General features: G+C 51.9%; 43 protein-coding genes, 1 tRNA gene and 1 pseudogene (2 of these 45 cut by a window edge). 21 read left to right on the top strand and 24 right to left on the bottom strand.

Annotation, left to right across the window (positions count from 1 at the left end; translation table 11 throughout):
- The 14 genes from GAP13_RS01305 to GAP13_RS01240 all read left to right on the top strand — a co-directional run.
- Positions 1-1,019, top strand: the 3' portion of a protein-coding gene (locus tag GAP13_RS01305; RefSeq protein ID WP_222126115.1) for a sugar ABC transporter ATP-binding protein. It extends 499 nt beyond the left edge of the window; only the last 1,019 of its 1,518 coding nucleotides appear in the window; the start codon falls outside the window, past its left edge; its stop codon occupies positions 1,017-1,019.
- A gap of 31 nt (positions 1,020-1,050) precedes the next feature.
- Positions 1,051-2,064 (top strand): ABC transporter permease, encoded by a 1,014-nt coding sequence (locus GAP13_RS01300; protein WP_158905379.1) that lies wholly within the window; start codon positions 1,051-1,053, stop codon positions 2,062-2,064.
- Between the two features lie 97 nt (positions 2,065-2,161).
- Positions 2,162-3,100 carry an ABC transporter substrate-binding protein gene (locus GAP13_RS01295; protein ID WP_158905377.1) on the top strand — a complete coding sequence of 313 codons (939 nt, stop codon included), beginning with the start codon at positions 2,162-2,164 and terminating at the stop codon, positions 3,098-3,100.
- A 133-nt stretch (positions 3,101-3,233) separates the two neighbouring features.
- The gene (locus GAP13_RS01290; RefSeq protein WP_158905375.1) at positions 3,234-4,226 is read left to right on the top strand and encodes a carbohydrate kinase family protein; all 993 of its coding nucleotides are present in this window, start codon (positions 3,234-3,236) and stop codon (positions 4,224-4,226) included.
- A complete protein-coding gene (fucU, locus tag GAP13_RS01285; protein ID WP_158905373.1) occupies positions 4,220-4,657 on the top strand; it encodes an L-fucose mutarotase in 438 nt (145 codons plus the stop codon). The genes GAP13_RS01290 and fucU overlap by 7 nt, the downstream gene beginning before the upstream one ends.
- 37 nt (positions 4,658-4,694) lie before the next feature.
- Positions 4,695-5,630 (top strand): AEC family transporter, encoded by a 936-nt coding sequence (locus tag GAP13_RS01280; protein ID WP_158905371.1) that lies wholly within the window; start codon positions 4,695-4,697, stop codon positions 5,628-5,630.
- Entirely contained in the window at positions 5,630-6,637 is a 1,008-nt protein-coding gene (locus tag GAP13_RS01275; RefSeq protein ID WP_158905369.1) for a LacI family DNA-binding transcriptional regulator, read from the top strand. The genes GAP13_RS01280 and GAP13_RS01275 overlap by 1 nt, the downstream gene beginning before the upstream one ends.
- Positions 6,638-6,665: 28 nt before the next feature.
- Complete coding sequence (locus GAP13_RS01270) at positions 6,666-8,480, top strand: L-fucose isomerase (RefSeq protein ID WP_241864259.1); 1,815 nt, start codon at positions 6,666-6,668, stop codon at positions 8,478-8,480.
- Between the two features lie 220 nt (positions 8,481-8,700).
- Positions 8,701-10,473 carry an ABC transporter ATP-binding protein gene (locus tag GAP13_RS01265; protein WP_158905367.1) on the top strand — a complete coding sequence of 591 codons (1,773 nt, stop codon included), beginning with the start codon at positions 8,701-8,703 and terminating at the stop codon, positions 10,471-10,473.
- Complete coding sequence (locus GAP13_RS01260) at positions 10,470-12,500, top strand: ABC transporter ATP-binding protein (protein ID WP_158905365.1); 2,031 nt, start codon at positions 10,470-10,472, stop codon at positions 12,498-12,500. The genes GAP13_RS01265 and GAP13_RS01260 overlap by 4 nt, the downstream gene beginning before the upstream one ends.
- 90 nt (positions 12,501-12,590) lie before the next feature.
- Positions 12,591-13,607 (top strand): ABC transporter substrate-binding protein, encoded by a 1,017-nt coding sequence (locus GAP13_RS01255; RefSeq protein WP_158905363.1) that lies wholly within the window; start codon positions 12,591-12,593, stop codon positions 13,605-13,607.
- A complete protein-coding gene (locus tag GAP13_RS01250; RefSeq protein WP_158905361.1) occupies positions 13,594-14,739 on the top strand; it encodes a FecCD family ABC transporter permease in 1,146 nt (381 codons plus the stop codon). Before GAP13_RS01255 ends, GAP13_RS01250 begins: the two co-directional genes overlap by 14 nt.
- Positions 14,736-15,566 (top strand): ABC transporter ATP-binding protein, encoded by an 831-nt coding sequence (locus GAP13_RS01245; RefSeq protein ID WP_158905359.1) that lies wholly within the window; start codon positions 14,736-14,738, stop codon positions 15,564-15,566. Before GAP13_RS01250 ends, GAP13_RS01245 begins: the two co-directional genes overlap by 4 nt.
- 271 nt (positions 15,567-15,837) lie before the next feature.
- Complete coding sequence (locus GAP13_RS01240; protein ID WP_158905357.1) at positions 15,838-16,764, top strand: cation diffusion facilitator family transporter; 927 nt, start codon at positions 15,838-15,840, stop codon at positions 16,762-16,764.
- Positions 16,765-16,831: 67 nt separating this feature from the next.
- Here the strand turns inward: GAP13_RS01240 and GAP13_RS01235 are convergent, their stop codons facing one another.
- The 21 genes from GAP13_RS01235 to GAP13_RS01135 form a co-directional block, all read right to left on the bottom strand.
- Positions 16,832-17,152, bottom strand: a complete 321-nt coding sequence (locus tag GAP13_RS01235; RefSeq protein WP_241864258.1) for a nitrous oxide-stimulated promoter family protein — start codon at positions 17,150-17,152, stop codon at positions 16,832-16,834.
- 236 nt (positions 17,153-17,388) lie between these two features.
- Positions 17,389-18,582, bottom strand: a complete 1,194-nt coding sequence (gene ygeW / locus GAP13_RS01230) for a knotted carbamoyltransferase YgeW (RefSeq protein WP_158905353.1) — start codon at positions 18,580-18,582, stop codon at positions 17,389-17,391.
- Between the two features lie 58 nt (positions 18,583-18,640).
- On the bottom strand, positions 18,641-20,038 hold the full coding sequence (locus tag GAP13_RS01225) for an 8-oxoguanine deaminase (RefSeq protein ID WP_241864257.1): 1,398 nt from the start codon (positions 20,036-20,038) through the stop codon (positions 18,641-18,643).
- On the bottom strand, positions 20,035-21,552 hold the full coding sequence (locus GAP13_RS01220) for a pyridoxal-phosphate dependent enzyme (protein WP_241864256.1): 1,518 nt from the start codon (positions 21,550-21,552) through the stop codon (positions 20,035-20,037). The genes GAP13_RS01225 and GAP13_RS01220 overlap by 4 nt, the downstream gene beginning before the upstream one ends.
- Before the next feature lie 57 nt (positions 21,553-21,609).
- Complete coding sequence (locus GAP13_RS01215) at positions 21,610-22,356, bottom strand: class I SAM-dependent methyltransferase (RefSeq protein WP_158905491.1); 747 nt, start codon at positions 22,354-22,356, stop codon at positions 21,610-21,612.
- A gap of 203 nt (positions 22,357-22,559) precedes the next feature.
- The gene (locus GAP13_RS01210; RefSeq protein ID WP_222126113.1) at positions 22,560-23,729 is read right to left on the bottom strand and encodes a threonine synthase; all 1,170 of its coding nucleotides are present in this window, start codon (positions 23,727-23,729) and stop codon (positions 22,560-22,562) included.
- Positions 23,730-23,744: 15 nt separating this feature from the next.
- On the bottom strand, positions 23,745-24,953 hold the full coding sequence (locus GAP13_RS01205) for a YgeY family selenium metabolism-linked hydrolase (RefSeq protein WP_158905351.1): 1,209 nt from the start codon (positions 24,951-24,953) through the stop codon (positions 23,745-23,747).
- A gap of 3 nt (positions 24,954-24,956) precedes the next feature.
- A complete protein-coding gene (locus GAP13_RS01200; RefSeq protein WP_158905349.1) occupies positions 24,957-26,381 on the bottom strand; it encodes an amidohydrolase family protein in 1,425 nt (474 codons plus the stop codon).
- Positions 26,378-29,539, bottom strand: coding sequence for a putative selenate reductase subunit YgfK (gene ygfK / locus GAP13_RS01195; protein ID WP_158905346.1), 3,162 nt, complete (start codon positions 29,537-29,539; stop codon positions 26,378-26,380). The genes GAP13_RS01200 and ygfK overlap by 4 nt, the downstream gene beginning before the upstream one ends.
- Positions 29,536-30,978, bottom strand: a complete 1,443-nt coding sequence (locus GAP13_RS01190; RefSeq protein WP_158905344.1) for a dihydroorotase — start codon at positions 30,976-30,978, stop codon at positions 29,536-29,538. Before GAP13_RS01190 ends, ygfK begins: the two co-directional genes overlap by 4 nt.
- Positions 30,979-31,000: 22 nt before the next feature.
- Positions 31,001-33,418 carry a molybdopterin cofactor-binding domain-containing protein gene (locus GAP13_RS01185; RefSeq protein WP_222126112.1) on the bottom strand — a complete coding sequence of 806 codons (2,418 nt, stop codon included), beginning with the start codon at positions 33,416-33,418 and terminating at the stop codon, positions 31,001-31,003.
- Positions 33,415-34,959: an FAD binding domain-containing protein gene (locus GAP13_RS01180; protein WP_158905342.1), complete on the bottom strand. Its 1,545-nt coding sequence runs from the start codon at positions 34,957-34,959 to the stop codon at positions 33,415-33,417. The genes GAP13_RS01185 and GAP13_RS01180 overlap by 4 nt, the downstream gene beginning before the upstream one ends.
- 325 nt (positions 34,960-35,284) lie before the next feature.
- On the bottom strand, positions 35,285-37,000 hold the full coding sequence (ade, locus tag GAP13_RS01175; RefSeq protein WP_158905340.1) for an adenine deaminase: 1,716 nt from the start codon (positions 36,998-37,000) through the stop codon (positions 35,285-35,287).
- Entirely contained in the window at positions 36,997-37,947 is a 951-nt protein-coding gene (locus tag GAP13_RS01170) for an ABC transporter permease (protein WP_158905338.1), read from the bottom strand. The genes ade and GAP13_RS01170 overlap by 4 nt, the downstream gene beginning before the upstream one ends.
- Positions 37,948-37,951: 4 nt before the next feature.
- The gene (locus GAP13_RS01165; RefSeq protein ID WP_158905336.1) at positions 37,952-39,046 is read right to left on the bottom strand and encodes an ABC transporter permease; all 1,095 of its coding nucleotides are present in this window, start codon (positions 39,044-39,046) and stop codon (positions 37,952-37,954) included.
- The gene (locus GAP13_RS01160; protein WP_186338803.1) at positions 39,043-40,572 is read right to left on the bottom strand and encodes an ABC transporter ATP-binding protein; all 1,530 of its coding nucleotides are present in this window, start codon (positions 40,570-40,572) and stop codon (positions 39,043-39,045) included. The genes GAP13_RS01165 and GAP13_RS01160 overlap by 4 nt, the downstream gene beginning before the upstream one ends.
- Before the next feature lie 137 nt (positions 40,573-40,709).
- The gene (locus GAP13_RS01155; RefSeq protein ID WP_158905334.1) at positions 40,710-41,783 is read right to left on the bottom strand and encodes a BMP family ABC transporter substrate-binding protein; all 1,074 of its coding nucleotides are present in this window, start codon (positions 41,781-41,783) and stop codon (positions 40,710-40,712) included.
- Between the two features lie 140 nt (positions 41,784-41,923).
- A complete protein-coding gene (locus GAP13_RS13055) occupies positions 41,924-42,370 on the bottom strand; it encodes an SPOR domain-containing protein (protein WP_222126111.1) in 447 nt (148 codons plus the stop codon).
- Between the two features lie 367 nt (positions 42,371-42,737).
- Positions 42,738-43,343: a dephospho-CoA kinase gene (gene coaE / locus GAP13_RS01145; RefSeq protein ID WP_158905330.1), complete on the bottom strand. Its 606-nt coding sequence runs from the start codon at positions 43,341-43,343 to the stop codon at positions 42,738-42,740.
- 43 nt (positions 43,344-43,386) lie between these two features.
- On the bottom strand, positions 43,387-46,239 hold the full coding sequence (polA, locus tag GAP13_RS01140) for a DNA polymerase I (RefSeq protein ID WP_158905328.1): 2,853 nt from the start codon (positions 46,237-46,239) through the stop codon (positions 43,387-43,389).
- Positions 46,240-46,441: 202 nt separating this feature from the next.
- On the bottom strand, positions 46,442-46,921 hold the full coding sequence (locus tag GAP13_RS01135; protein ID WP_158905326.1) for a J domain-containing protein: 480 nt from the start codon (positions 46,919-46,921) through the stop codon (positions 46,442-46,444).
- A 71-nt stretch (positions 46,922-46,992) separates the two neighbouring features.
- On the opposite strand from GAP13_RS01135, the gene GAP13_RS01130 reads away from it, so the two are divergent.
- From GAP13_RS01130 to GAP13_RS01110, 5 genes are all read left to right on the top strand, one after another.
- Positions 46,993-48,204: a PfkB family carbohydrate kinase gene (locus GAP13_RS01130; RefSeq protein ID WP_158905324.1), complete on the top strand. Its 1,212-nt coding sequence runs from the start codon at positions 46,993-46,995 to the stop codon at positions 48,202-48,204.
- The gene (locus GAP13_RS01125) at positions 48,201-49,124 is read left to right on the top strand and encodes a pseudouridine-5'-phosphate glycosidase (protein ID WP_158905321.1); all 924 of its coding nucleotides are present in this window, start codon (positions 48,201-48,203) and stop codon (positions 49,122-49,124) included. Before GAP13_RS01130 ends, GAP13_RS01125 begins: the two co-directional genes overlap by 4 nt.
- A gap of 155 nt (positions 49,125-49,279) precedes the next feature.
- A complete protein-coding gene (locus tag GAP13_RS01120; protein WP_158905319.1) occupies positions 49,280-50,059 on the top strand; it encodes a fumarylacetoacetate hydrolase family protein in 780 nt (259 codons plus the stop codon).
- A 17-nt stretch (positions 50,060-50,076) separates the two neighbouring features.
- Positions 50,077-50,982, top strand: coding sequence for an AEC family transporter (locus tag GAP13_RS01115; protein ID WP_158905317.1), 906 nt, complete (start codon positions 50,077-50,079; stop codon positions 50,980-50,982).
- Between the two features lie 228 nt (positions 50,983-51,210).
- Positions 51,211-51,729, top strand: a complete 519-nt coding sequence (locus GAP13_RS01110) for a transposase (protein ID WP_158905315.1) — start codon at positions 51,211-51,213, stop codon at positions 51,727-51,729.
- A gap of 108 nt (positions 51,730-51,837) precedes the next feature.
- Here the strand turns inward: GAP13_RS01110 and GAP13_RS01105 are convergent.
- Positions 51,838-51,910 (bottom strand) — tRNA-Asn (locus GAP13_RS01105).
- Positions 51,911-52,221: 311 nt separating this feature from the next.
- Between GAP13_RS01105 and GAP13_RS01100 the strand changes: the two genes are divergently transcribed.
- Positions 52,222-52,776 carry a NifB/NifX family molybdenum-iron cluster-binding protein gene (locus tag GAP13_RS01100; RefSeq protein ID WP_158905313.1) on the top strand — a complete coding sequence of 185 codons (555 nt, stop codon included), beginning with the start codon at positions 52,222-52,224 and terminating at the stop codon, positions 52,774-52,776.
- Between the two features lie 214 nt (positions 52,777-52,990).
- Here GAP13_RS01100 and GAP13_RS01095 read toward each other — a convergent pair.
- Positions 52,991-55,174 (bottom strand): annotated as a pseudogene (locus GAP13_RS01095) (DNA topoisomerase IV subunit A); the annotation flags it as partial.
- Positions 55,175-55,249: 75 nt separating this feature from the next.
- Entirely contained in the window at positions 55,250-57,052 is a 1,803-nt protein-coding gene (locus tag GAP13_RS01090; RefSeq protein ID WP_241864255.1) for a toprim domain-containing protein, read from the bottom strand.
- 235 nt (positions 57,053-57,287) lie between these two features.
- Here GAP13_RS01090 and GAP13_RS01085 point away from each other — a divergent pair, with 235 nt between their 5' ends.
- Positions 57,288-57,671: the 5' end (the start) of a sigma-54-dependent Fis family transcriptional regulator gene (locus tag GAP13_RS01085; RefSeq protein WP_158905309.1), read on the top strand. It continues 1,590 nt past the right edge of the window; only the first 384 of its 1,974 coding nucleotides appear in the window; its start codon is at positions 57,288-57,290; its stop codon lies off the right edge, out of view.

Here is a 57,671-nt window from a genome sequence, read left to right as displayed (position 1 = left end):
TGGACGAGCCCACCGCGGCGCTCAACGAGACAGAAGTGGAAGAGCTGTTTGATATCATTCGGCATTTGCGTTCCCAGGGTGTTGGCATCATTTACATTTCTCATAGGATGGATGAGCTGTTCCGCATCTCGGACCGGATTACTGTGCTGCGAGACGGCCAGTACATGGGCACCTTCCGTGCTTCGGAGACAAATCTCGATCAGATCATTCCTTTGATGGTTGGCAGAAAAATCGACGAGACTGCGCGGCGCATCCCCGAAGGCAAGCTTGGCGAGGTTGTTCTTGAGGTACGCAACCTGAATCGCGGGCGCTTGGTGCGAAATGTAAGTTTCAATGTCCGGAAAGGCGAAATTCTCGGTTTTGCGGGGCTTATGGGCGCAGGGCGCACAGAAACTGCGCGGGCAGTATTCGGTGCTGATCCTATTGATTCAGGAGAGATCATAGTCAAAGGAAAGAAGGTGGTAATCCGCCATCCGCGCGATGCGGTGCGCCATGGAATCGGCTATCTTTCTGAGGACAGAAAACGCTATGGACTCGCTGTTGGAATGGACGTGCTCGACAATATCTGCATGACTGATTTGCCTACCTTTATGAATGCGATGGGGGTGTTAAGGCCGAAGAAGATGCAGGCGGCAGCGGAAAAACAGGTGGAAACACTCTCGATCAAAACGCCGAGCTTGATGCAGAAGGTCAAATTTCTGTCAGGCGGCAACCAGCAGAAAGTTGTTGTCGCAAAATGGCTTGTCAAAAACTGCGATGTGCTGTTTTTTGACGAACCTACGCGCGGAATCGATGTCGGAGCGAAGCAGGAAATATATTTGCTGCTCAACAAGCTTGCTTCGCTGGGCAAGGCGGTGGTCATGATTTCATCCGAGTTGCCTGAAATTTTGCGGATGAGCGACAGGATTATTGTCATGTGCGAAGGCCGCATTACAGGCGAGCTCGATGGCGCACGCGCTACGGAAGAAGAGATAATGAAACTCGCAACGCAGCGAGAAACAATGGTAAAGACTGCATAATTCCAGTTTGAGTTGAAGGGAAGGAACAACCATGGCGGACAAATCGAACGGCACTCCTGCTATTGCTTCAATTGCAAAAATCACGGCAGGAACCAAGGGCGCTGCAGCGCGTCAGAAAATCCTGGCCTTTTCGAGCCTCGTGCTTCTCATTATCGCATTTTCCTTGCTCTCTCCGAACTTTTTCCAGCCGTATAACCTTATTGCGATCATGCTGGCAACAGCGGTCAACGGCGTGCTGGCCATTGGCGTAACCTTCGTCATCATCACGGGCGGCATCGATCTGTCAGTCGGCACCATGATGACATTTACCGCTGTGATGGCCGCACAGACGGTAGCTGTGTGGAATCTGCCCGTTATATTGGGCGTTCTCATGGCACTGTTTGTCGGAACAATCTGCGGGCTGGCTTCCGGCGTCATGATAGCGAAATTCAAATTGCCGCCTTTTATTGCAACGCTCGGCATGAGCATGCTCACCAAGGGGCTTTCCCTCATCATTGCGAAATCGAAACCGATTTATTTCACCAATGCTCCATCCTTTGCAAAAATATCGATGGGCTCGCTCTTTCCGTTCATGAAGGATTTCCAGATTCCCAATGCGGTCATAATCCTCTTTGGGCTTGCAATCCTTGCCAGCTTCGTTCTCAACAGCACTATTTTCGGCCGCTATACTTTTGCAATCGGTTCGAATGAGGAAGCGGTGCGCCTATCCGGTATCAATACCGATCGCTGGAAAATCGCGGTCTATGCGGTGAATGGCTTGATATGCGGTATCGCCGGCATTCTGATTGCGTCGCGGCTCAATTCAGCCCAGCCGGCGCTGGGGCAGGGCTATGAGCTTGACGCAATCGCAGCGGCGGTTATCGGCGGCACATCGCTGTCAGGCGGCGAAGGCACCATTCTTGGCACAATCATCGGTGCATTCATTATGAGCACGTTGACGAATGGCCTTAGAATTCTGTCGGTACCGCAGGAATGGCAGATAGTGACAACGGGCATCATCATCATCTTTGCGGTGTACGTGGATATGCTCCGCAAGCGGCGGTAATTGCTATGCGCGTGTAGCTCCTTCACGGGGCATGCGCAATACATACGGGAAATCCCGCTTCCGTACGGAAGCGGAAAGTATAAGGAGGAGAAACGCCATGAAGAAACGCACGGTTATTCTCGCACTTGCACTGATGCTGGTCGCGGCTGCTTCGCTTGCTGCCCAGACCTACTACATTCCTCTCATCTCGAAAGGATTCCAGCACCAGTTCTGGCAGGCGGTCAAAGAGGGAGCTCTTAAGGCCGCAAAAGACTTCAATGTGAATATCACATTTGAAGGCCCCGAATCCGAGGCGATGGTCGATAAGCAGATCGATATGCTCGCCGCAGCGCTCGCCAAAAAACCGAATGCCCTAGGTTTTGCGGCTCTGGACAGCAAGGCAGCGATACCATATCTGCAGCAAGCCAAGGCAGCGAGTATTCCTGTTATCGCATTCGACTCAGGCGTCGACAGCGATATTCCGCTCACTACCTGCGCGACAGACAACGTTGCCGCAGCAGCGTATGCAGCAGACAAAATGGCTGAACTCATCGGCGGCGCCGGTGAAGTAGCAGTCATTGTGCACGATCAGACAAGCCGCACCGGCATCGACCGCAGGGATGGCTTTGTGAACCGCATCAAATCGAAATATCCCAAGATCACCATAGTCAGCGTGCAGTATGGCGCCGGCGACCACCTCAAGTCGACCGACCTTGCCAAGGCTATCATCCAGGCGCACCCGAACCTCAAAGGATTCTTTGGGGCGAACGAAGGCTCTGCCATCGGCGTGCTCAATGGTGTGAAGGAAATGGGCAAGATCGGCAAGATCGTCGTCATCGGATACGATTCGGGCGCCCAGCAGATTGCGGCAATCCGCTCAGGCGAGATGGCAGGTGCCATCACCCAGAACCCGGTCGGCATCGGTTACAAGACCGTCGAATATGCAGTCAAAGCTCTCAAGGGCGAGAAATTCCCGAAATTCATCGATACCGGCTTCTATTGGTATGACAAGACCAATATCGATGACCCGAAGATCAAGGCGGTACTCTACCAGTAATTCAGCAAAAGAGCGGTAAATCAGTGAGAGCGGGCGCTTTGCCCGCTCTCTTTCGGAATGGCGTGTACTTGCGTGCAGGCATGAGGAGCTATTAATAGGCGCGTCTGAATAGATGAGCCAGAAGGGAGCGAGGATGATAGTTGCATGCGGCGAAAGCTTGATCGACATGGTACCGGCTGAACATGGCTCGAAACTGTTCGAGGCGTGCCCGGGCGGCTGTCCGTATAACAGTGCGATTGCAGCAGCGCGCCTTGGTGCGCCGACATGGTTTTTGGGAAAAACATCCCGCGATTTTCTGGGCGATACGATTGTCTCCAAGCTGGTGGATTCAGGCGTGGATGTCTCTCTGCTCGCGCGCAGCGATCAAGCGGTAACGCTTGCTTTTGTCGAGCGTGATCAAGCCGGCAATGCAAAATATGCGTTTTATTCCGCAGATGCGGCCGACCGCTTTTTTCTGCCATCGGATATTCCCGCAAAGCTGCCGGACAGCGCTGTTTTTCTGCTTGTCGGCTCAATCTCGCTCGTACAGGAGCCTTCGTGCTCGACGATTCTTGCATTGATCGAGCGGGAGCACGAGCGGAAACTTATAAGCTTCGATCCGAATGTCAGACCCAATCTTATTTCTTCAAAATCGGAATATCGTGCGCGCTTTGAATGGATATGCCAGCGAAGCGCGATTGTAAAAGCGAGCGATTCCGATCTCGAGTGGCTGTACGAATGTCCTGCCAATGAGGCGGCGAATAAAGTGCTGGGATTGGGGCCGGAGCTTGTGGCGTTGACGAGGGGCGAACATGGCTCGCTCGCTTTGACCAAACATGTGCGCATCGAATTGCCAGCAGCCAAAGTAGCGGTTGTGGATACTATTGGTGCTGGCGACAGCTTCCATGCGGGTTTGCTCGCCGCTCTTGGCTGGCTGAAAGTGCGAGATCGCAAAGATCTAGCTTCGCTGAGCGAACAAAATCTTAGCGCAGCTCTCAGGCTTGCAACATCGGTTGCAGCACTCGATTGCACCAAGCGCGGTGCTGAACCGCCAACGCTGCATGAGCTTGCAGTATTCGATCCGGAAGCGGTTCTTATTGCTCCCGGAATAGTTCCGCAATTCAATGCAAAGGAGCGCATATGTTAATCGGTATTAAGCCTTGTATTTCAGCAGAATTGCTCTCGGTGCTGTATCGTATGGGGCATGGCGACGAGATAGTCCTTGCTGATGCGTTTTTTGGTGGCGATGCGCTGAATGCGCGCGTCATACGGGCCGACGGGATTCGCATTCCAGACTTGCTCGATGGCATTTTGAGACTCATCAACCTTGACTCCTATGTGGAAGCCCCGGTCATTATGATGCAGCCTTCTGTGGGTGATGTACTCGATTCGGAAGTCGAGCGCCGCTATCGCGAAGTAATCGACCGCTACTGGCCAGATACGCCGCCCATTGCGCGCCTCGAGCGTTTTGCATTCTATGAAAGGACAAAGAAAGCCTTTGCTGTTGTCATGACTGGCGAAACGGTAAAGTACGCCAACATAATTCTCAAAAAAGGCGTGCCGCCTGTGTCTGACTGACGTTTTCCGGCGCACAAAAAAAGGACAATAAGCCGATATGGAACAGGCTGGTGGTTCGCTCTTTTCGATTGCAATCCTCATGACAGCGGGGTATATGCTTGCAAAGCGAGGATGGCTCGGAGAACGGGCGATCGATGGCCTTAAGAAAATTATAACGAACCTGACGCTGCCTCTTTTGCTGCTGAGGGCCTTTTTGCGGCTTACTCCTGATGGCAGGAACGTAATCCTGGCGCTTGGGGTTTTCGCTTCGTGCGCGATCATGGGGCTTGCCGGAGCGCTCCTCGCTGGGATCGCCCGTTTGCCCAGACCAGAGACGCGGCTTTTATTCCAAGGCTTCGAAGCGGGTATGCTCGGATATGCGCTGTTTGCAGGCTTTCATACAGCCGAAAGACTGCCTGCTTTTGCAGCGCTCGATATGGGGCAGGTGATCTATGTATTCACTGTTCTCATGGTACAGATGAGTATGCGATCGGGCGGAGAAAAGGGCGCGAGCCAGCATGCTATCTTTCCCTGGAGAGATATTGCGAAATCCAAAGTGCTGTGGGCGATCGGGGGCGGTATTGTTCTTTCACTCCTGATGCCAGGTTTTGCGGACATGCTTGCGGTTCGCAGCGGATTTGCCGGCGCGGTGTTCGATACAGTAGGAGGGCTTACTACGCCTCTCGTGTGTCTGGTTATTGGTTCTTCGTTGAGTGCGGGGATTGTGTTCGACAGAGATCTTCTGCGCGTTGTGGCATTTCGCGCGGTGCTGGGGCTTGGTTTGGGGCTGGTATTTGCATACCTGATTGTGCCGGCACTGGGGTTTTCGGAATGGCATTCGCGGGCAGCTATTGTGCTCTTTGTATTGCCGCCTCCCTTTGTCATTCCTGTATATCATAAAGGCAAGGCGAATTTTGTCAGCAGTGTCCTGACGTTATCCACTATTGTGTCGGTTGCCTTTATCGCAGTGCTGGCCATTGCAGGAGTTGCGTGATGGCGCGCGAGACTGTCACGATCCGGAATGTCGCGCAGAGAGCGAATGTGTCGACTGCAACCGTCTCGCGGGTGCTGAACAATGATCCGCGCGTGCGATACGAGACAAAACAGGTTGTGCTGGAAGCCATGGAGTCGCTGGGCTACAAGCTCAATGTTGTCGCTCGCAGCCTGAAAACGAGCCGGACCCATACCATCGGCGTACTTGCCCCTGACCTGGCGGGCGATTTTTTCATGTTTATTGCGGAAAGCATGAATCGGGAGTTGACCCTACATGGATATTCTCTCGTTGTCAGCACATCGAGGGATTCAGAAGAAGAAGAGGCCAAGCGTATCCGCCATCTTGCTGAACGCCTTGTTGACGGGATTGTGCTGATTCCCGTCGGGAGCTCCAGCGCGTATCTTTCGCAGGTTTCAGCTCTGCACATACCTATTGTATTCGTTGATCGCGCGCTCGAAGGATTCGAATCGGACCAGGTGCTGGTCGACAACGAAGGCGGCGCATATGAGGCGGTGTGCGCGCTCATCGGAGAAGGGCACCGACGCATTGGATTCTTGGGAGGAAAGCCCGAGGTTACCACTGCAAAGGAGCGGTTTGCAGGCTATTGCCGGGCAATGGAAGAAGCTGGTCTTGAAATAGAGCAGAAATATGTGCGGTTCGGGCACCCAACGCTTCCTTTTGGCTATAGGACCATGGAAGAAATCATAAAAGACCCGGATTCGCCGGACACCTGGTTCATTGTGAATCTTTTTGCGCATTTAGGAGCGACCAGCTACCTCGTTACAGAAGGGGGAGAGCGCGCCCAGCATATTACTTTTGCTGCATTCGACGAAATGCCGTACTCGCCTTTGCTGCGCTATTGCAGGTATGCGGTGCAGCAGCCAATAGCTGAAATGGGAAAGGCTGCGGCAAACCTTATTATCGACAGAATAGAAGGGAAAGGACCGCCTGAACCGCAAATTCTGCGATTCAGGACGAGACTGATACAACATCCGCTCGTGCGCTGAATGCACCCGCGGTTTTTGGGAGGAATGTATGGCTGAGAATAAGGATTTCGAGATGCAGCAAGCTCGAAACAGGCTCAAAGGCAGTGCGCCGAAAATCGGCATTCGCCCGACAATTGACGGGCGTCTTGGCGGTGTCCGGGAGTCACTCGAAGCAGTGACTATGGGCATGGCAAAGGCAGCCGCAAAGCTCATTTCAGAGAACTTGCGTCATCCCACAGGCGAAAAAGTCGAGTGCGTGATTGCGGACACAACGATTGGCGGCGTCGCGGAAGCAGCCGCCTGCGCCGAAAAATTCGCGCGTGAAGGTGTAGCCGTTACTCTCACTGTTACGCCGTGCTGGTGTTATGGCTCGGAGACGATGGATACCGACCCCCTTACTATCAAAGCGGTATGGGGCTTCAATGGCACCGACCGACCTGGCGCGGTGTACCTTGCTGCAGTGCTTGCGGCGCATTCGCAGATGGGACTGCCCGCCTTCGGCATCTATGGGCATGATGTGCAAGACCTCACCGATACCGACAAGATCCCGGCGGATGTAGCTGAGAAAATTCTCAGATTTGCAAAAGCTGGGCTTGCTGCTGCATGGATGCGCGGGAAGAGCTATCTGTCAGTTGGCTCGGTATCCATGGGTATCGCAGGCTCCATCGTCAATCCGGACTTTTTCCGCGAATACCTCGGCATGCGCAACGAATATGTCGATATGAGCGAAATCACAAGGCGCATCGAGGAAAAGATTTACTCAGAGGCCGAGTTCCGCCGTGCCATGGAATGGGTGAAGACCTACTGCAAGGAAGGCCCTGACAACAATCCGCCCGAAAAACAGCATTCGCGGGCGCGAAAAGACAGGGTCTGGGAAATGAGCGTCAAAATGGCGATGATCGTGCGCGACCTTATGGTTGGCAACCCGGATCTGCGCCGCAAAGGTTTGGGCGAAGAAGCGCTTGGACATAATGCCATCCTTGCGGGCTTCCAAGGGCAGCGACAGTGGACCGACCATTTCCCCAACGGCGACTTTCTCGAGACGATTCTCAACTCGAGCTTCGACTGGAACGGCATCCGCCAGCCCTACCTCGTCGCGACCGAAAACGACTCGCTCAATGGCGTTTCTATGCTGTTCGGCCATCTTTTGACGGGCAGCGCCCAGATATTCTCTGATGTGCGCACCTATTGGAGCCCCGAAGCTGTCCAGCGCGTGACCGGCTGGAAGCCGACGGGGCTCGCCGAGCATGGCTTTATTCACCTCATCAATTCAGGTGCGACATGCCTCGATGGAACAGGCTGCCAGCGCCTTGACGGAAAGCCAGCGATCAAGCCCTGGTGGCAGGTCGAAGCGAATGAAGCGAAAGCATGCCTCGATGCGACACAATGGCGATATGCAAACCTTGGCTACTTCCGTGGCGGCGGCTATTCTTCCGACTTCCTGACCGAAGGCGGCATGCCCGTAACCATGACGCGCATCAACCTGGTAAAAGGTCTCGGCCCCATGATCCAGATCGCCGAAGGCTATACCGCGACGCTCCCGCAGGAAGTCCACGATACCCTCGATCTGCGCACCGATCCGACGTGGCCGACAACATGGTTCGTTCCTCGCCTTACAGGAACTGGGCCATTCAAGGATGTCTATTCAGTGATGGCATCGTGGGGCGCAAACCACGGCGCGATTTCCTTCGGCCATATCGGTGCGGATCTTATCAGCCTTGCGGCTGCTCTGCGAATCCCTGTCGCCATGCATAACATCCCGCAGGAAAAGATTTTCAGGCCGAGTTACTGGAATGCTTTTGGCATGGATCCAGAGGGAGCGGACTACCGGGCGTGTGCAGCGCTGGGGCCATTGTATAGATAGAAGTATTGGTGTAGGAGATTCTGATTGCAGCCCCCTTTGGCCTGAGCCTTTGCGGCTTGCCAGGGGGCTTTTTTATGGAAGGAATCGACCTGCACACTGACCGAAATAGCCTTGCCAGAATGCAGAAAAGCGCGCTACAATATTTCGGTTTGGCATTTTAGGACATTCTATCGACGTTATGCGAAGAATTATACAGAAAAACTTGGACTATTAACCTTTTATGGCCAATCAACTTATGACCAATCAACCAGCAAAAAATGACTATCTGCGCACAATTCTTAGCTATCTCTCGCGGTACAGAATGCTTGCCCTGCCGGGAATCGGCGTGATGATCCTTATCGCAATGGGGCAGCTCGCGGGCCCCTATATTCTGAAGCAAATCATCGATGTTGCGGTCCCGAAAGAAGATACAAGCCTTTTGCTTGGCTACGCGTTCGCCTTTGTGGCCATTGTGTCGGTGACAGGGGCGCTGAGCTATGTGGGAATGATGTTGCTCGCGCGCCTCGGGCTTTCAATCGTAACACTCATCAAACAGGATATTTTTTCGCACCTGCTGAAGTTGCCGGCTTCGTTTTTCGACAGCCATCCGGTAGGCGAGCTCATGTCACGCACGGAAACTGACACCGAGCGCGTGCGCGATATGTTCTCGAACCTGGGGGCGAATCTGATCGTGAATGTACTGACAATGCTGGGAATTTTTGCGGTGACATTTGCGCTTGTGCCGAAGCTGGCCCTCATTATGTTCGGTGTTTCGGTAACGCTGCTCGCGGTCATGATTGTCTTTTTCTCGAAGATTTTCCCTATGTACGAAAAAGCGCGCTCCCTCTATGCGGGCATTGCAGCGAAGGTTGCGGAATTTGTGCAGGGTATCGAAGTGCTCAAAGCGTATGGCAGAACGGGGTGGGCCGAAGCGCAGCTCGATGCGGCAGCCAAACAGAAGGTAGCACTCGATGTTCGTATTTCGCTCATAGAATATTCCATGATGTCGGCGCTGAATGCGCTTATCGGGCCATTGTTCATAGTGGCGCTGCTCTTGCTCTACGCACCGAAGGTACTTGCTGGCACGATGACGCTTGGCATGATTCTTCTATTTGTTGAATATGGAGCGAGGCTTCTGCGGCCTATCGCGGAAATAGCGGAGAGCCTCAGGAGCATGCAGCAGGCGCGTACTTCGCTTTCGCGAATCCGCAAGCTTATGGCTACAGAAGAAGAGCCGAATCGCGGAACGGGAAAGGCGCCTTCGCTCCAGCACGAAATACGGTTCGATCATGTATGGTTTGCCTATAATGATGAGGACTGGGTACTGCGCGATCTCACGTTTACAATACCGAAGGGGAGTTTTGCGGCTATCGTCGGCGCAAGCGGCTCCGGCAAATCGACGACGATAGGCCTTATCTGCGGCTTCATGCATCCCCAAAAAGGCTGCATACGTATCGATGGCACGCCGCTCGACGAAATCGATATTGTCGCATGGCGGAAAAAAATCGGGCTTGTATTGCAGGAAGCCTATCTTTTTCCTGGCTCTGTGCTGGAGAATACAAGGCTCTATCACGACGAGATAGACGAGAAAACCGTATGGTCCGCGATTTCAATGGTTCATGCGAATGAAGCGATCGATTCCCTTTCTGAAGGGCTTTCGACAAACCTGTGGGAACGTGGCGGGAATCTTTCCTCGGGCGAGCGCCAACTTATCTCCTTTGCGCGGGCGCTTACGATGAATCCGGAGCTCATCCTGCTCGACGAAGCGACGAGCAATGTCGATATGGCTACCGAAAAACGCATCAAAGAAAGCATGGAAGTGTTGCGCAAAGGCCGCACCATGGTTGTCGTTGCCCACCGGCTTTCTTCGATCCTCAAAGCCAATACGATTTTCTTCCTGAGAGAGGGCAGGCTTATCGCGCAGGGCTCGCACGAAAGCCTGTACGAGAACCTGCTGGAATACCGCCAGCTTGTGGATCAGCAGTTCCCTGCCGGGAAGGGAGGGCGAGCATGAACGCTTCGAAGCGCACACAAGGGCGCGGCCAGGCTGCGGGCAAAGGGCTCCAAGGCAGCGCGACAAAAGCGAAAAAGGCGCGTGCAAATCGCTCCAATACGGCAGCGAGCCCGAGCACAGCCAAATCCGGGCCCCTTTCCCATATCCGCTGGATCCGCGAAGTCTGGCGCGAAAAGCAGGGGCTCATCTGGCTACTTCTCTTTCTGACCCTGCTTTCGAGCGCGGTCGCGGTCGCTTTCCCATTGTTGACGAAGCAGCTGTTTGATCTGCTCGAGCGGGCAATCGACACGCATATGAACAAGGACGCAGCCATGGCGCAGGTAAAGCGCATCGCGTTGTACTTTGTGGCGATCGGGCTGGCAGGTTTTGTGGCGGGGACTTTCCCCGGCATCCGCGGCGCGCTCAACATGGTGTTCGATTATATTGTCCGAAAAAGATACTTCGGCGAAGTGATGCAGAAGGATATCCGGTTTTTCAGCTATTTCCGGTCCGGCGACGTCATCACGCGGCTCACTTCAGATATTTCAGATTTTCCGAAGCTGTCGTGGTTTCTGTGCTCAGGCATTTTCCGCGCAGTCGAATCGGCGAGCAAGGTGACGTTTTGTATTGCGGCGATGCTCAGCCTTGACTGGCGGCTTGCGCTCGCTTCGCTTGCGTCCTTGCCGATCATGCTCCTTGTGTTCACCCGGACCCAGTCTGCAATTTACGACAGGGTAAATAAAAACGAGCAGGCAATATCGGCTATCAACAACCAGCTCGAAATGAGCTTTTCGGGCGTGAAGGTTATAAAGGCATTCGCGAGCGAAGAGAAATACACGCGCTTTTTCGATGATGCGCTCGCGCGCCGCTTCGAAACCGAAATGGGCGTCATCAAGCTCGAGACCATTTTGCAGCTCATCTACCAGTACATCGACTATGTGGCACAGGTTGCGCTCGTGTTCGTCGGCGGGCTCATGGTCACGAGGCGCACTATTTCCATAGGAACTTTTTATGCCTTCTATAATTACCTCAATATGCTCATATATCCTGTGCTCGATATTCCGCAACTTTTTGTGTTCGGCAAGCGCGCCTTTGTGAATATCGACAGGCTCGAGGAGATGCGCCGCTACGCGACTGAAAGCGCCGCGGCTGAGGGGGCTGTGCCAGAAGGCTCGCTGCAGCAAAAGTCCACGCTGGCGGAAACCGAAATGGAGGGGGCCCAAAATCCGCCTTCGCAGCATGCTTCAAAGCCCGCCCCGCTGCCTGTCTCACCAGCCGCCTGGCTAACGCGGCTTCAATCCCTTCGCTTTGAGAAAGCAACCGTGTATTACGAGCGAAAGCACAAGCCAGCTATTGCGGAAATCGGCGTGGAAGTACGCGCTGGCGACAAAATCCTCGTCATCGGGCCAGTGGGCTCTGGCAAAACGACGCTCATCAAAACAGCGCTCGGTCTTTTGGAACCGCGCTCAGGACGCGTGCTTCTCAATGGCAGACCGGTACGCGAGCTTGGGCCGCTGGAACGGCGAGGGCTTGTTGGTTATGTGCCGCAGGATCCGCTTTTGTTTTCTGGCACTATCCGGGAGAATATCCTGTTGGGGCTGAAAGAGGGTCAGACCCTCTCTCAACTGGAAATGGAGCGCATCCTCGAAGTGTCAAGGCTTTCTGACGAGCTCGCCGCTTTCCCAGAAGGGCTCGAGACCAGGCTCGGCCAGCGCGGTACCAGCGTCTCAGGCGGGCAGAAACAGCGCATCGCCATTGCGAGGGCACTCGCCGGTTATCCTTCGCTGTTACTGCTCGATGATATGACGGCTTCGCTCGATACAAACAACGAAGAAGCCCTATGGAAATCGCTAGCTGAAATGCCTGAATTCACCCGGGCCGCCGTCATAGCCGTGTCGCACCGGCTGTCGAGCATTCAGTATGTGGACCGCGTGCTGTTTTTGAAAAACGGCCGCATTGCCGGTTTTGGCACGCATGCTGAACTCATGGCGGAAAATGCCGGTTACCGCGAGTTTGTGGCTGAGCATGTGCAGATGCCGGGGGCATGAAAGGCAGGGGGGCTCAGTGCAAGCGGGCTGACTTCTGGTGGAGCTGCCTTTTCTTGACCATGCATCGTGCCTCGCGTACAATGCAGATCTATGAAGCGATACAAATTATTTCTCCTGACAGCATTATTTCTGGTGGCCGCTTTTGGCGCTTTTGCGCAGCAGCGCATCGTACTAGGCGGGCGGGCAGTTCCAATGCTCGCAGATGCAGTATATCTATTCCCGAAAACAAGCTCCCGCGTGGTGGCATTTGCGAGTTCGGATCAGGGCTTAGGCATTTTCATGTCGGCAATCGACCCCGATTTCAAGAGCAAGGAGAGGTTTGACAAGAGCGCAGGCGCTGAAGTCTACGCATCCTTCAAGCCCGACCTCGTGATTCTCAAATCGATGATGAAGAATCAGCTCAAAGCGCCGCTCGATGCGCTCGGAATCCCGCAGCTCTACCTCAACCTCGAGACGCCTGAACAGTATTACGAGGACATTGCCACGCTGGGCAAAGTGCTCGGCAATGAAAAGCGTGCCTCGGAGGTGGTGAGCTGGTTTGCTTCGCATGAAGCCAGCATTGTGTCGCGGACTTCGAAAATCGAACCAGCGAAGCGCCCGAAGGTGCTCATCATGCAGCTCGCCGTCTCGGGTGAATCAGTCTGGCAGGTGCCACCTGATTCCTGGATACAAACAATTATGGCAGAGCGGGCAGGCGGACAGGCAGTGTGGAAAGGCGCGAACCCTGGCTCTGGCTGGGCAACGGTCTCCATCGAGCAGATCGCCGCATGGAACCCTGATTTTGTTTTCATTATCAGTTATTCGGGGAACTCGAGCGGCGCTGCTGAAGCATTCAAAAAGGATCTGAGACTCAGTGCGCTCAAAGCCGTGCGCAATGGATCAGTGTACGGCTTTCCGCTTGATTTTTATTCCTGGGATCAGCCTGATACACGCTGGATTCTCGGGTTCACCTGGCTTGCAAAGCGCGTGCACCCGGAGCTGTTTGCTGACATTTCGGTCGCCCGGACGACCAGGGAATTCTTCAGTTTCATGTATGGCTTTGATGATGCCATGTTCCGCACGATTATCCAGCCAAAGATTGCAGGCGACCTAGGTGAGCAGTTCTAAGGTGGAAAAAGAGCCGAAAGGCGCGCAGGGCTCGGAAGGCACAAAGGAGTCAGAAGGCGCGCAGCGCTCCGGACAAGCTCAGCTCGCGAAAGGCGCCACACGGAGCGACTGGGCGCTGCGCTCGGGAGGCACCGCGCGAAGCGCATGGGCGCACCGACATTTAAGCGCTCTTCTTGTAGGCCTCCTCCTCATTGTGTTCGCACTGGCGCTGTTTATAGGGCGCTACCCGAAACCGGGATTTTTGAACCCTGCGGCGCTGGTGTCAGACCCCTTGGCGCGGCAGATTGTGCTCAATTCCCGTCTGCCCCGGATGCTGGGAGCAGTATTGCTCGGGCTTGTGCTCGGGGGCGCGGGAGCTTCGCTCCAGGCGGTGTTCGGCAATCCCCTTGTCGACGCGGGCTTTTTGGGGGTCTCGCAGGGAGCGGCTTTTGGTGCAGCAGTGGCGCTCGTGCTAGGCCTGCGTGCGTATTCGCTGATTGCGGTACTCGCCTTCGGGATGGCGGTGCTTGCGCTGGCTCTGTCCCTCTGGCTTGCCGAGCGATTTAGGTATGGCGGGCAGATATTGCGGCTCATTCTGGCGGGGCTTGCGGTTTCGGCGTTTTTTTCCTCACTCCTTGCGATGATGAAGTATGTGGCAGACCCCTTAAGTCAGCTTCCTGACATTGTGTTCTGGACGATGGGGTCGATGGTGCCGATGGGCTGGAAACGGCTTGAATCTTCTGCGCCAATTGCGCTCGCAGCGCTCGCGGTGCTCTATGCAATGCGCTGGCGGGTGAATTTGCTTTCGCTCGATGATACGGTTTCGCATTCGCTCGGCATAAGGCCGGGAGTGGAGCGGAAGATTGTGAGTGTAGCGGCGGCCGCGGGGGTGGGCGTGATGACTGCGGTGTGCGGGGTGGTGGGGTGGGTCGGCCTTGTGGTTCCGCAGATTGTGCGGGCAATCGATGGACCCGACGGACGTTCGGTGTTGCCGCGTTCGATGCTCGGGGGAGCGATTTTCGTGCTTGTGTCTGATACGCTGGCGCGCTCGCTTTTTTCGGGCGAGATTCCGCTCGGCATCGTGACATCGCTGTTTGGGGCGCTCAGCTTTGCAATACTCCTTACAATGCGCAAGGTGGAGCTGGCGCGATGAAAACCAAACTGCAGCCCATAGGGGGCATTGCTGATAGTGCAACGGGTACTGCAACGGGGACAGAGGATCAAGCTACCCCCATTTTGCAGGCGAGCGAGCTTTCGTTTGGCTGGAGCGCGGAGCGCCAAGTGCTCGATAGCATTTCGCTTGAGATTGCGCGGGGTCAGACCCTCGCAATTCTGGGCCCGAACGGCGCAGGCAAGACTACCTTGCTCTCGATTCTTACCGGGAAGCTAGCGCCACTGCGCGGGCAGGTAGTGCTCGAAGGCCACCCCCTTTCCGATTATTCAGCGCGCGAACGGGCATGGCGCATTGCCTTTTTGCCCCAGCTCGAAAAATTGCCATTCAACTACAGAGTGCTCGATTTTGTGCTCATGGGCCGGACGCCGCATATGGAGGCGCTTGCTCTGCCGGGGACAGAGGATGAAAAAGCAGCTCGGGACGCGCTTGACTCCCTTGGAATGGCAAGTTTCGAGGAGCGGAATATCGGCGAGCTGTCGGGCGGTGAGTTTCAGCTTGTCCGCATCGCGCGATGCCTCGCACAGGGCGCTTCGATTCTTGTCCTAGACGAACCGGTGAGCATGCTCGATCCGGCCCACGCACGGCAGATAGCCGATGCGCTTGCAGGCTTGGCTACGGTTGGAAAGACCATTATCTACACGACGCACGATATCGGCCTTGGCATATTTTTGGGCGGGCGGGCGCTCATTCTTGCACAAGGCAGAGTGCAATGGGAAGGTGAATCATCAGGTCTGCGCGATGCCGAAATGCTCGCGCGCGCCTTCGGCATCACCTTCTCGATGCGGGAAATGCCGAGCGTGTTTTAAGGCTGAAAGTGCTTTTCAGCTGTGAAAATCGCCCGTCGCACCAGACATCCAGCCCATCGGGGGTGAGGTAGTTCATGTTGAAATAGCCGGTCGCGGCATTGTCCATTACCAAGCTCCCATCGCCGAAATCTTCGAAGCATGGATACTAAGGCACTGCTATTTTTGTACGCTGCAGCACACGCATGATGCAGTTCTGGAGCTGCAGCACTTGCGCACCACAGGGCAATATTGATACAGTCAGTGTTCTGCGTCTTCGAGAGGTACATATTGTATGCAAGAAAGGATCAGAACAATCAGACTCGCAAGCTGGATTGCGCTCGTGGGCAATTTCATCCTTGCAGTCACAAAAGTGCTTGTCGGCTTCATTTCAGGGAGCCTTTCGGTTTTGTCGGATGGCATCGATTCAAGCACTGATGTGCTCATCGCACTCATGACGCTCTTCGCTGCGCGCATAAGCGCAAAGCCTGGCGACAAGGAACACCCCTATGGTCATGGGCGGGCTGAGACCGTTGCTTCAGCAGTCATCGCGTTTGTTGTGTTTTTTGCCGGCAGTCAGGTACTTGTCAGCGCCATCAAAGCGATTCTCAGCGGCGAGCGGGCTGTCATGCCAGCACCGATAGCACTCTGGGTTACTGTTTTTTCAATTACAGGAAAGCTTGCGCTCTCCTATAGCCAGTTCCATTTCGGCAAGAAAGCTGGGTCGAATATGCTCATCGCGAATGGCAAGAACATGCGCGGGGACGTTGTCACATCAGTAGCAGTGCTTGTCGGCCTTGGTCTGGCATTTCTGACGGGCATTCCTGTGCTGGACAAGATTCTGGCCATATTAGTGGCGCTATGGATTATCAAGAATGCGATCGGCATATTTCTAGAAGCCAACACCGAACTTATGGATGGCACTGCAGATCGCGGACCGTATCTTGATCTGTTCAATGCTATTTCGTCTGTGCCGGCTGCGGGCAACCCCCATCGCGTCCGCCTTCGCCGAATAGGCTCAATGCTCGTAGCTGATCTGGATATTGAGGTTGATCCCCACATGACTGTGGCACAAGGACATGACATTGCGCTTGCAGTCGAAGCGGCCATCAAGGATGCCATGCCCGAAATCTATGATGTCATCGTTCATATCGAGCCGAATGGCAATGTGGAAAAAGAACGATACGGGTTGACAGCGTCCGATGCCGGCATTTCGGAATAGCGGCATGCGCTGATAGATGGCTTTTCTTGTTCTCTATCAAGGGCTCTACTGAAAGAGACTCTTCATATTACGTGCGCCGATTGCTGTCGAGTAAGTGCATAATGGTAAGCCATGGATGGCGCCAGATCATGCGCGGGCCAGCATATCGCATTACCGTGCGTATCTGTTCGCGCATTTCAGGCTTGTAGCAGTGCACCGGGCATTTGGCACATGTCGGTTTGTGTTTGCCAAATCTGCAATGAACGAGGCGATCGAGCGCATAGTCGAGCAATTGCTGACAATAACCATGGTGAATAGAGCCATGATGTGCTCGGCAATATATTTCAATCATTGCCTGCAGTGTCGCTTTTTCTCGAGCCAGGCGACTTGGTGTTCGATTGTGGTTCAAAAAAATCTCCTTCAACAGGAAGCTCGAAAGTAGCCGTCGGCAAGAGGGTACTTGAAAATGACAGACGGAAAGAGCGTGTTCAAAGCCATAGCAGGGCTTCGACATCCAGTAAAGGTAAAGTGTGCTTCGTGCTCAAGTCGCGGCATACAGGGGCGCCATAACGCAAACAACCTGCAAAAAAAGGGGCTCGGTCATCGCGACCGGAGCCCATTTTTTCATCACATCTGCGCAGGAATTCAGATGCCGTATACCCTCTGCTTTCCGCGCGCCGTGAGGCTCTCGAGCATAGAGGCGGGGTTCCGGAACTTGCCGAGCAGGATCATGGCCGCGATGATGTATGGCTTGTAGCTTGCTTCGCGGTAGGTGTCGTCGCGGTAGCGGTCGAACACGCTGGCGGCAACTTCGCCTGCCTTGCAGGAGACGTCGGTTATATCGGCGGGGAGGCAATGCATATAGAGCGCCTTGCCGTCCTTGGTGAGCTTCATCTTCTCTTCGGTGCACTCCCAGTCCTGGAATTTGGCGTTATTCGCGAGCGCCTCTTTTTCGAGCGCCTTAAGACCATCCTTGTCGCCGGCATGGAGGAGGGGGACACGGCGGAGCATGACATCGTAGGGAGCCCAGCTCTTCGGGTAGACGATATCGGCATCCTTGAAGGCTTCGTCCATTGAGTCGGTATAGGTGAATGAGCCACCGGAGGCCTGCGCCTGCTTCTTCGAGAGCTCGACGACGTCGGGGATGAGGTCGTAGCCTTTCGGGTGGGCAAGCACGATGTCCATGCCGAAACGGCTTGCGAGGCCGATGACGCCCTGGGGCACCGAGAGCGGCTTGCCGTACGAGGGGCTGTAAGCCCAGCTCATGACGATCTTCTTGCCCTTGAGCTTGTCGAGGCCGCCGAAATAGTGGGCTAGGTGGAGGAAATCGGCCATCGACTGGGTCGGGTGGTCGATGTCGCTCTGCAGGTTGACCACGGTCGGGCGGGAGGGCAGAACGCCGGCCTTGACGCCCTCATCGAGGGCTTTCCCGACTTCGCGCTGGTAGCGGTCGCCTTCGCCGAGGTACATGTCGTCGCGAATGCCAATCGCCTCGGTGAGGAAGCTGATCATGTTCGCAGTTTCGCGGACGGTCTCGCCGTGCGCGATCTGGCTCTTGCCTTCGTCGAGGTCCTGCACGTAGAGGCCAAGTAGGTCGCACGCAGAGGCAAAAGAGAAGCGGGTGCGGGTCGAGTTGTCGCGGAAGTTTGACACGGCGATGCCGGAGTCGAACACGCGCGGGCTTATATTCTGCTCGCGCATGGCTCGCAGAATGTCCGCCACGAGGAAGGTCGCCTCGATCTCGTCGGAACTCTTTTCCCAGGTGAGCAGGAAATCCTTGCCTGCCATGTCGATCTTTTTGGCGCGCAGCTGTTCGATCATGGAGTGGATCTTGTCCATAAGGTCCTCCAAAGAAGAAGTCTGAATTTAAGCCGCCTCGCAGGAGGCGGACCAACCCTTACACAATGCCTGCTTTTCTATACATGCGCTCGCAGGCGGAGAGCGCGTTGCGGCGGATCATCTCCTCGTCCGCGCTGACGAGCATGCCGTGGCGCACCACCTGCCGGCCGCCCACGATGAGATGATCAACCTCGTGGTTGTAGCCGGAGAAGAGAAGCGCGGCAAGCGGGTCGGAGAGCGCGCCGGCGTATTCCAGTTTCATCACGTCGAAGAGCGCGATATCGGCGAGCCTGCCTTCGGCGATGGTGCCTGCCTGGTCAAAGCCCAGGATGCGCGCGCCGCCTTCGGTGGCGATGTACATCGCTTCTCCCGCGGTGAGGCCGGCTGAGCCATAGCGGATGCGCTGTAGAAGAAGCGCCTGCCGTGCCTCGCCGAGCATGTCCGAAGTGTCGTTCGAGGCTGAGCCGTCAACTGCGAGCCCCACCGGCACGCCCCGGTCCAGCATTTCGTGCACGCGGCAGATACCCGAACCGAGGCGCATGTTCGAGGAGGGGCAGTGTGCGACGCCCGTGCCGGTCTTCGCGAGGAAGTCGAGCTCCTCGTCGTTGAAGAAAATGCCGTGCGCGTACCACACATCCGGGCCTACGAAGTCGCAGTCTTGCATGAGCTGCAGGGGCCGGCGGCCATATACCTGCACGCAGTAATCATCCTCATCGGAGGTCTCGGCGAGGTGCGTGTGCAGGCGGGCTCCATATTTGCGCGCAAGCACCGCAGAATCCTTCATGAGCCGCTCGCTCACCGAGAAGGGCGAGCAGGGGGCGAGCGCGACCTTGCGCATGGCATCAGGCGCGGGGTCGTGGAAGCGGCGCAGGGTTTCTTCGCTGTGGGCGAGGATGGTATCTTCGTCCTGGACGGTCGTGTCGGGGGGCAGGCCGCCATCTTTTTTGGATCGGGACATCGAGCCGCGCGTGGGCGCGAACCTGAGGCCGATATCTGATGCCGCGCGGAACTGCAGGGAAGGAATGTCGCCTCCGAAACCCGCGGGGTAGAGGTAATGGTGGTCAGTCGTCAGCGTACAGCCGGTCTTGGCGAGCTCGGCCATCGCAAGCATGCTCGACCAGTACACCGCCTCGGGGTCGAGGTATTTCCAGATCTCGTAGAGGTAGACCAGCCAGTCGAAGAGCTTGGCATCCTGCACGGCAGGCAGGTTGCGGGTGAGGGTCTGGTAGAAATGGTGGTGTGTGTTTACCAGCCCCGGCACGACGACATGCCGGGACGCGTCGATCACCGTGGCTCCCTCGGGAGCTTCGATATTCGGGGCGATCTTCGCGATGCGGTTGCCGTCGAGCAGTATGTCCACGCCGTGCGCGAGCGAGAAGCGGCGGCGAGAATTGGCACCATCGGCGCCGGCATCGGCCGGCACCGCAACGGCAAAGCAATCCTTCAGGAGGATCACTTCAGCACCTCCGCGTTGAAGTCCTCGATGAGCCTGTCGAGCGCGTCCGCCTGCTGGTGCAGACCACCCCAGTAGGTGCGGTAATCGTCCCACTGCGCGCGCAGCTCGCTCAAATCCTTGCCGAGCTGTTCGATCCAGGTGAAGTACTTGAGATTGTGGGCGCGGCGCTTGTCGATGTGCGTCATCTCGAACACATAGTCGACCGATAGGCCCTGCAGGCGGTCGTAGTCACGGTCAGCCTGGCGCTGGTCGTAGGGGCCGCGCTCCGCGGTGAGCTCGGCGAGGCGCGACTGGTACATGGCCATGGAGTCGGTGAACATCGTGAAGACGATATCATCCTCGCCCAGTTCATAGTACTTGGCGAATTTGATTGCGGCGATGAGGTTGCCAACACCGGAAATGCCGAGCCAGTCGAGCTTGTTGACAACGGTAGGATCAGCGCCGGCGTCTATAAGGAGTTTGCGGCCGGCCGGCTCATTGAAGAGGCGGATAAAGCGCATGGGCAGTTCGTCATCGACTCCAACTGCGGCATCGGTGTCACGGAAATTGTGTATCCAGGGGATGTGCTTGTCGCCGATACCTTCGATGCGGTGGCCGCCGAAGCCATTCTCTAGGATGGTCGGGCACTGGAGGGCTTCGCCGACGGCCAGTTTGGCTCCAGGGAATTTTTCTTTGATGTAGGAACCGGAGCCGAGGGTGCCCGCCGAGCCGGAGGAAAGCACGACGCCGCCCACATGCGCGTTCTGGCCGCCGATGGCGCGGAAGACTTCTTCCATGGCCGGACCGGTGATTGCATAGTGCCAGAGGTGGTTGGGCAGTTGGTCGAACTGGTTGAAGATGACGACATCGTGGCGGGTGCGCTGGAGCTCAATGCACTTGTCGAAGATTTCCTTGACGTTGGACTCGCAGCCGGGGGTCGCGATAACTTCCTCAGCTATGGTTTTGAGCCACTCGAAGCGCTCGCGGCTCATCTCGGCGGGGAGGATGGCCACGCTCGGACAGGCGAGCAGCCGCGAAATGTAGGCGCCTCCGCGGCAGTAGTTGCCGGTGCTCGGCCAGACTGCTTTCTTGGTTGTGGGGTCGAAGCGTCCGGTTACCAGTTCGGGCGCAAGGCAGGCGTAGGCAGCGCCGACCTTGTGTGCGCCGGTCGGGAACCACTTTCCGGCAAGGCCGACAATGCGCGCTTTCGTGCCGGTGATGGCGCGCGGAATTTCGATATAATTGACAGGCCCATAGCCGCCGCCGAATTCTTTCGGTTCATTATGCCAGGTGACGCGGAAAAGATTGCGCGGATGCACATCCCACAATCCGATGTTCGAAAGCTCTTTTTTAATGGATTCGGGAATTTTGGCGGGGTCGCGCATCTGCGCGAAAGTCGGGAGAAGAATTCCTTTCTGACGACAGCGTTCGATGTTTTTCTTGCGCTGTGACTCATTGACATTGAGATCGATCATCGATGACTCCTTGTTGCGATAGTTCGCATTGTTGTTCCGGAAAAAGCCCTGAGGGCGCAAAGTAAAAAAAGTATACCACAGGATTGAAAAATTGAGGAGAGGCGGATTATTTGGGTGTTATAGGCTATAATACAAAATTCTATGCGCTTTTTTTGCAGCACTGAAAAGACCAGCTATCCCGAATGCTAAACGAAATCCAAATCCAAGCTTTTTAATATCATCAGCCTGGGTAAAGTACCATTCTTCCTTCAGCCGAATGCCTTCTGACAACTGCTCGATTGCTGAAGCATCGTCGATACCCCAATGAATGACAGCCCCGGTCTTTTTGATTGATGGATGCTCTCTAACGCTTCTGGCTGTCAAGACACTGTAAGCATCAAACACCAGCAGGCAGCCAGGGAAAGCTTCTTTCAATGCAAGGATCAGGGCTTTCACTTCTTCCTCTTTCAAGTACATGAACAATCCTTCCGCAATTACCATCGCTAGGCGGCCTTGCGCTGAAATAGCGCTTATCCAGCCCAGGTTGTTGACGGATGAAGAGATCATGCGATATCTGCTTGTTTCTTCGTAAAACTTTCGCCTGAGTTCAATTACTTCTGGCATATCCAGGTCATACCATTCGACTTCGCCATTATCGACCCTCATATAGCGGCTATCAAGGCCACACCCCAAATGAATCACGATGCTTGTTGGATGACTTGCCAGGAACTCTTTTACATAGTCATCCATCTTTTTCGCTCGTATGCAGAGCATGACAGCAGTTTTTCTGGGGATTTTGAGGTTGGCGAAGTCATATTCGATGCGATCAAGAATTTCCTTCGATGTTCGGTCGAAGAAAATCGGGTTTTGCCGCCGGCTCTCCATAGCCTTGGACCAGAGAGGAACTAGCAGCGTTTCCTTTTCTTCTGTTAGCAATATTTTTTCTATGTGGCTTTTCATTTCACATGCTCATGCCATCTTGTATATTTATATTTTATACCATCAAACGAGACAAGAAAAGCCATATTTTTCGGGCTTCAGATTTCCAGTGGCGAGCAACAGGAGGCTGCCAGTGGCACTGCTTCAATCTAAATCTTCAGCCCAACTCCCAATGCCGCTGACTTTATATCCTTGAGCCCGCTTCCTGTGAGCATAACGACCACCTGTGCGTTCGGATCGAGCTCGGCACGAGCCTTGAGAAAGCCTGCGAAGGCGCAGGCGCTCGAGGGCTCGGCAAAGAGTCCCGAGGCGCGCGACAGATAGCGCTGGGCCTCGAGGATTTCGGCATCGCTTACGACGACGGCGCGGCCGCTATGGCGGCGGAGCTTGTCGAGGGCGAAATAGCCATTGCGCGGGATGTCGACGGAGATCGAGTCTGCGATGGTGTTCGAGGGCACCGCTTCGAAGCGACCCGTGGCGAGAGCTCGGGCTATGGCGCTTGAGCCTTCGGCCTGCGCTGCCCAGATGGTAGGCATCTTATCGATCCAGCCGAGGCGGACGAGATCCTCAAAGCCGCGGATTACGCCTGCGATGATTACGCCATCGCCCGTGGGCACGAAAACATGATCGGGAGCCAGGTAGCGCGGAGCAGAGCGTGATGCACCTGCTGCCAGATCCCTCGCAATCTCGAAGCTCGCGGTCTTTTTGCCCTCGATGGTAAGCGGGTTATACGCGGTGTTGCGCGAGAGCATGCCGGTCGCGTTCGAATAGGCAAGCGACTGATCGAACGCAAGGTCGTAGGTGCCGTCGACTTCAATAAGCTCTGCGCCATACTGCAGAATCTGCACGCGCTTGGCGATGGGCGCGGACTTGGGCACATAGACTTTGATCTTGATACCCGCCGCGGCGCCTATGCACGCCATGCTCGAAGCGGCGTTGCCGGTCGAAGCGAGCACAATTTCCTTGATGCCAAACTTCCGCGCAAAGGCTGCGACAAGCCAGCTCGCTCGATCCTTGTACGAGCCAGACGGATTGCAGGTGTCATCCTTGAGCCAGAGGTTTGGCATGCTGAGCTCAGCGCGCAGGCGTTCTGGAGCCCAGAGCGGCGTCTGTCCCACCGGGATCGGGGGAAAGAAGCGCTCCTCGACAGGAAGGGGGACAGAGCCCGGCTCGGGGTTTCCTCCTTCCCATGTGCATTCCAGCACGCCGCGCAGAGGTTCGTCAGGGCGCTGCTCCTTTGCACAATGGTCGCAGAGGTAGCGCCCTGGCTCGATGGGATAGGTTCTGCCACAGGCAGGACAGCGATAAAGCCATTGCATTATGGTTTGCCTTTCTTATTTGTGCGCTTCGAGCATGTAAGGCAGCGCAGCGTAGAAGGCCGCAGCGATCTCGAGATCATCGATGCGCGTGGTTTCATTCGGCGCGTGCGCCTGCGCTTCGTCGCCAGGACCAAATCCGATGACTGGAATTTTGTGGCGGCCGCAGATGGCGACGCCGTTGGTCGAGAAGGTCCACTTGTCGACGACAGGTTCTTTGCCAAAAAGGCTCTTATAAGCATCGGCGCCAGACTGCACAAGCATGTGGTCTGCCGGGATCTTCCATGTCGGGAAGTAGAGTTCTTGGTGGTATTCTGTCCCCGTCCATGCCGGTTTGCGGTATTCGGGCATATGAACGGTGAAATTGTTCACTCCGGCTTCACGAAGCGCGTCCTCGACCTGCTTGATCGCGATTTCGTCAGTCTCGCCCCAGGTAAGGCGGCGGTCGCAGTAGAGCATGGCCTGGTCGGGCACCGCGCACTGGCTCGGGCCGTGGACATCGATCTGACTCACCACAATGGTACCTTTGCCCAGGAATTTGTCATCATCCGGCTGGAGGCGTTCATTCAGTTTTTCGATGGCGAGTGCGGCGCGGGCGGCTTTGTAAGCGGCGCTGTCTCCGCGCTCGGGTGCCGAGCCGTGGCAGGAAATGCCTTTTATATCGATCTGGATTTCCATGCGCCCGCGATGGCCGCGGTAGAGGCGGCAGGATGTTGGCTCGGTGGAGACCGCAAGGTCGGGAACAAATTTCTCTTCTTCAATGAGATACTTCCAGCACATGCCGTCGCAGTCTTCTTCGATCGCAGTGAAAGAGAACCAGACCTCATAGTCGCCGCTGTAGCCAAGTTCCTTGAGAATGCGCGCAGCGGTGATCATCGAGGCTGCGCCGCCAAGCTGGTCGGAAGCGCCTCGGCCATGCACAAGACCATCTTTGATGAGCCCGGAGAAGGGCGGAAGCTTCCACTGTGTTTCATCGCCAACGCCGACAGTGTCGATATGTGCGTCGAAGACGATTTTTTTGGAACCTTTGCCCACACGCCCAAGAAGAGAGCCAAGACCATCAATCCAAAGATCTTCCATGCCTGCTTCTTCGGAAAGCTGCTTGAGCAGGTAGATGCGCTCTTTTTCGGTGGTGGAGAATGCGGGAACCTGAATTATCTTGCTCAGGTTCTGTGCGGTGTAGTCGCGGTATTCGCGAGCCTTTTCGAGAATCTTCTTGCTGTCCATGTTTTACCTCTCTTCCATTCGTTTCCAGAGCCGCAATGCCTGTTCGCGGGCTTCAGCCTGGATTGTTGCATCATCATAGAGCGGCCGGTGATCCAGAATCCGCACGTTTCCCGCGACCATAACGGTTCGTGCCGAGCGGCTGGACATGCCGAACGCGAAGTGGCCGGCGATATTGTCGCCGACAAGCGGGGTGGGGGAATCGTAGTCCCAGAGCACAAGATCGGCTGGCGCGCCCACCTGCACCGCGCCGAAGCCGGGGAATCCTCCCTCCCCCGAAGTCACAAGCGTAGAAGTCGGCGCAACAGCCGGAGTAGAAGCCCGCGTTGTGCCTGGCGCAAAATCCTGCGCGAAGTGGCGCTCGATGAGCGCATTTCCACGGTGCAGAACTTTCAGGAAGTCTCCCGGCCACCAGGGCCCCTGGCTCTCGCGGTGGCGGAACACTGCGAACTTGAACTCCTCGAGCATGTCCGCGCCCATCCCGTCCGTGCCAAGCACGACGTTAGCGAAGGTCGGCAAAAGGATGTTGTAGCCCACCGAGTTGTTCATGTTCGAGCGGGCATTGTGGGCGAGGAAAGCTCCACGAGCATTCATGATCTCGACCTCGGAGGGGCTGAGCCAGACACCATGGCCGATGATACTGCGATCGTTGAGCGCACCGACAGCATCGATGCGCTCAACAGGATCCTTGCCAAATCGGTGCCGGGCGTCGACAGCATCGAACTTGTCCTCAGCAAGGTGGATGTGAATGCCTCTGCCAGTGGAGCGGACCGCTTCGGCGAGCGCCTCGAGGGTTTCATTGCCCACTGTGAAGCTCGCGTGGGCGCCGATCGAGGCTTCGACGAGGGGCTTGGCGCCGGAAGCGCGGATCGCATCGATTTCCTTCGCGAAGCGCACATTTTCCGCTACGCTAGCGCGGGCGCCAGCCATGCCATTGCGGTCGGTAGTTTCGTAGCAGAGAATACCCCGCACCCCAACCGCCTCGTATGCTTCTCGGATAATCGACAGGCTGCCGTCGATGCATTCAGGGCTCGCATGATGGTCAACAAGGCTCGTCACACCTGCCTTCAGAGCATCCGAACAGCCGACGAGCGCACTCGAGCGCAGGATCACCGGGTCGATAGCGCGATCGAGCCGCCACCACAGATGATCCAATAGCTGGGCGAAATCCTTGGATGGCTTGATATCGACCAGCATGCCGCGCGCGAGAGCAGAGTACAGGTGAGTATGCCCGCATACAAGGCCAGCAGAAAGATAGCCGCCTTCGCCTGCGACTTTAGCGGTCGGGTACTGGACGGCCAGGTTTGGCCCGATAGCAGCAACCGTGCCAGCTCTGTCCCCTTCGCCAGACTCATAGACTGCCACATCAGTCGGTTCGGAAACCGAGGGCGGCTCAAGTTCGAGAATTCGTACATTGTGAAAAAGAATCATTCATGAACCTCCACAAGATAGCGGTGATCAGCCCATATGGTTCGAGCAAGCGCGATCATCGGGCGCTGGGCTGGTACTGAAATAGCGCCGCTCCATGCCAAGTACGGAAGTTCCAACACTGCGCCGCCTTTCTCAGCGCGAAGAACCAAGAAGGGCCGAGCCTTATTGCCAGCGAAGGCAAAGCCGGCGTTTTGGGAATGCGCCAGGTCATCCTTGGAATCGAAGAGCGTTGGCTTGCCACTGTAAGGCTCGCCATTCCATGGGCAGAAAAGACCGCAATTGCCGCACTCATTGCACAACCTGTCAATATGGAGGATTTGAGCAGGCTGATCAAAGAGCCGATCTGTATCGATCACCATATTCGCGCGATTCGGGCAGACTTCGACGCAACGCAGGCACGCAGTATCGCAAGCAAGGCAACGTTCAGCCTCGCGCGCAGCGAAACCGGGATCGCCCGGATCAAGCGAAGGCAAAATCTTTCCACGCGATGCACGGGCTTCGGAAGACCAGGCCGGCGCTCGATAGTCCGCCGATGCTGCCTCAATCCCAAGGTTTTTCAAAATAGCCATTGCGGCAGCCCGCCCATCGGCTTCCGAAGCGATGATCGACGAAGGTCCACGCCGCGCATCGCCGCAGACATAGATTCCGGGGACAGAGGTTTCCATAGTACCTTCATCGACTGCAGGCAGCCCGTCCTTTCCAACTTCAATACCGAATGCAGCTAAAAATGTTGGATCAGGCTTCTCGCCAACCGCTGTGATCATCAGGTCACAGGGTAGATCGAAAGTCTCTTCGGTTGGCACAGGAGCTCGTCGCCCGGATGCATCTTTTTCAGCAAGCTTCATGCGCCGCAGAGTGATAGAACCAGGCTGCATGACCTCAGGAAGGGTAAGCTCGACTAGTATATTCGAAGTGCCTCCATTGAAAAGCGCCGCAGCTTTATTATGTTGCAGCGCTTTTGCTTCCTCGATCGCATTTGTCAGCTCCTCCAGGTCTGCAGGCATTTCTTTTCGCGTTCGCCTGTACGACCACAAGACCGATTTCACGCCTGGAATACGCGTCGCCATGCGCACTGCGTCGCATGCGGTGTTGCCGCCGCCGACCACAAGGACATTTTTGGCGCCCGCAAAATGCTCAGCGCCTTTTGCCATGCACACACCAAGAAACTCGAGCGCATGAACCACACGAACGCCGCTCCCCTTTAGATGCATTTCCCGCGCAGTATGAGCGCCGCTTGCAATAACAATACGCTCGAACCCTTCAGCTTTGAGCTTCTCCGCAGAGCGAACATCTACACCGAAGCGGAACTCTACTCCGAGTTTTTCCAGCCGCGCGATATCTGCCGCAATATCTTCCCTCGCGATGCGGAATGAAGGAATGAAATTGGCCGGCACGCCCCCGGGGACAGAGCTTGTATCGAACACCACAGCCTTCTGCCCGTACTGCGCCAGATACCATGCACAAGCGAGCCCCGCAGGCCCCGCCCCAATCACCGCCGTCTTCCCCTTCGGCGCATGCGGCCACGCCGGCGCAACCTCCGCGGCCAGCGCCGCCTCACTCGCACGCACCGTGGCAAGTTTTACATCCCGGATCCGCACAGCGCCCTCATAGTCAACGCGCGAGCAGTGTTCCTGGCATACATGATCGCAGAGCACGCCCGTGATAGCCGGAAGCGGATTGTCGGACAAAATGACAGACATGCCGCGATCCGCGTCGCCGGAGCCCGTTGCGGCGATATACGCAGGCGCTTTCTGGTGCACAGGGCATGCTTCGATACAAGGCGCCGCAAAACAATCAAAAAGCGGCAACTGTCGCCCGATCGCTGCAGTGCCTTCTCTCCATTCCTTGCGGTAATACGGAGCCTCGAGCGCATCTTTTGCAAGCTGATCGAGCGCGTCGGCATCTGGTCGTTCGGGGACAGAGGTTAGCGCGCCAAGGACATCCTTGACCATATGTGCCATGCGCTGATAGCCGCCCGGCTTCAGAAGATCTGTCGCAATCGTGAGAGGGCCCAGCCCGGCCTTCAGGAGATCTGCTGCGTTGAAAGCCGAAACTCCGCCACAGTACGAAAAGCGCGCAGGAAAATCCGGTAGCGCACGTGCAAGTTTTGCGGCAAGATGGATTGTGATGGGGAAGAGCGCGCGACCAGACATATAGCGCTCCGCTCCGGGGAGAGTGCGCCCATCGTTGATGTTGGCGAGGGTGTTTGACAGCTTGATGCCAAACCTCCGTCCCCGCGCAGCTGCTGTTTCAGTGAGACTCTGGATGAGCGCAAGCGCTGCATCGAACTGAAGGTCGTGCGAAAAGCTTTCGGGCTTGAGGATGATATCGGTCCATCCGAGCTGATTGAGAATCACTCGCGCCCTGTTATAACCGAGCAGTGTGGGATTGAGTTTAATATAGGTGTCAAACCCCTTTTCTTCAATGAGATAACGGCCGATACGCTCGATTTCATCCGGCGGGCAACCATGCATCGTCGAGAGCGTCACCGAGTGCACGGGCCGAACTGGCATATGCTCGGCAATCGGACGCGCTCGTTCCAGCGCAGCCTGCCCGAACGCTTCGGCAAAAATAGGCTCTTCGATGAATGCTTTGAGCTGATCGATGGCTTTTTCCCAGTATTCGGTGGCTTCCGGTCTGCGCATCCCCTCGATAAATGCATCCATTTTTTCGCTCTTGATGCCATCCAGCGTATAGCCGACCGACATATTAAACATGAAATCGCCTGGTTTTCTTGAGAAAATGCGCGCAAGCAGGTTTATGGCTATCCATGCATTGATGTATTCTTCCCGGGCCTGATCGAGAGACAGCTCGGTTGACCATTCGACATTGTGGCCTTCGTCGAGCGCATCGATGCAGGGTTTGTCGATATCGAGGTGGTCATTTTCCTGGACTGTTTTGAGCTCGAACACTCGTGCACCTGAAAGGTAGGCAGCGACGAGGTTGGGAGCAATCTGCGTGTGAGGACCTGCGGCTGGCCCAAGCGGAATACTCACATTTGCTGACATCACGGTGATTCCAGGGCTCTCAGATTCCTGTGCGAATACATCCAGCCATGTGGCTTCTGGTATTTCGAAAATGGTGCGCTTTGCGAGGTACTCGCCGGCCATGCGCGTCAGGAGCGCAGGCAGCGATGTCGTCTTCATCACTTTACTCATCGATACCCCCAGGTAAGAAATTTTCCGAAGCCGGGCTTTGCGAGAATCATGCCGACTTCATTCGAAAACGCCGGATTCGCTTGATGGCGGAGCGCAGCAGCGAGTCGCACAGAGGCGTACACGTAAGATCCCCGGACGAAAGTGCCTTCAATGCGCCCGGAAAGCCGCATTCCGGCAAATGGCGTAATGGAACTCTTGCTCATCATGTGCGAAGGATCAAGGTAGGTGGTGTGATCGGGATCTACAAGGACGAAATCTGCGTCTTTGCCTGGCATGAGCGAGCCTTTGCCCTGCCATAGGCCATAGCGCCGTGCAGCCCCGCCGCTCGTAGCTTCAAGGAAACGTTCAAGGCTGAGGCGTTTGGCAAAAAGGCCTTCGGACAGCAGGTAGGGGAAGAGGGTCCCCGTGCCTGGAATGCCTCCGTAAGCGGTGAGCGGATTGTCCGTGAATTTTTCGTATTCGGGCGCTCCGGCGTGGTCGGAAGCTACAAAGCTCAAGCGCCCTTCTGCAAGAAGGCGCCAAAGGATGGCTTTTTGCTCAGGGCTTTTTACTGGCGGTGCTGTTTTGAGTGCAGCCCCGAATCGAGCAAAATCCGTTTCGTCGAAGGCGAGGTAGTGCGCACAGGTTTCGCAGCTTGCGCCTTTTTCCGAAGCAGCGATTGCGGCTTTTCCGGTGCCGACATGCACAATATGGAGATATTTGGTGTACTGGCCTGCAAGCTTGAGGGCTTTGTGGACTGCGGCAATCTCGGCTTCCATCGGACGCGAGGTATAATAGTCAGCCCAGCTTGGCGCTTGCGAGCCGCGTAGCGACTGGCGTTCCTGAGAGGCTTCGGCAATAACATTGGAGTCTTCTGCATGGAGAAGAAGCGGGCGGCCTTCCTTTGCACATGCCTTGGCAGCAGCTGCAAACTGGGTATCATTCACTGCAGGGAAGGTATCCATTCCTGAGATGAAGTAGCATTTGAAGCCGACAACGCGATTCGCTAACGATTGCACGACATCGGAAATTTCTTCAGGCAGCATGGTGCCGTTTATGCCGCCGAAGAACGCATAGTCGACCAAAGCTCTGTCCCTCACAATCGAAAGCTTGCCTTCGAGTGCGTGCGGCGTGGTAACGGGCGGGATCGAGGTGCACGGCATATCGATGACAGTGGTGACGCCGCCCCGCGCTGCTTCTGCAGAGCCATGCAAAAAATCTTCCCTGTGCGTGAAACCAGGCTCATCAAAATGGACATGAGGATCGATCGCTCCCGGGAAAGCGAGCAATCCTTTTGCATCGAGCATTTCTTCTGCTGCATATTCGTTGGCGAGCCGGCTGTCACGCTGAAAACTACCTGCTTCTTTTATCCATGCGATTTTGCCTTCTTTGATAAGGATGTCGACTAGGTGAAAATCACGCTCTCCGGGGAGAGCTGCAGCGACATTTGCGATAATCATTTCGTCTCTCCTGGCTGGTCGATCAGTGAGCCTGTAGCGCTGTATCTCTCTTGCCTGCGGGCTCTAAGGGGTCAGACCCCATTTCAGCAAGCAAATCCGAAATTTTCTCCGGAATCAGCGGCAGATTGTAATATACAATGGGCTTTCCAATTGCAGCACGAATCGCATCGAGCACAGCGAAGTATCCTGCAATGCCATATTGAAGCGGAGGCTCTCCCACGGCCTTCGAATTGTATGGAGCGGTCGGATTTTCGATCGGCGGCAGGAATTCGATATCGATATTTTCTGGCATAAAGGTAACATCAGGCACTTTGTAGGTCGAAAGCGTGTCAGAAAGCGGCTTGCCATCTGGCCCGAAACGCAAGTCCTCAAGCAATGACCAGCCGAGCCCTTGCGCAAGTGCGCCCTCAATTTGCCCTCGGTCTACTGCTGGATCGATGCTGTCCCCTATGTCGTGCACAATAGAAACCGAATCGAGGGTAGAGGTACCCCGAAGGATATCGACCGTTGCTTCCACTAACGCAGCGCCATAGACATGATAGGCAAATGGTCGGCCTCGCTCCGCCTTCATGTCGTACTCGAGGAATGGAGTTGCATAGAATCCGTGAGCGGAGAGATCCTGGCGCGCTGCGTGCATCGCTTCGACAAGCTGTTTCCATGTTAGGCTGGCCGGCTTGCCGTCGCACAAGATAATTCCTTCTCTTATATCGATTTTTTCGGGTGCAGCTTTAAGCAGGTCTGCGGCTTTTTGCACAAGGCGGCCGCGTATTTCCTGGCATGCAATTTTGGCTGCCATGCCATTGAGGTCGGCGCCGGTGCTTGCGGCGGTTGGCACAGTATTGGCGACGGTGAGCGTGGTGGTGCGCTGGACAGTGACGTAGCTTACCGGTACACCAAGGGTGCGCGCCGTGACAAGGGCTATTTTGCGCGCAACCTGCTGGCCCATCTCGATTGCGCCAGTCGAAACGACAACCGAGCCGTCGGTATAGACATGTACGAGCGCTCCTGCTTGGTTCATCTGCAGCTTGGTAAAGCTGATACCAAAAGCCACCGGAATAAAGCCAAGGCCTTTTTTCTGAAGGCGATGGGTAGCATTAAAGGTTTTGATGCGCTGCGAAAGGGCAGGGTAGTCAACTTTTGCAAGAAGCCGCTCCACCGACTCGCTCGCGCGTACGCGCTCGAGCGCCATGCCGTAGTAGGTGCGATCGCCTTCTCTGAAAAGATTACGGCGTTTGAGCTCGACAACCTCTGTCCCCATTTTTTGCGCAAGCGCATCCATCGCAGCTTCGATCACGAAGAAAGCCTGGGGCGCACCGAAACCACGGAATGCGGTAAATGAAGGCAGGTTGGTATGGCACATGTAGCCTGTCACGCGAACGTTTGGTATCTGGTAGGCGCCGGTCGCATGAAGTAGTGTGCGTGCCAGGATTGCTGCAGAAAGGTCGCATGTCGAGCCAGAGTTTTGGTAATAGTCAGCTTCGAAAGCGAGGAGCTTCCCGTCTGCATCTGCGCCGACGCGGAAGTCCGTTGTGTACGGGTGGCGCTTGCCCGTTGCCCGCATATCGTCTTTGCGGTTGAGATAGAGCTCGACAGGCTTGCCGCACACCCACGAAGCCACCGCTGCCATGCTTGCCCAGTTTGCTGCTTGATCTTCCTTGCCACCAAAGGCGCCGCCAAGTCTTCGAGCTTCCACTTCGACCATGTTCATAGGAAGGCCGAGCACTTGAGCAACCGCGCGCTGGACGCCTGTGGGCCCCTGTGTGCTGGAGATCACGTGCATGCGCCGACCGTCGATCACTTGGGCGATGGCCCCCTGGGTCTCGAGGTAAACATGCTCTTGGCCACCTGAATCGACGCGCCCTTCAACGACATAGGCGCACTTTGCAAAGGCTTCTTCAACATTGCCGCAGGCGATTGTTCGCGGCGGAAGAATAAAATCACCCTTAGCGGCAGCTTCGCGAGGATCAATAACCGCGGGAAGCTCTTCGCTTTCTACACGCAAAAGGCCGGCTGCCTTTCGTGCAAGCGAGCGTGTTTTGGCGACGACGATTGCGATGGGTTGCCCCCAGTATTCCCACTCCTCCTCGGGCAAAAGCGGCTCATCAGGCTTGTTAAATCCGATCTGATTGGTGCCTGGGATATCCTTTGCCAAAATTACCCGGACCGAAGGATCGAGGGACAGAGCTTCTTCTGTGTGGATAGCGAGAATGCGCGCGTGGGCGCTGTCTGAAAGCCGGACCGCTGCTTGCAGGCAACCGGCAGGGCGAGGAATGTCATCGATGTACTGCGTCTGTCCAAGGACATTCGGAAGAGATTCGGGAATCACTGAAGCAGCATCGGGGATGGATATCGCTTCGTGGTGCGCTGTGCCAGAGCGCGCATCCGCTTCATCCAAAAAGGCCATGGATTTTTTATCAACTTTCATATCTGCTTCTTTCATGGAAACAACTCCTCTGCAATGCCGCTGGCTTCGAAAAACCGCACGAAATGAGCCAGCATGAGCTGATGAACCATCCGCCGGCGGTAATCAGCGGATCCACGAACATCGCTGATTGGGGAAATGCTAGCGGAAGCAGCTTGGGCGGTTTTCATCGCAAGCGAAGCAAGTGTTTTCCTGTCAGCTGGATTGCATGGAGCGCCTTCGAGCACTTCCATTGCTGCAGTACCGAGCATCGGCACGGGCGCAACACCGCCAAGGCTTATGCGCACATCTTTGAAATGTTTTTCTTCTATTTTAAATGCTATGGCAGTATTGACTGCTGCGATATCGAGATTTTTGCGCTTTGAAGCTTTTTCGAACGAGAATTTGCGGTTTGCACCTGCAGGAATTCGAATCGCTTTGAGCACTTCTCCTGGTCGGAGGTCGAGCTTTTTATAACCAAGGAAAAATTGCTCAAGCGGACAAAGCCGAATTGGCGCCTGGGGCTCATATGCCCGAGCTTCGGGCACAATCACGAGCTGTGCGCCGAGCGCCATCAGCATCGAGGTTATATCCGCAACCGGGGATGCGTTGACAATATTCCCCCCCACGGTAGCGAGATTGCGGATAAGCGTACTCGCAAACATCGTCTCGAAACGCCCGATGCCAGGAATTTCGCGTTGCACCAAAGGAGAAACAAAGAAATCCCTTACGGTGACAGCAGCACCGATTTCAAGCCATTGTCCTTGCGGTTCGTCGCGATACTCCACCAGCGCAAATTCGGGTATCATTCGAGTCAGCAATGGAGAAAAACCTTCATCCGGATCCGGATTTCGCACATAGAAATCCGTGCCGCCTCCAACAATGACCGCAGGATCGAGTGTGGAAGCAACTGCTTTCTTGTTGTCATGCCCTGCCATGTCGAGACCAGTTCCAATGGTAGCGCCATTGGGGACAGAGGTTTGCAATGATGAGCTTTTCGATTCCTCGATAAATTTCAGCACAGACTGGGGAAGCACTTGCGCGCTGACCAATGCTTTCAGCCTCGCTATTGGCTCAAGCGGGAGATCTCTGAATTGTTCAACAAGCCGCGCAGCTGCCCTGCGAATTGCTGCATATCCTGTACAGCGGCACAGGTTGCCGTCCACCGCTCGCAACGCCCCAGCTAAATCTGGAACTTGCGGCTCAGCCAGCCACGATGTCAAAGCTATGATGAATCCTGGAGTACAAAAACCGCACTGACTAGCGTTTTCTTCAATGAACGCGCGCATTACCGGAGTGAGCCCATCCTCTGTCCCCTCTATAAGCCCTTCGAGCGACAGGAGGTGCTTGCCCTTTAGTTCGCCAAGCGCCAGAAGGCAGGAAGGAACGGCACGATAGCGTACTGTGTTGGCAATTTGCTCACCTACGAGGACTGCACATGCTCCGCAATCGCCCTCACGACAGCCTTCTTTGGTCGAAGTGAGCCCAAGCTCTCCGCGTGCGACATCCAAAACTGGCATGCCTTCCGCTGACGCCAGACCTCTCCATGCATTATTTACCTTTATGTACAGCAAAGCCATTTTTCACTCCCAATTATAACAGTATAGCACAAAAACCGCATTTTGTTCACCAAGCTCTGTCCCTTCGCTAGCTGGCTGCAACCTGCTTGCGCAATGCTTTCTAACCTCTGTCCCCAATAAGCCCGCCCAATATTGTGCTGGCACTGCCAACCTCTGTCCCTCATGTTGCTGCCAGATACCTCACATCTCGCAGCTCGAGTTTTATTCCATGTTTCATGTCGACCGGAGGACAGCATTCAACTGCAGGAAAAATCGCGCTCGAAAAATCGCACAGGCTCAACTGCTCCAAAGCTAGCGCAATTACATGATTTCAGCTTGATATCGCTTAATCAACGTAGAGCGACACCCTCTCGAACCGATCGACATCGACAAGCCCCATATCAGTGATCTTGAGGCTCGGAATCACCGGCAAAGCCATAAACGACAGCGTCATGAGCGGAGATGTCGCGGTCAGTCCTTCTTGCCTGAACAACTTTTCGAAGGCTGTGAGCCGTTCAATAACGAAATCTGCAGGCTTGTCGCTCATAAGCCCTGCTACCGGAAGCGGCAGATCGAGCAGTATCTCATCGCCTACCGCATATACGAGCCCGCCTTTGATTTTGTTGAGGTGCCTCGCTGCTTTAAAAATTGAAACATCGTCGACACCAGCAATAATCATGTTATGGGAATCATGACTTATTGTGCTGCCGATTGCGCCGCGCTTGAGCCCGAGCCCATGGATGAACCCTTTTCCGATATTCCCCGAGCCTGTATGCCGCTCGATGACGAAAATTTTAAGAATGTCGCGCTCGATATCTGCAGAAAGCCTTCCCCTTATCCCTTCAAGGCGCGAAATACCATTACCGGTAAGGAGCGATTCCCGATTCACTTCAATGACCCTCACGGGCTTGCCTTTATCCGGGATGACAAAGTCATCAATTGTCAGCCATTTGATATTCACTGAATCGCGAATGGGTGTGCCCACAGTCGCAAATTCCTGTACAAGCGCGCCATTTCGGGCGACAATCACACCATTCTTGACCACTATTTTTGCCTCGAAGTATTCGAACGAAGGGAAGGCGACAAAATCAGCTTTATAACCCGGCGCAATCGCTCCCTGGCCGGGAATTCCGAACCACCTCGCTGCATTGCTTGATGCGATGCGGATTGCATCGATGGGATCGATGCCTCCTTCGAGCATCATCCTGAGGGAAAAGTCCATATGCCCTTCATCCCGCAGGTCATTGCAGTGCCGGTCGTCGGAACACAACATGAAGCGGCTGGCATTCTCCCGCGTGATGGCGGGCAAAAGGGGACGGAGGTCTTTTGCTGTCGATCCTTCGCGAAGCATGATGTACATGCCCTTCTCCACCTTTTCCAGAGCCTCTTCGGGTGTCGTACATTCATGATCCGATCCGATTCCCGCTACCACATACGCTGACAGACTGGCGCCCCTCAATCCAGGCGAGTGTCCATCAATTGGCCTTCCGTTAGACTGGAAAAGCGCTATTTTATCCATGAGCTGAGGATTTCTAGCAAGCACACCAGGGTAATTCATTACTTCCCCAAGACCCAGCACTCGAGGCTCCTGCAAGAATTGATGCATGTCCGACGCATAGAGAGCAGCACCGGCTGTATCGAAATCCGTAGCTGGAACGCACGAAGGAACCATGAAATATACATCGAGGGGAATATCCCTGGAGACATTGAGCATATAGCGCATACCGTCGTAGCCCATGACATTTGCGATTTCATGCGGATCAGCCACAACAGTAGTGGTCCCCCTGGGCAGTACGACGCGCGCGTATTCAGCAGGCGTCAGCAGCGATGACTCAATATGCACATGGGCATCGATGAGTCCAGGGGCTAAGAACATCCCTTCGAGATTGATGCTTTCCTTTGCATCTAGTCCATCGTTTATTCCTGCAATGAATCCACCCTTTACCGACACAATGGAATTCGGCAAAAACCGTCCGGAAAGCACATCGACTACCGTGCAATTCGTATAATTCACATCACAGATTGTCTTGCCGGTCGCTGCATCGATGACATCTCTGTTCATTTATCCTCCCGCATGTAGGAAGTACCGAGCGCAGCCGGAGCGCCGACTTTTTTCGAAAGCGCTTCCCACCATGTCATGACGACAAGCACAATTATCGTACCGATATAGGGCATCATGTTGAGGAAGTTTGCCGGAATGCTCGTGCCCGAAGCTTGCAAGCGAAACTGAACAGCATTGATCCCGCCAAAGAGCAGTGCACCCCACACCGCCCGAGCCGGATTCCACATCGAAAAAATGACGAGCGCAATGACAATCCATCCCCGTCCGCCTGTGATGTTTTCCGACCAGCCAGGCGTATAGGAGAGCGAAAGATGTGCGCCTCCCAGTGCGATCATCATGCCGCCAAGAATAGTGTACAGATAGCGCGTCTTCGTTACATCGATGCCCATCGCATCCGCAGTCTGCGGATCTTCGCCCACCGACCTGAGCCACAAGCCGGGTCTTGTTTTATACAGAAAGAACCAGGCAAGCGGCAGCAGAATATAGACGAGATAGGTAATAATATCCTGATTGAAAAAAGCTGAAATTATAGGGATCTGCTTCACCCATTCTGGCGCGAGAGGGACTATTCGTTCCGCGCGCAAGCCCACAAGCCTGAAATTATTCGCTACCGGTCCTAGCCTCTGACCCAAAAACGACGAAAAACCTGTTCCGAAGAGCGTAATCGAAAGCCCCGACACAACCTGATTTGCCCTCATTGTCGTAGTCAGAAAAGCGTGCAAAAGCGCAAGCAATCCTCCAACTCCTATCGCTACCAATAGGCCAATCGCTATGCTGTGACTGTAGAATACCGCTGTGAATGCAGAGAGCGCCCCCATGAGCATGATCCCCTCGACTCCCAGATTGAGAATGCCGCTCCGCTCCGTAAGAATTTCGCCGATTGTCGCTATCGTAAGGCTTGTACCTGCGCGAATCGTGATGGTCAAAATCGAAGTCAGAAAATCCATGGCATCACTCCTGGCTCGGTTCGGGGCACGCTGCCCGCGGCTCAGGCTTTACAACGAGGAACCGGTATTCAGTAAAGAGAGACCCCGCAAGCATCGGGAATAGGATGAGCCCTTGCATGACAACTCCCATCGCTGCAGGCAATCCCATCACCATTTGCACTTGATCGCCCCCAACCGACAGCCCAGCAAGCGCTATCGCCACAAACGGCACAGCTAAAGGATTGAGCTGGCTCATCCAGGCGACGATGATTGCAGTGTAGCCATAGCCAATCGACAGCCCTTGCTGAAGCCGGTGCGATATACCAGTAATCTCGAATGCGCCTGCAAGTCCGCACAATGCACCCGAAAGCATCACCGCAAGAATAATATTCCGTTCCACAGCAATTCCCTGATAGCGCGCTGCTTTCTGGCTTGCGCCGATAATCTGCAATTCGAATCCCCAGCGCGTGCGCTTGAGCACGAGCCAAAGAATGATTGCAAGCGCAATTCCGACCCAGATTCCGACATGGGCTCGTCCCATAATGCGAGGCAGCCATGCATTTGCCGAGAACATGCGAGAGCCGGGGAATCCATACCCTTTCGGGTCGCGCCAGGGCCCGTAATACAAAAACTCCGAATACAGTATCGCAATATAGTTCATCATCAGGGTTACAAGCGTTTCATCAACCTTGAGCGTTGTCTTGAGAATCGCAGGGATCCCTGCCCACAGCGCTCCCGCGAGCAAACCCCCAAAAAGCGCCGCAAAGAGGAGCGAGCGTCCCGGAAAGTAGCGTTCCATGAAGAGCGCAACCCCCGCCGCCGCAACACCGCCAAGAGTGAGCTGCCCCTCCGCACCGATATTCCAGAACTTGAGCCTGAATGCGATAGCAACACCCAATCCCGTCATCATGAGCGGAATTGCCTTGACCAGCGTCTCTGCAAAACCATGTGAAGTACCAAAGGCTCCAACTGCCATTGCCGCATAAGTCTTGAAAGGATCAGCCCCGAAAATCGCCAGCAGCAATGCGGTCAGCACCAGCGACACCGCGAACGAAATAAGCGGGACAAGGATGAGCGCGGGGACAGAGGTTGACTTCCGCTTCTCAAATACAAACTTCATGCGGTGGCCTCCTTGCTCATCCCTGCCATCAGCATGCCGATTTGCTCAATGTCAGCCTTATCCGCGTCGAAAATCCCCATGATTCTCCCTTCGAACAGAACCGCAATTCGATCCGAAACCTGCAATAGCTCGTCCAGATCCTCGGAAAAGAAGAGCACTCCCAAACCTCCGTCCCTCTGGTTGATAAGCTGACGGCGCACAGTCTCAGTAGCTCCGACATCGAGCCCGCGGGAAGGATAGACTGCAACCATCACTGTCCGGGCAGCGCCGATTTCGCGCGCGAGAATCGTCTTCTGAACATTCCCGCCCGAGAGAAATTTAACCTGTGTCTGCGGTGATGGCGTTGCAATATGGAACTTTTCGATCAGCGCGCGGGCAAGATCGACAATCCTCTTGGGCAGGAGAAATATACCTGCAGCAAGAGGACGAGAGCGATATTGCTTCATAGCCAGATTCGAAGCGACGCTCAAATCCCCAACGGCTCCGACTGAAGATCGGTCTTGCGGGATATGCGCTACTCCCTGGCGAATAATCTCAAGAGGGGACTTGTTCGTCATGTCCTTGTTGCCGATTCGGAGCGCGCCCTTCGTCGATCGCCTGAGCCCAGTGACCACTTCAGCGAGCTCGCGCTGGCCATTCCCTGCGACACCAGCGATACCGAGGATCTCGCCAGCTCTCAGCTGGAAGGATACATTATTGAGCGCGAGCAAACCTCTGTCCCCTAGCGCATCTATATTCGACAGCTCAAGGACGACCTCTCCCGGGCAGAATGGCTTTTTTTCGATTTGAAACAGGACCTCGCGCCCGACCATCATGCGCGCAAGCTCCTTCGGTGTGGTGTCAGCGGTGCGGGCTTCAGCGACGACCTTGCCTTTTCTAAGGACCATGACGCGATCGGAAAATTCCATCACTTCTTCCATTTTATGAGTAATAAAAACAGCAGATTTCCCTTCTTGTTTCATCGCATGTACTACGCGGCTGAGTTCGTGAGACTCCTGTGGAGTGAGCACTGCTGTCGGCTCGTCGAGAATGAGAATCTCAGCATTGCGATAGAGAAGTTTAAGAATCTCAACACGTTGCTGTTCACCTACCGAAAGCTGCCAAATATTCGCATTCGGATCGACTTTCAAATGATATTGCGCGGCAAGATCGACAAGCCGCTGCCGCACCCGCTTGAAATCGGGAATAAATGGCTCGTCTTTCAAGCCCAGGATGATGTTTTCAAGCACGCTCATCGAATCAACAAGCTTGAAGTTTTGATGGACCATGCCAATGCCATACTTCTGTGCATCGCGGGGAGAATGAATGTCAGCATATGAGCCATTGATATAGATTTCACCTTTATCCGGCCGATACAGGCCACAAAGCACATTCATCAGCGTGCTCTTGCCCGCTCCGTTTTCTCCAAGCAAAGCGAGCACTTCGCTTCTATGCAACATCAAATCGACGCAATCATTTGCGAGCACTCCTGGAAAAGACTTGGAGATACCTCGCATTTCCACTTTTGGAATGACGGTTTCGCTCATCAGCTGATTCCTGCGTTTTCTTTATGATTCTCAGGCTGAAAACATCCGGAAGCAATTATTGTCCTGCCTCGGCTGACAGGAACATGTACAAAAAACCGGTATGCGCGCCTGAGAAACGCATACCGGCTGTGGATAGCTTATTGCACTTTGCCGACAACGCCCTCGACAAACCAATCCATCGAGAGCTGCTTGTCATCTGGCACAACTTCGCCAGCTTTGTAAACAACTTTGCCACTCTGGTCCTTGATCGGACCGGAGAAAATTTTCCATCCGCTCAGGATCTTCTTCTGTGCGTCTTCAACTTCCTTTCTGACATTTGCAGGAACGCGCGGGCTCAGATCTGAGAGCTTTGCGATATTATCTTTCAGTCCTCCCCAGAACTCATGCGTTTTCCAGGTACCATTCAAAATGTTCTGAATGGTGGCAATGTAGTAGGTTTCCCAGTTCCACACAGCGCTTGCGAGCACAGTGTCGCCCACAAATTTTCCCATATCCGAATCGTAGCCAATCGAAAGCTTGCCGCGCTCCTGAGCTGCTTTCTGAGGTTCCGTGGTGTCCTGGTGCTGAGCGATGATATCGCATCCTGCATCGAGAAGAGCGACTGCGGCTTCACGTTCCTTTACTGGATCGTACCAGGTATTCGTCCACACGACTTGCACTTTGGCGTTCGGGTTGACCGAGCGAACGCCAAGCGTAAACCCATTGATGCCTCTCACGACTTCCGGAATCGGGAATGCTGCGACATAGCCAATCTTGTTGGATTTTGTCATGCGGCCCGCGATTATGCCTGTGAGATAGCGAGCTTCCTCAATACGTCCGAAGTAGGTTGCCATATTGGGAGCAGTCTTGTATCCCGAGCAATGCTCAAAAATGACCTTGGGGAATTCCTGGGCGACTGCGTAAGTCGGATCCATGTATCCAAAGCTGGTCGTAAAGATCACATCATAGCCCTGAATTGCATACTGACGGATTACACGCTCAGCATCAGGGCCTTCCGGCACATTCTCTATGTACTTAGTTTCGATCTTGTCACCGAAATATTTCTGCGCCGCAAGACGACCGCGTTCGTGTTCATAGGTCCACCCGAGATCACCCGGCGGGCCAATATAGACAAACGCGACCTTGAGAGGTTTCTTTGCTTGTGCGGTGGCGGGCAACACGAGCGAAACCAGCATGAGAATCGCGATGAGACCAAGAACGATCTTTCTCATTGAAGGCTCCTTTCTCCAAAACAGAATCATACCGGATCAAGCCCGGCAGCACTTTCGCGCTGCAAAAAGTGTAGCCTCCATTTTGCCAGCTGTCAAATGAATTATTCAAAATAGCTGCGATGGGGACAGAGGTTTAGTGATTAACGTGTGGTCACAAACGCATCCTGGCTTGCCCCTTGTACCGCCTTAACCGTAGACAGCCATTTTTTTGCTTCATCCGCGGAAGGATAAGGGCCTACTTTGACCTGATAATAGTTTCGTCCTCCGATCTCCTTGACTGCAATGATTGAAGTCATGCCACGAGCAGTAAATTCATCACGCAATTTGTCTGCTGTGCCTTTTGCGGAAAAACTTCCAACCTGAATCCAATATTCCGCGCTCGATGCCGCTTTGGTGGACGGCGGTGGGGACGGAGGTGAGGCAGGCTTTGCAGCCGGAACAGGAGCCACAGAAGTAGCAGGAGGCTTTGCTGCGGGGACGGAGGTTTGCGGAGTTTTTACCGCGGATTGTCCAGAAACTGAAGAGGAGGCTGGCTTAGGTGCCGAACTGGCGACTGCCGATTCTCCTTCAGTCTGCGATGCATTCATATTAGTCTGATTTGCTGCAGGAGCGGGTACTACTATGACTGTACTCGAAGATTTCTTCTCGCTCGTACTATTCGCCTGCGAGTCTGTGGGTAGTTGAGAGCTCTCACCAGAAGGCTGGACAACAATGCTGGGGAAAGCAGAGAAATCATTCGGGGACAGAGGTTTTGAAGGGGATCTTCTTGTCAGATCGAATGGTCGTGATTCTGATGCTTCTGAAGGTGGAAACAAGAGAAAGGCTGCCAGAAACACCACCAGCGCGAAACCGCTGACTGCTACTGCTATCCAAAGAATTTTTTTCGATCTATCAGACATGTACATACCCCTACATTTTTATAATCGGCATTTGCTGTCGCAATATAAAGGATGATTATCTCTGCAAATCCTGCGAAAGTTTCTCAATCAGCTTTTTGGTTTTGTTCTCAAGTTGTTCTTTCTTTCCAGAATTCAAAAGAATAAAAACCTTGGCGCCTTTTCTGGGCCTCAATTTCCAGAGTTCTCTTTGACTAAAAATTCTTTTCAGCGCTCTTGTTGCAGATAAATTGTCCCTTTTTTTCGCACGCGAAACGCGCAGAAACAGCGGTGCCTGCACTTCGATCACAGCTTCGCACAATGAAAGCTGAGGAAAACGGTAGAGAAGCGCGGCATTTATGCAGAATTTTTCTTTTTTTTGCTCGCGGGCTCTTTGAATTTCCCTGTCAAGTAGGGAGAGCATAGCAGGATGCACGAGGGATTCGAGAATTTGCATCTGTTGGGCATTAGAAAAGACAATCTGTCCCAGCTTTGTTCGATCCACCGAACCATCTTCATTCATGACATGAGATCCGAATGCATGTTTTATAGCGAGGGAAGAGAGCGAAAGCGCTGCATGGCCCAGTTTGTCCACATCAACCACCTCCCAACCATATGCCGACAGAATCTTTGCTACTTCATTCTTTCCAGCGCAATAGCCGCCAGTAAGCCCGATTATATGCATTGCATTCCTGCCTTTCCTAGATCATATATTTCACCGCGGATTATTACAGGTGCATATCGCCCCAGGAAATAGCAGATTCCACACTCACCCGAAGCGGCACGTCCAGCTGCACAGCATGTTCCATTTCTTCCTTGATTAAATCAATCGCAGCGGGGACAGAGCTTTCAGGAGCCTCAAATATCAGCTCATCATGAACCTGAAGAAGCATCCTTACTTCAGGCATTTGAGTAGCCAACGCACGATGTATCTTTATCATGGCGATTTTAACGATATCAGCAGCAGTACCCTGAATTGGCGTATTGACTGCGACTCTATGTGCAGCTTGCTGCTCTGTCTTGTTTCTGGAGTTAATCCCGAGAATTCTTCGCTTTCGACCAAAAAGCGTCGATGTTATGCCGGTCTCTTGAGCTTCTTCTATAGTTCTTTTTATAAATTCAGCAATCCCTGAATATGTTGAAAAATATGAATCAATAAATTCTTTTGCAAGCGCATTAGAAATTCCCAGGTCGCGTGCGAGCCTGAACGCGCTCATTCCATAAATAACGCCGAAGTTGATAGTTTTAGCAATGCGTCGCTGGCTTGCATCAACCTGGTCTTCCGGGATTCCGAAAATGAAAGATGCTGTGCGCTTGTGGATATCCACTTTTTCTTTGAATGCTTTTTTCAGATTTGGATCTTTGGAAAGATGCGCCATTACAACAAGTTCGATTTGCGAATAATCTGCAGAAATAAGCTTATGCCCTGGTTCGGCAATGAAAGCCTCACGGATTCTGCGCCCTTCTTCATCGCGGATAGGAATATTCTGGAGATTTGGGTCTCTACTGGAAAGTCTGCCCGTCGCTGCTCCCGTCTGGACATACGTTGTATGCACTCGCCCGCTTGTTTCTGCGAGCGCAGCAAGAGGCTCGATATATGTATTTTGAAGCTTTGTGAGAAGCCTATGCCTTAAAATAAGCTGTGGCACTGGGTCGAGAGGAGCTAATTCCTCAAGCACTGATGTGTCGGTAGAAAATCCGGTCTTTGTGCGCTTCTGAACCGGCAGCTTGCGCTCGACAAAGAGCACATCGGCGAGTTGTTTAGGGGAGCCAAGATTAAAATCATGTCCGACGAGATGGAACACTTCTGATTGAATCTTCGCAAGCTCATTCTCAAGCTCCACTCCATATGCTCTGAGCTTATCTGCATCGACGCGGATACCAGTACGCTCCATTTCGGCAAGAATAGGCAAGAGAGGCATTTCTATATCATAAAAAACATTATGCAACTGTGCTGAGTCGATTTCTTTCGAGAGTCTCTGATAAAGCCGAAAAGAAAAATCCGCATCTTCAGCTGCATATTGCACAGCAGTAGCGAGGGGAACATCCGCAAATGTGGCGCCCTTTGGCACAACTTGATCATATTCAAGCCCCGAAAGCCCAAGAAAGCGCGCGGCAACAGAAGAAAGCGAAAAGGAAGGTGCTTCGGCATCGAGAACCCATGCTGCAACCATTGTGTCGAAACACGGGCTTGTAACCTCCGTCCCTCCCGCAGCGAGAACATTTATATCAAATTTGAGGTTGTGTCCGACGAGCAGCATCTGAGTCGCACTTACCAATCGTGAAAGAGCAGCAAGCGCCTTTTTATGGGGTATGCACTTTGAGTCGGGGCTGAGCAAAGGAATATACCAGGCTTTTCCCGCTTCGTAACAAAGCGAAAACCCAACAATACGAGCATGATGGGAATCCAACGAATTTGTCTCTGTATCAAATGCGCAGACGCCATGAGCAAGCGCTGCATCGATTATTTCTTCAAGCTTCTCTTCTTCAAGAATGGCTTGATAAACCGGTACATTGTCAGTACGAGAAAACAAGCTGGGACTTTGTTGAGAGGCTTGAGCTTCGATGGATGCAATGCCTTCTCCATGCTTCACCTCGGGCTTCAGGTTATTGCTCAAATTGGGGACAGAGGTTTGTATTTCGTTTTTATCTGCCTCCGCACTTGTTCTGGTGGATGCTTTGGGGACAGAGGTTTGTACTCCTTTTTTATTTCTGAGTGACTCAGGTACCAAGCTTTTCATTTCTTCTCTTAATAAAAGGGGAGCTGCTGCTGCCATATTGAGTGAAGCTCTGAGCGAAGCAACATCCGATGGGCATGAAGGAACATTATCGCAAAGAGAGATTAGGTCCTTTGATAGGAAAGCATCTTCCCTCCCCGCCTCCAATTTTTTCCGGAGCGATTCTGGCTCAATTTCGTTAAGATGCTGGTAGATAGAATCGAGAGAACCAAACTGCGAAATGAGCTTCTGTGCTGTTTTATCACCTATTCCTTTTACGCCTGGGATATTATCCGATGCGTCTCCGGTTAAAGAAAGATAATCGCGGATTTGATCAGGCAAAACCCCCCATTCTTTTAATACACCGTTCTCATTTATTTCTCGAAAAGAAAAACCTTCTGAGGGACGGAGGGCTTTCGTAAAGCCGCCAACGAGCTGCAAGAGATCTTTATCTCCTGAAACAATGAAACAAGCTCGCTTTTCGCGCGAGCATTGTGTTGCAAGCGTCGCGATTACATCATCAGCTTCATAGCCCTCGCAACGAATTGTGGGGACTTCCAGAGCGCGAAGAATAGACTCGATTTTGGGGATTTGAGCGATTAAATCTTCAGGGGTCTTTTGACGCGTAGCTTTATAGGTCAAAAATTGTTCATGTCGGAAGGTCGGACCGATGGAATCGAGAGCAGCAGCAAACAGAATTGGCTTTCTTTGTTCAAAAAGCGAAAAAAGAAATCGGAAAAAACCAAATATCGCTGAAACATTTTCCCCGAGCGAATTCCGCAAAGGCTTTCGAATAAAAGCGAAATATGATCGGTAGATAAAAGCATACACATCGAGTACATATAAAGGGTCTTTTTCGTTCATTTTTTTCTCCAGAAAGCGTTCCAGTTTCCCGCTCGTTCGTTATCAATCCAATCATTGATAACTATTATCAATACTATCGCAAATTGCAGCCCCATCTTAAAGCCTGATGTCTTAGCTGGCTGCAGCTGCTAAATACTGCTTTCTCTGACGATTTTTATAGGAAGAAAGGCTATTTAGCACAGCCAAATGCATAAAAACTCCATCATCGTGCTTTTTGTGCACGGGCTTCTTCCCATGTCTCGATGAGCTGGTATGCTGCGTTAATTTTTGCACTTACCGCAGTTGCTGTTTTCATGTCTTCTGGTGAAGCTGTGTGACGATCGGGGTGATGTTTCTTGAGCAGCTCCTTATATCGGGCTTTCACCTCTGCAAATGGTGCATAGGGTTCAAGCCCTAAGAAGCGATATGCGTCTTGAACCGCTTGGCGTTCTATTGCTTTGCGCGGATCCTGATCATTTGAGGCTTGGCTTCTGAATTCCGAGCGGCGACGCATCTCGGCTTCTCGTTCTGATTCGGTTTTCGAGGGGTCAAGGTACGATTCCAGTTCTTCCCAAGCATCAGCAAGATCCTGGTCTTTAAAAATATCACTGCTACCAAAATTATTGCGACCAAATCCTTCCCCAAAAGCGGAAGATGTCCAGGCGCGCACCAATCGTTCGAGACGATCGAATATCTGATCCACGTATAACCTCGCTCACATTGCATTCACATGTTACTATACCATATTTATGATTCGAAGTGGAGGGCAATCTCGTGCATCGGATTGAGGAATCATCTGAGCCTTATTGCGTGGTAATAGGCGGCATCAATATTGATATACAAGGATTCTGCAATGCTGCTCATATAGAAAAAGACTCAAACCCAGGTGTAATTACTCGAAGTCTAGGAGGGGTTGGCCGCAATATTGCCGAAAATCTTGTGCGGCTTGGCGTACGCACTGAGCTGATCACTGTCCTTGGAAACTCGCCAGCGTGGGAAGCGCTTATTTCGCGCATAGAGCATCTTGGAATCGGAGTGAGTCATAGCCCTAGGCTTGCAGATGTCCCCTTGCCAATGTATTTGTGCATCCTGGAGAGGGACGGAGGTTTGGTAAGCGCGGTTGCTGATATGCGTGCTATCGAAAGACTGCAAATTGAACATCTTGAAAACCAAGACTCTTTGCTTAGAAAGGCTGCTTGCATAATCATTGATGGCAACCTTCCTAAAGCTTGCATCGAATGGATTGCTCAGCAATACCATGCAGCAAACTCCCAGAATAAAAAGACCATTCCCGCAGCGCTAAGCTCAACAGAACGAGAGAATGTTTTTGTTTCTAGAGATTTTGCAGATCCGGCGGGAAAGGATCAAAATGGGGACAGAGGTTTTCAAAATGCTAATGTCCAATCCCAGATTGCCGTATCACAGCATCCGATATTGATTGCTGACCCTGTTTCTTCATCAAAAGCAGTAAAATTCAGGGATTGCTTTGGCTTATTTGATATTGCAAAACCAAACCTAGCTGAAGCAAGCACGATTGCAAATTTTGGTCCGACTGCGACGCCTTCTCAAATCATTGCAGCATTGAAAGCCAAATCCATTTTACCCAATGAACTTTATCTCTCTTTAGGCGAAAAAGGTATGCTGGTCATTGAAGATGATTCTATCCATGAAATTTCTCTTCCAGCATCAAACCTCCGTCCCCCTGCAGCAAATCGATCAGGAGCGGGGGATGCAGCTTGTGCAGCCCTCGCATGGGTAAGTATCCGGTCAATGTTTTCTGAAAGGCTTAAGAATGGGCAATTTTCTAACCTCCGTCCCTCTGCAAAAGCAAAATTTGCCCTAAGCGCAGCGCTCCTTGCATCTGCATCGAAGCGTCCGGTTAATCCGAAACTTGATCCTCGCATGCTGTGCGAAAAGATAAAATTCTGGTACCCTGAGCTATCCGATTTGGTTGAATATATGATGCAGAACGGAGGAATTATATGAACCCTTATCTTGATATCACGGAAGAGGTTGCTGATGCGCTGCATGCTGGCCTTCCCGTTGTTGCGCTGGAATCGACTATCATAAGCCATGGAATGCCATGGCCGCGAAACTTGGAGACTGCTCTGGCCGTTGAAGATGCAATCAGAAAAGAAGGAGCAGTTCCTGCCACAATCGCTATTATCAATGGAAGGCTAAAGGTTGGTCTTTCGCGTGAGGAATTGACTCTTTTCTCTAATAGCTCGCTTCATCCGGCTAAAGTATCTCGTCGCGATTTGCCAATAGTTGTTGCTCAAAATGGAAATGGAGCGACTACTGTCGCTAGCACAATGATAATTGCTTCAATGGCAGGCATCCGGTTTTTTGCCACCGGCGGTATTGGTGGTGTGCATCGAGGTGCGGAATTGACTTGGGACATTTCTGCAGATCTTGATGAATTTGCTCGAACCGATGTTGCAGTTGTTTGCGCTGGCGCAAAAGCAATTCTTGATTTGGCAAAAACAATGGAATATCTCGAGACCAAAGGCGTTCCGGTAATTGGTTATAGAACATCAGAACTTCCCGCATTCTATTCACGGGAGTCTGGAGTTATGCTTTCCCAGCGCGCTGATGATCCAATGGAAATAGCTCGGCTTCTCCATGCGAAATGGTCCTTGGGGCTGTCTGGAGGCGCAGTAATTGCAAATCCTGTGCCTATCGAATACTCCATGACCAAGAATGAAATCGATGCAGCAATCGAACAAGCTTTGGAAGAGCTTGCAGAAAAAAGGATTAAGGGTGCAGCGGTAACGCCCTATCTCTTGGCTCGGGTTGCTGAAATAACGGGAGGGGATTCTCTTGAGACAAATATCGCGCTCGTGATAAATAATGCACATCTCGCTGCCAGGATAGCGATAGCCTATGAACAGATGAGCGAGAAGTAGACCTAACCTCTGTCCCCATTTTGCGAGATATTATAGGCGAATAATATTGCAATTTTTATATATCTTTATATTGTTAGAACTCGATCCTGATGATACTATAAAAAGGTGAGAGTCTGAACAGAAAATGCAAAACCCCAATTAAAGGAAGTGCTGTGATGAGATTGATTCGTTGTGAATATGATGGAAAGGTGTATCATGGTCGGATTGAGAAAGATGAAGTTATTTTATTCGAGTATTTTCCGCAAATAGAAATGAAAGATGGCCAAAAGCGAATCCTTCTTGCAGAAGAGAAGGGCAGAGTTCCTCTTTCAGTTGTTCATTTAAAAGCTCCTTGTGTGCCAGGGAAAGCAGTCTGTGTCGGACTAAATTATCGAGATCATGCGAAAGAATTCGGACTTGCTATACCAGCCAGCCCAGTGCTTTTTATAAAGCCCTCAACTAGCCTTTTAGACCCAGATGAGAAAATTCTATATCCCTCAATCTCCAGCCGGGTAGACTATGAAGCAGAGCTTGTCGCTGTTATTGGTGCCAAAGCTAGAAATATTGAGAAAAAGGATGCGCTCAATTATATTCTTGGATATACTTGCGGAAACGATGTAACCGCCAGGGATTTGCAGCCAAAAGATGGTCAATGGACTGTCGCGAAATCATTCGATACTTTTATGCCGCTTGGTCCCTGGATTGAAACCGAACTCGATCCATCAAATCTTCGCATACAAGCGATTCTCAATGGAGAAGTACGTCAATTATCATCAACAGAGAATCTCATTTTCAATGTCGCAGATCTGGTAGCGTATGTCTCTCAGATTATGACTCTCGAGCCGGGAGATGTCATTATGACGGGAACTCCTTCTGGGGTTGGCCCAATGCAGAAAGGTGATCGAATCGCTATCGAAATACAGGGCATTGGACGTCTCGAAAATATCGTAGCTTGAAATAAAGTTGGTCTTGTATGACCCTTTCCCGCGTTGTTTCGATCTTTCTTTTATTAGTTGTAGGATTTATTGCACAGAAAAGAAAGATTCTGGATTCAGACGGAATCAAGACCATTTCCAACTTTGTATTGAGAGTATTTCTTCCTTTTACCATAATATCGAGCTTTGACAAGAGTATTTCCCTTTCTGCTGCAGGGGATCTGCTAAAGGTAGCAATCTTTGCTATCGGAGTGCATGCATTGGCAATTTTTATTTCAAAACTTGCATATTCACGATTCCCTGACCCAAAGAGAAAAATACTTACTTACATCACTGTTTTTTCGAATTGTGGATTTATGGGCTTCCCCGTTGCGGAAAGTGTTTTTGGAAAAATAGGCCTGATGTATACGTCGATCTATGTAATGGTTTTTAATATTTTCGTCTGGACCTATGGAATTGCCTTATTATCAGAAGGCAAAGAAAAAAAGAATATATGGCACAGTATCCTCTTGAACCCAGGGAACATTGCATTTGCAATAGGCTTTGTATTATGGGTTCTCCCGTTCGGACTTCCAGAAACCTTGAATTATGCAGTCTTGCTTCTCGGGAATTGTACAACTCCTCTCTCCATGATCGTGGTGGGCGCAACCCTCGCTAATCTCGGAATTAAAGGCTTGTTTTCAGGGACGGAGGTATGGATTGGTTCAATAATGAGGCTATTTGTAGTGCCAGCACTGGTTTTGCTCCTTTTTATTTTGATCGGTATTCGAAGCGATGCAGCAAAAGTGGCGAATTTTCTTGCTGCAATGCCAGCCGCAGCACAGACTGTCATTTTTGCTGAACGCTATGATGCTGATGTCTCTCTAGCTTCGAGGATAGTCTTTATATCAACTGTCCTTTCCGCAATTACTATACCTTTAGCATCAGGAATAATTGCTGGCTGATCGGAGCGACAAGATCCTTTATAGCAATTCATCAAGTTGCAACAAATAGCTTCATTGATGCCTTCTGGGTGCATGAATTACAAGTCTGTTTAGCCCCAAAAATGGCAAAATGCACTAAAGCGAAGTACATGAAGAGGTTATTTTAGGGACAGAGCATAGCACACAAAATTCTGAAAATTTCGACTATTTTTGAATCAACTTGATATTAAATTGCGATATTTATAGTGTATGAGAAAACCAAGATTCACTTTACCAGGCGCGCGATACCATATCATCGCAAGAGCTAATCGCGGCGAATTCATTTTTCAGAGGCGAGAGATCAAAGATCTCTTTTTGGCTTTAATCAGAAAAGCAAAAAAGCGCTATAAGTTTGCAATCGAGACATTTTGCATAATGGATAGCCACATTCATCTTATCATCCGCCCATTGGAAGGAGAGAGTATCTCGCGCATTATGCAATGGCTGCTTTCTGTATTTGCACTTCGGTTCAATAGGCGTTTCGGATTGATCGGACATGTCTGGATGGACCGCTTCAAAAGTTTCATTCTTTTTACCGATGCTCAACGAATGAAAGCGCATGCATATATTGCCAATAATCCTGTATCAGCAGGGCTTGTTCATTCCCCGTATCATTATTCTCATTCAGCAGCGAAATTCATTTTGGCAGGAGATTTTAGTATTATAGAAAAACCTCCGCTGAATCTTTTGGAATTCTATTGTAATTTGGAAATGACTTATCATAGCTGAAACTACATGCTGAATTTCCCATATTGCATGATATTTGCTATTTTATTATTTTACCAAGACTTGCTGCAAAATAGAAAAGACTGCCCTTTTCGGACAGTCTTTCCAGAACTCCCCCGCGGTGGTTCGAACACCGGACCCAGTGGTTAACAGCCACTTGCTCTGCCAGCTGAGCTACAGGGGAATGATTCTTTCCAACGAAAGCTAAAATAGCGAATGATAGAATTTTTGTCAATATGAAAAATTCGCTTTCGAAGAAGGATTGAAATCAAAAGCCATATATAACCGCTTTTTTAAAACGATAAATTATTATCTAAATATAATTCGGCGAAATTCGCAAAAGGAATGAGCAGCGGTTCAGAAAAGCTATTGATTTCATTCAACATCATATGCAATTATTATCACATATAATCAGCCAAGATTGACCATATAGGCACTTTGGGTTGAAGTCTCAACTGAACGCAGGCAGCGATTCATGATAGAGAGGATTTTAGAATGGTGCGTGTAAAAATAGCGATAACTACTTATGAGCCAGCTTTGTACACCGATCTCTATCCAGTATTTGAAGATAGCCCTCATCTAATTATTGTAGATGAGTATAACCGAATTCAAAAATATTCTCCAGAAATTACAGCCAAAGGAACTATAAGAGGGAAAACCGAATGGATTATAAGCCGCGGCGCTAAAGTCCTTGTAACAGGATCAATAGAAGATGAGCATTATGAAAAATTGACCAAGGCTGGAATAGCCATCGATTGGGTTGGCTTTGGAAATGCAAAAGATTTGGTAGAAAGGGCTAGAAAGTCTGCTGCTTTTTTAGTTGATAAGCTTACAAAAGTGAAGGTTGTAAGAACAAGATTTGACAAGCGGTTAAGGCCCAAAAGCTATACTACCTGTTATGAAATTCCTTATATTGGCAATGACCCGCAATTTATTGAAGAGCTTGAACGCAAAGCGAAACGGCAAGGCAAAAAGCGCCTCCTTAAGCCTAAAGAAGAGGAAGACCTTGATGAAGGTTTCGATGAAGAAGATGATGATCTTTTTCAATGATAACGAATATTCGCAACTATCTATCGTTTTTATGCTTTTTTAGAGCTGCCTCAAGCAAGCCGCGACTATGAGATGCCGCATTGTCTGTTCTTGTCTGTTCTTTGCTCTCTGATGAGTTTTTGGGGACGGAGGTTGAAAATCCTAGTTCTAGCTGAGAAACCTTAGCTTCATTTTGCTGAATGCTCTGACTTTCAGAAGGATTTTTTTCTATCATTTTTGTAGTCATCTTTTTGCTCTTTGCCCTTTTCACTGATATTATTGCAGGCTGCTCTTTTTTAGATTGAATTGTCTGATTTCTTTTTTCTTTTAGTGACGATTTTTGCGAGGGGCTTTGTTCTTTGGCTTGCTTTTTTCTTGATTCGCGACGAGAATCATCAATTTGAATAAGACTATTATCCTCCGTCCCTGTATTCTGCTTCTCTTTATTTTGCGACATGCAGAGATTTATAGGCAATAGATTTTCAGGTTCTAAAGAATTGGATTTACCAATAGAGCTTGGAATAATTATAAAATTGGCTATCTCTCGATCAGTCAATTTGATGCCTTGTGCTTGTTTCCCGCGCAGCGGATACCGACTTGCATTGAAAATCTCTTTGATTTTTTTTATTCTTGGTTTTGGCTTATATTCAAGCTGAAAAGAAAACTCTTTCTCTGTAGAAAACCCTATTATTTCAGCATTTTCAGGGACCAAACTATAATCTTTCCCGGTAAGCCAGCTATCAATGATAGTGCGCTTAATATAAGCACCTTTATCTGGGAGCAGTTTATAAATCATGGTAATTGGCTGTTCAGAAAGCAATTCTTTATTAGCAATAGCAATCCATAGCAGTTCTTGCCCGACGAAAATTCGATCTGGGAGAGGCAAAACTGTATAAATGCCATTTTTCCTCAATACAAGGATTTTGTCATAAGCAGACACTTCAAGGACTTTTTCTCCTGAAACCTCCGTCCCCACATATCCTGCTTCAGCATCATATCGCAGGGCAATATCATGTCTTGCAACAGCCCGTGCTTCGATTTTTTTGTACGTTTTGATTTTAGTGCGTCTGGGCCAGTTTGCTTCAAGCATTTTTATGTAGGTTTTTAATACATCGATTGCAAATTCAACAAGATTATTCAAATGTTTGTCAATTTCCGAGAGCTGTTGCTGAATTTTTTCCATCTCGTTTTGGGCTCTTTCTATGTCATAGAGAGATATCCGGCGGATAGGTATTTTGAGTAAGTGTTCGACATCCTCTGTCCCTATTGCCTGCTTGAGTTCCTTTGAAAAAGGTTTGAACCCGTCAATCACAGCTTTGATAACAGAATCACTTGTGCGCTTGCTTTCTATTGACTTATAAATCCTTTCTTCAATGAAAATTCGTTCAAGGGTACGGGCAAAAATTTCAGCGCGAAGCTCATCACGCTCTAGCTCGAGTTCCTGTCTTAGGAGATTTAGCAGCTTTCCTGCATGATACCTCACGATTTCGGATACAGTTGTTAAGGTTGGTTTCTCATCTCTTATTACAAGGCAATTGCATGAAATTGAGCGCTCACATTCAGTGAATGCATAAAGCGCATCGACGATGTCCTGTGCATAAACCCCTCGTGCGAGCTTGATCTCTATTTCCACTTTATCAGTAGTAAAATCAGAGATAGATGCAATTTTAAGATGCCCGAGCCGTGTCGCTTCTTCAATGCTGGCAATAAGGCTTTCTGTTGTTGAACCAAAAGGAATTTCTTTTATAACGATTTTTTTGGGGTCAGAGGTATCAAGCAACGCGCGCACACGAACTTTTCCTGTTCCTTCTGCATATTCAGAGCAATCGACTATTCCTCCAGTAGGGAAATCTGGCAATAACGCAAAAGGTTTCCCTTGCAGGCAAGCGATTTCTGCTTTCAATACTTCTACAGGATTGTGGGGCAGGATCTTTGTGCTCATTCCGACAGCTATTCCCTCTGCACCCAGCATTAATACAACAGGGATTTTGGCTGGAAAAACAACTGGTTCCTTGTTCCTGCCATCGTAACTATCGACATATCGAGTAATTTTGGGGCGATAAAAAATCTCCTTGGCGAACTGAGTACAGCGGCATTCGATATATCTTGGTGCTGAGGCCTCATCTCCAGTTATAGGATTCCCGAAGTTGCCCTGGGTCTCAATGAACATACCCCTATTTGCTAGATATACCAGCGCTGATGCAATGGAAGCATCGCCATGAGGATGATACTTCATGCAATGGCCAACAACATTCGCTACTTTATGGAATTTGCCATCGTCCATCTCAAAAAGCGAATGAAGAATTCGGCGCTGGACAGGCTTTAATCCATCATCAAGTTCAGGGATTGCTCTGTCCATAATTACATATGAGGCATAGTAAAGAAAATTATCAGTCAGAAGTTTCTTGATGTAAGCCACTTAAGCCTCCGTCCCTATGAAGCTGCGCCTTCAGGCAAATACTAATATTCTCACTTTCTGCTATGTCTGTTTTTTTTATAGTTCAGTGACCAAATTCTCCATTATGAACTTTCGCCTCTCGGGGCTGTTTTTCCCCATGAAAAACCCAAGCAATTCAGGGACAGAGGATAAGGTTTGGATGTCGACCTTAACAAGCCTCATGTCTTTGCCGATGAACTGCCCAAACTCTGCAGGACTAATCTCTCCAAGCCCTTTAAAGCGAGTAACCTCTGTCCCCGGTCCGAGTTCTTTAATTGCTTCATCGCGCTCGCGCACGGAATAGCAATAGCGCGTTTGCTTTTTTGTCCGTACTCGAAAAAGAGGTGTTTCTAGCAAATATACTCGCCCTTTGACAATAAGCTCCTCGAAGTATGTCAGGAAAAAAGTCAACAGAAGATTTCGAATGTGAAATCCATCATAATCAGCATCAGTAGCTATTACAATGCGCGCATAGCGAATGTTCTCTACATTATTTTCTATTCCAAGAGCCATCATTAAATTATACAGCTCTTCGTTGCGATAAATTGCAGACCGCGGTCGATCAAACATGTTTTCAGGCTTTCCCCGCAAGCTGAAAATAGCCTGTGTATGCACATCCCGAGTACTTACCATGCTGCCTGCGGCAGATTGCCCTTCAGTTATAAAAATCGTTGATCGCTCACCCAAACCTCCGTCCCCAAGATGAGCTTTACAATCTTTTAAATTCGGGATTTTGAGCTCAATCTTTCGAGCAGCTTCTTTGGCTTCTTTTCGAACAATATTGAGTTCTGTGCGAAGTTTTTCGTTTGTGAGGATTTTTTCCTGCAGGATTTTTGCTGCCTGCGGATTGCGCCGAAGGATTTCATCGACGCCTTTTTTGACTTCCTGGAGAATCCATGGTCGAATATCGCTATTGCCAAGTTTGTTTTTTGTCTGACTTTCAAAAATGGGGTTTTTGATTCTAATGGCAACAGCTGCAGCAAGGCCTTCACGCACATCTTCTCCGCGATATGATGCCTGGAAAAAGTCGTTTATTGCTTTCAAGAATCCTTCGCGGAACGCTGAGAGATGCGTTCCTCCGTCAGATGTATACTGGCCATTAACAAAAGAAAAATGCTCTTCTCCATATTCCTTGGTATGAGTAAAAGCAAATTCAATGCGATCTCCACGAAACCATCCAATATCATACAAAGGGCTTTCTCCTAGCTCGGCAGAGAGCAAATCGAAAAGTCCTTTTTCAGCATGGAATTCCTTGCCATTCAGGCTTAATATCAAACCAGGATTCAAACAGGCATAATTCCATAACCGCTTTTCTATAAAATCAAAGATAAAGGAATATTCTCCAAAGATTTCTTCATCAGGAATAAATTCAACGAGAGTGCCGGTTTTTTCGCGGCTTCCGCCTTCTCGCGTATCTATAAGAATCCCCCGAGCAAATCGCGCTTCGAAAAAGCGTCCTTCTCTGTACGAAACAACTCGGAATTCTTTTGAGAGTGCATTTACCGCTTTTGTGCCAACCCCATTCAAGCCAACAGAAAACTGAAATACATCATCATCATATTTCGCTCCAGTATTGATGACTGAGACGCATTCGATGACTTTGCCTAATGGAATTCCTCTTCCGAAATCTCGAATGCGCGCTCGAGACCCATCAATTTGCACAAGGATATGATCTCCTGCGCCCATGATGAACTCGTCGACTGCATTATCGATTACTTCTTTCAGCAGAATGTAGATGCCATCATCAGGGCTTGAACCATCGCCAAGCCTGCCTATGTACATGCCGGTCCTTAGGCGAATGTGCTCTAGCGAGGAAAGAGTTTTTATTTTTGATTCATCATAAACAGGATTTTTGCCCACGTTATATATGCTAACATGAGCAGGCGGGCGCGGTACAGGGGATTTCAACCTCTGTCCCCAAAATCTCTGAGCATTATGAATCCCATTAGTATTTTTGTTTTTGATGATGTGAAGCCCTTGTCCGAAACCTCCGTCCCCAAAGCTGCCCCGAACTGCAAGCTTGGCTTTGCTGCCACTGATGCGCCAGGTCTTTGATTGCATGCGATACTGCGGAAAATTATGGTATAATGCGTGCATGGCAATTGTTTTTATAGCTCCAGATGGCCATATTGAGCGGACGGTCGAGAAACTATCAGGCGCTTCTCGCGAAAAAATTATCGTTGCTCAAGGACTGCTCGAAAACGCGATTTCTGTAGCGCGAAAGTATCAAGAAGAGGCGGAGGTTTTTATAAGCCGAGGGGGGACAGTGCTTGTTCTTCGCCAAGCTGATCTGAATATTCCTATCGTAGAAATGCAGGTAACAGCTCGAGACCTGGCAGTCGCACTGAAGAAGGCAGAAAAGCTGGTAAAAAAAGAGAAATTTCGTATAGGGGTCGTTTCTTTTCCCAATATGATCCAGCAGCTCAAAGATTTTCTTCCTTTTTTCAGCCTCGATATCACGTGTTATGAGCTTTCTATC

This window comes from Rectinema subterraneum (genome assembly GCA_009768935.1).
In the GTDB taxonomy this organism is placed as follows: Bacteria; Spirochaetota; Spirochaetia; order Treponematales; family Rectinemataceae; genus Rectinema; species Rectinema subterraneum.
Note: the sequence above shows the minus strand (reverse complement) of the source record. Positions and strands in the feature narration are given on the sequence as shown.

Bases quoted from the DNA above. Each gene is read 5' to 3' on its own strand.
- GAP13_RS01295 (WP_158905377.1), top strand. From the start codon at position 2,162: ATGAAGAAACGCACGGTTATTCTCGCACTTGCACTGATGCTGGTCGCG.
- GAP13_RS01100 (WP_158905313.1), top strand. From the start codon at position 52,222: ATGGTGCGTGTAAAAATAGCGATAACTACTTATGAGCCAGCTTTGTAC.
- ade (WP_158905340.1), bottom strand. From the start codon at position 37,000: ATGAACAGAGATGTCATCGATGCAGCGACCGGCAAGACAATCTGTGAT.
- coaE (WP_158905330.1), bottom strand. From the start codon at position 43,343: ATGCATATAATCGGGCTTACTGGCGGCTATTGCGCTGGAAAGAATGAA.
- GAP13_RS01165 (WP_158905336.1), bottom strand. From the start codon at position 39,046: ATGAAGTTTGTATTTGAGAAGCGGAAGTCAACCTCTGTCCCCGCGCTC.
- GAP13_RS01215 (WP_158905491.1), bottom strand. From the start codon at position 22,356: ATGGAGAGCCGGCGGCAAAACCCGATTTTCTTCGACCGAACATCGAAG.
- GAP13_RS01265 (WP_158905367.1), top strand. From the start codon at position 8,701: ATGGCCAATCAACTTATGACCAATCAACCAGCAAAAAATGACTATCTG.
- GAP13_RS01190 (WP_158905344.1), bottom strand. From the start codon at position 30,978: ATGATTATCGCAAATGTCGCTGCAGCTCTCCCCGGAGAGCGTGATTTT.
- GAP13_RS01260 (WP_158905365.1), top strand. From the start codon at position 10,470: ATGAACGCTTCGAAGCGCACACAAGGGCGCGGCCAGGCTGCGGGCAAA.
- GAP13_RS01200 (WP_158905349.1), bottom strand. From the start codon at position 26,381: ATGATTCTTTTTCACAATGTACGAATTCTCGAACTTGAGCCGCCCTCG.
- GAP13_RS01240 (WP_158905357.1), top strand. From the start codon at position 15,838: ATGCAAGAAAGGATCAGAACAATCAGACTCGCAAGCTGGATTGCGCTC.
- GAP13_RS01270 (WP_241864259.1), top strand. From the start codon at position 6,666: ATGGCTGAGAATAAGGATTTCGAGATGCAGCAAGCTCGAAACAGGCTC.
- ygeW (WP_158905353.1), bottom strand. From the start codon at position 18,582: ATGGACAAGATCCACTCCATGATCGAACAGCTGCGCGCCAAAAAGATC.
- GAP13_RS13055 (WP_222126111.1), bottom strand. From the start codon at position 42,370: ATGAATGCATCGCAGACTGAAGGAGAATCGGCAGTCGCCAGTTCGGCA.
- GAP13_RS01185 (WP_222126112.1), bottom strand. From the start codon at position 33,418: ATGAAAGAAGCAGATATGAAAGTTGATAAAAAATCCATGGCCTTTTTG.
- GAP13_RS01115 (WP_158905317.1), top strand. From the start codon at position 50,077: ATGACCCTTTCCCGCGTTGTTTCGATCTTTCTTTTATTAGTTGTAGGA.
- ygfK (WP_158905346.1), bottom strand. From the start codon at position 29,539: ATGAGTAAAGTGATGAAGACGACATCGCTGCCTGCGCTCCTGACGCGC.
- GAP13_RS01280 (WP_158905371.1), top strand. From the start codon at position 4,695: ATGGAACAGGCTGGTGGTTCGCTCTTTTCGATTGCAATCCTCATGACA.
- GAP13_RS01155 (WP_158905334.1), bottom strand. From the start codon at position 41,783: ATGAGAAAGATCGTTCTTGGTCTCATCGCGATTCTCATGCTGGTTTCG.
- GAP13_RS01290 (WP_158905375.1), top strand. From the start codon at position 3,234: ATGATAGTTGCATGCGGCGAAAGCTTGATCGACATGGTACCGGCTGAA.
- GAP13_RS01180 (WP_158905342.1), bottom strand. From the start codon at position 34,959: ATGGCTTTGCTGTACATAAAGGTAAATAATGCATGGAGAGGTCTGGCG.
- GAP13_RS01110 (WP_158905315.1), top strand. From the start codon at position 51,211: ATGAGAAAACCAAGATTCACTTTACCAGGCGCGCGATACCATATCATC.
- GAP13_RS01160 (WP_186338803.1), bottom strand. From the start codon at position 40,572: ATGAGCGAAACCGTCATTCCAAAAGTGGAAATGCGAGGTATCTCCAAG.
- polA (WP_158905328.1), bottom strand. From the start codon at position 46,239: ATGAACGAAAAAGACCCTTTATATGTACTCGATGTGTATGCTTTTATC.
- GAP13_RS01210 (WP_222126113.1), bottom strand. From the start codon at position 23,729: ATGCAATGGCTTTATCGCTGTCCTGCCTGTGGCAGAACCTATCCCATC.
- GAP13_RS01245 (WP_158905359.1), top strand. From the start codon at position 14,736: ATGAAAACCAAACTGCAGCCCATAGGGGGCATTGCTGATAGTGCAACG.
- GAP13_RS01120 (WP_158905319.1), top strand. From the start codon at position 49,280: ATGAGATTGATTCGTTGTGAATATGATGGAAAGGTGTATCATGGTCGG.
- GAP13_RS01300 (WP_158905379.1), top strand. From the start codon at position 1,051: ATGGCGGACAAATCGAACGGCACTCCTGCTATTGCTTCAATTGCAAAA.
- GAP13_RS01275 (WP_158905369.1), top strand. From the start codon at position 5,630: ATGGCGCGCGAGACTGTCACGATCCGGAATGTCGCGCAGAGAGCGAAT.
- GAP13_RS01255 (WP_158905363.1), top strand. From the start codon at position 12,591: ATGAAGCGATACAAATTATTTCTCCTGACAGCATTATTTCTGGTGGCC.
- fucU (WP_158905373.1), top strand. From the start codon at position 4,220: ATGTTAATCGGTATTAAGCCTTGTATTTCAGCAGAATTGCTCTCGGTG.
- GAP13_RS01205 (WP_158905351.1), bottom strand. From the start codon at position 24,953: ATGGACAGCAAGAAGATTCTCGAAAAGGCTCGCGAATACCGCGACTAC.
- GAP13_RS01125 (WP_158905321.1), top strand. From the start codon at position 48,201: ATGAACCCTTATCTTGATATCACGGAAGAGGTTGCTGATGCGCTGCAT.
- GAP13_RS01170 (WP_158905338.1), bottom strand. From the start codon at position 37,947: ATGGATTTTCTGACTTCGATTTTGACCATCACGATTCGCGCAGGTACA.